Annotated in this window: 58 protein-coding genes, 1 other RNA gene and 2 other annotated features (1 of these 61 running past the window's edge); of the genes, 5 read left to right on the top strand and 54 right to left on the bottom strand. The window is 41.5% G+C overall.

All coding sequences use genetic code 11. From position 1 onward, the window contains the following. The 15 genes from ACRYKC_RS13120 to ACRYKC_RS13050 form a co-directional block, all read right to left on the bottom strand. A protein-coding gene (locus ACRYKC_RS13120) for an O-methyltransferase (protein ID WP_433807187.1) crosses the window boundary here: on the bottom strand, positions 1 to 84 show its 5' end (the start). Its footprint begins 546 nt before the window's first position; 84 of the gene's 630 nt are visible here — the first part of the coding sequence; its start codon is at positions 82 to 84; the stop codon falls past the left edge of the window. 106 nt (positions 85 to 190) lie between these two features. After that, positions 191 to 1,312, bottom strand: a complete 1,122-nt coding sequence (mltG, locus tag ACRYKC_RS13115; protein ID WP_433807186.1) for an endolytic transglycosylase MltG — start codon at positions 1,310 to 1,312, stop codon at positions 191 to 193. 143 nt (positions 1,313 to 1,455) lie between these two features. Further along, positions 1,456 to 1,740, bottom strand: a complete 285-nt coding sequence (locus ACRYKC_RS13110; RefSeq protein ID WP_085029452.1) for a DUF1292 domain-containing protein — start codon at positions 1,738 to 1,740, stop codon at positions 1,456 to 1,458. Positions 1,741 to 1,756: 16 nt separating this feature from the next. Then, positions 1,757 to 2,173 carry a Holliday junction resolvase RuvX gene (gene ruvX / locus ACRYKC_RS13105; protein WP_433807185.1) on the bottom strand — a complete coding sequence of 139 codons (417 nt, stop codon included), beginning with the start codon at positions 2,171 to 2,173 and terminating at the stop codon, positions 1,757 to 1,759. Continuing rightward, the gene (locus tag ACRYKC_RS13100; protein WP_433807184.1) at positions 2,170 to 2,439 is read right to left on the bottom strand and encodes an IreB family regulatory phosphoprotein; all 270 of its coding nucleotides are present in this window, start codon (positions 2,437 to 2,439) and stop codon (positions 2,170 to 2,172) included. Before ACRYKC_RS13100 ends, ruvX begins: the two co-directional genes overlap by 4 nt. Before the next feature lie 63 nt (positions 2,440 to 2,502). Continuing rightward, positions 2,503 to 5,139, bottom strand: a complete 2,637-nt coding sequence (gene alaS, locus ACRYKC_RS13095; protein ID WP_433807183.1) for an alanine--tRNA ligase — start codon at positions 5,137 to 5,139, stop codon at positions 2,503 to 2,505. 337 nt (positions 5,140 to 5,476) lie between these two features. Continuing rightward, on the bottom strand, positions 5,477 to 6,544 hold the full coding sequence (locus ACRYKC_RS13090; protein WP_433807182.1) for an AI-2E family transporter: 1,068 nt from the start codon (positions 6,542 to 6,544) through the stop codon (positions 5,477 to 5,479). A gap of 6 nt (positions 6,545 to 6,550) precedes the next feature. Then, positions 6,551 to 6,727: a hypothetical protein gene (locus ACRYKC_RS13085; RefSeq protein WP_198162750.1), complete on the bottom strand. Its 177-nt coding sequence runs from the start codon at positions 6,725 to 6,727 to the stop codon at positions 6,551 to 6,553. Positions 6,728 to 6,784: 57 nt separating this feature from the next. Continuing rightward, entirely contained in the window at positions 6,785 to 7,600 is an 816-nt protein-coding gene (locus tag ACRYKC_RS13080; protein ID WP_433807181.1) for a TIM barrel protein, read from the bottom strand. A 20-nt stretch (positions 7,601 to 7,620) separates the two neighbouring features. Continuing rightward, positions 7,621 to 9,951, bottom strand: coding sequence for an SF1B family DNA helicase RecD2 (gene recD2, locus ACRYKC_RS13075; protein WP_433807180.1), 2,331 nt, complete (start codon positions 9,949 to 9,951; stop codon positions 7,621 to 7,623). 22 nt (positions 9,952 to 9,973) lie between these two features. Further along, complete coding sequence (locus ACRYKC_RS13070) at positions 9,974 to 10,633, bottom strand: tetratricopeptide repeat protein (RefSeq protein WP_433807179.1); 660 nt, start codon at positions 10,631 to 10,633, stop codon at positions 9,974 to 9,976. 121 nt (positions 10,634 to 10,754) lie between these two features. Then, entirely contained in the window at positions 10,755 to 11,867 is a 1,113-nt protein-coding gene (gene mnmA / locus ACRYKC_RS13065; RefSeq protein ID WP_433807178.1) for a tRNA 2-thiouridine(34) synthase MnmA, read from the bottom strand. 18 nt (positions 11,868 to 11,885) lie between these two features. After that, the gene (locus ACRYKC_RS13060; RefSeq protein WP_433807177.1) at positions 11,886 to 13,025 is read right to left on the bottom strand and encodes a cysteine desulfurase family protein; all 1,140 of its coding nucleotides are present in this window, start codon (positions 13,023 to 13,025) and stop codon (positions 11,886 to 11,888) included. Between the two features lie 17 nt (positions 13,026 to 13,042). Continuing rightward, a complete protein-coding gene (gene cymR, locus ACRYKC_RS13055) occupies positions 13,043 to 13,462 on the bottom strand; it encodes a cysteine metabolism transcriptional regulator CymR (RefSeq protein ID WP_433807176.1) in 420 nt (139 codons plus the stop codon). After that, positions 13,416 to 14,102: a YczE/YyaS/YitT family protein gene (locus tag ACRYKC_RS13050; protein WP_433807175.1), complete on the bottom strand. Its 687-nt coding sequence runs from the start codon at positions 14,100 to 14,102 to the stop codon at positions 13,416 to 13,418. The genes cymR and ACRYKC_RS13050 overlap by 47 nt, the downstream gene beginning before the upstream one ends. A 118-nt stretch (positions 14,103 to 14,220) precedes the next feature. Here ACRYKC_RS13050 and ACRYKC_RS13045 point away from each other — a divergent pair, with 118 nt between their 5' ends. Both ACRYKC_RS13045 and ACRYKC_RS13040 read left to right on the top strand, forming a co-directional pair. Beyond that, a complete protein-coding gene (locus ACRYKC_RS13045; protein WP_433807174.1) occupies positions 14,221 to 15,495 on the top strand; it encodes a replication-associated recombination protein A in 1,275 nt (424 codons plus the stop codon). A gap of 228 nt (positions 15,496 to 15,723) precedes the next feature. Further along, positions 15,724 to 16,389: an RsfA family transcriptional regulator gene (locus tag ACRYKC_RS13040; protein ID WP_433807173.1), complete on the top strand. Its 666-nt coding sequence runs from the start codon at positions 15,724 to 15,726 to the stop codon at positions 16,387 to 16,389. A 57-nt stretch (positions 16,390 to 16,446) separates the two neighbouring features. Here ACRYKC_RS13040 and ssrS read toward each other — a convergent pair. From ssrS to hisS, 3 genes are all read right to left on the bottom strand, one after another. Next, a non-coding RNA gene (ssrS, locus tag ACRYKC_RS13035) (6S RNA) lies at positions 16,447 to 16,640 on the bottom strand. A 77-nt stretch (positions 16,641 to 16,717) separates the two neighbouring features. Then, entirely contained in the window at positions 16,718 to 18,487 is a 1,770-nt protein-coding gene (gene aspS / locus ACRYKC_RS13030; protein WP_433807172.1) for an aspartate--tRNA ligase, read from the bottom strand. A 1-nt stretch (position 18,488) separates the two neighbouring features. Then, a complete protein-coding gene (gene hisS / locus ACRYKC_RS13025; RefSeq protein WP_433807171.1) occupies positions 18,489 to 19,769 on the bottom strand; it encodes a histidine--tRNA ligase in 1,281 nt (426 codons plus the stop codon). Between the two features lie 73 nt (positions 19,770 to 19,842). Next, positions 19,843 to 20,058, bottom strand: a binding site (T-box leader). A gap of 157 nt (positions 20,059 to 20,215) precedes the next feature. Between hisS and ACRYKC_RS13020 the strand changes: the two genes are divergently transcribed. Then, complete coding sequence (locus tag ACRYKC_RS13020; RefSeq protein WP_433807170.1) at positions 20,216 to 21,724, top strand: N-acetylmuramoyl-L-alanine amidase family protein; 1,509 nt, start codon at positions 20,216 to 20,218, stop codon at positions 21,722 to 21,724. Between the two features lie 258 nt (positions 21,725 to 21,982). Here the strand turns inward: ACRYKC_RS13020 and dtd are convergent, their stop codons facing one another. The 7 genes from dtd to ACRYKC_RS12985 form a co-directional block, all read right to left on the bottom strand. Continuing rightward, entirely contained in the window at positions 21,983 to 22,429 is a 447-nt protein-coding gene (gene dtd, locus ACRYKC_RS13015; RefSeq protein WP_433807169.1) for a D-aminoacyl-tRNA deacylase, read from the bottom strand. Positions 22,430 to 22,449: 20 nt separating this feature from the next. Then, the gene (locus tag ACRYKC_RS13010) at positions 22,450 to 24,654 is read right to left on the bottom strand and encodes a RelA/SpoT family protein (protein ID WP_433807168.1); all 2,205 of its coding nucleotides are present in this window, start codon (positions 24,652 to 24,654) and stop codon (positions 22,450 to 22,452) included. 142 nt (positions 24,655 to 24,796) lie between these two features. Next, positions 24,797 to 25,309: an adenine phosphoribosyltransferase gene (locus ACRYKC_RS13005; RefSeq protein ID WP_433807167.1), complete on the bottom strand. Its 513-nt coding sequence runs from the start codon at positions 25,307 to 25,309 to the stop codon at positions 24,797 to 24,799. Continuing rightward, a complete protein-coding gene (recJ, locus tag ACRYKC_RS13000; RefSeq protein WP_433807166.1) occupies positions 25,299 to 27,626 on the bottom strand; it encodes a single-stranded-DNA-specific exonuclease RecJ in 2,328 nt (775 codons plus the stop codon). The genes ACRYKC_RS13005 and recJ overlap by 11 nt, the downstream gene beginning before the upstream one ends. A gap of 56 nt (positions 27,627 to 27,682) precedes the next feature. Beyond that, entirely contained in the window at positions 27,683 to 28,015 is a 333-nt protein-coding gene (locus tag ACRYKC_RS12995; RefSeq protein ID WP_433807165.1) for a LapA family protein, read from the bottom strand. Between the two features lie 102 nt (positions 28,016 to 28,117). After that, positions 28,118 to 30,394, bottom strand: a complete 2,277-nt coding sequence (gene secDF, locus ACRYKC_RS12990) for a protein translocase subunit SecDF (RefSeq protein ID WP_433807164.1) — start codon at positions 30,392 to 30,394, stop codon at positions 28,118 to 28,120. Positions 30,395 to 30,596: 202 nt separating this feature from the next. Then, positions 30,597 to 30,878, bottom strand: a complete 282-nt coding sequence (locus ACRYKC_RS12985; RefSeq protein WP_433807163.1) for a post-transcriptional regulator — start codon at positions 30,876 to 30,878, stop codon at positions 30,597 to 30,599. 121 nt (positions 30,879 to 30,999) lie between these two features. On the opposite strand from ACRYKC_RS12985, the gene spoVB reads away from it, so the two are divergent. Further along, positions 31,000 to 32,556 carry a stage V sporulation protein B gene (gene spoVB, locus ACRYKC_RS12980; RefSeq protein ID WP_433807162.1) on the top strand — a complete coding sequence of 519 codons (1,557 nt, stop codon included), beginning with the start codon at positions 31,000 to 31,002 and terminating at the stop codon, positions 32,554 to 32,556. Positions 32,557 to 32,578: 22 nt separating this feature from the next. On the opposite strand, the gene ACRYKC_RS12975 is transcribed toward spoVB, so the two are convergent. Together ACRYKC_RS12975 and ACRYKC_RS12970 are read right to left on the bottom strand one after the other, a co-directional pair. Next, the gene (locus tag ACRYKC_RS12975; protein WP_433807161.1) at positions 32,579 to 33,229 is read right to left on the bottom strand and encodes a DUF421 domain-containing protein; all 651 of its coding nucleotides are present in this window, start codon (positions 33,227 to 33,229) and stop codon (positions 32,579 to 32,581) included. Positions 33,230 to 33,926: 697 nt separating this feature from the next. Beyond that, positions 33,927 to 35,213 carry an ArsB/NhaD family transporter gene (locus ACRYKC_RS12970; RefSeq protein ID WP_433807160.1) on the bottom strand — a complete coding sequence of 429 codons (1,287 nt, stop codon included), beginning with the start codon at positions 35,211 to 35,213 and terminating at the stop codon, positions 33,927 to 33,929. 126 nt (positions 35,214 to 35,339) lie between these two features. Here ACRYKC_RS12970 and ACRYKC_RS12965 point away from each other — a divergent pair, with 126 nt between their 5' ends. After that, positions 35,340 to 35,726, top strand: a complete 387-nt coding sequence (locus ACRYKC_RS12965) for a TIGR04086 family membrane protein (RefSeq protein WP_433807159.1) — start codon at positions 35,340 to 35,342, stop codon at positions 35,724 to 35,726. A gap of 57 nt (positions 35,727 to 35,783) precedes the next feature. Here ACRYKC_RS12965 and yajC read toward each other — a convergent pair whose 3' ends face one another. From yajC to ACRYKC_RS12830, 27 genes are all read right to left on the bottom strand, one after another. Further along, entirely contained in the window at positions 35,784 to 36,047 is a 264-nt protein-coding gene (gene yajC / locus ACRYKC_RS12960) for a preprotein translocase subunit YajC (RefSeq protein WP_433807158.1), read from the bottom strand. A gap of 15 nt (positions 36,048 to 36,062) precedes the next feature. Continuing rightward, positions 36,063 to 37,199, bottom strand: coding sequence for a tRNA guanosine(34) transglycosylase Tgt (gene tgt / locus ACRYKC_RS12955; protein WP_433807157.1), 1,137 nt, complete (start codon positions 37,197 to 37,199; stop codon positions 36,063 to 36,065). A gap of 37 nt (positions 37,200 to 37,236) precedes the next feature. Then, positions 37,237 to 38,262, bottom strand: coding sequence for a tRNA preQ1(34) S-adenosylmethionine ribosyltransferase-isomerase QueA (queA, locus tag ACRYKC_RS12950; RefSeq protein WP_433807156.1), 1,026 nt, complete (start codon positions 38,260 to 38,262; stop codon positions 37,237 to 37,239). A 19-nt stretch (positions 38,263 to 38,281) separates the two neighbouring features. Beyond that, positions 38,282 to 38,482 carry a DUF2905 domain-containing protein gene (locus tag ACRYKC_RS12945; RefSeq protein ID WP_085029423.1) on the bottom strand — a complete coding sequence of 67 codons (201 nt, stop codon included), beginning with the start codon at positions 38,480 to 38,482 and terminating at the stop codon, positions 38,282 to 38,284. Then, complete coding sequence (gene ruvB, locus ACRYKC_RS12940) at positions 38,479 to 39,480, bottom strand: Holliday junction branch migration DNA helicase RuvB (protein ID WP_433807155.1); 1,002 nt, start codon at positions 39,478 to 39,480, stop codon at positions 38,479 to 38,481. The genes ACRYKC_RS12945 and ruvB overlap by 4 nt, the downstream gene beginning before the upstream one ends. A gap of 18 nt (positions 39,481 to 39,498) precedes the next feature. Beyond that, complete coding sequence (gene ruvA / locus ACRYKC_RS12935) at positions 39,499 to 40,116, bottom strand: Holliday junction branch migration protein RuvA (protein ID WP_433807154.1); 618 nt, start codon at positions 40,114 to 40,116, stop codon at positions 39,499 to 39,501. A 129-nt stretch (positions 40,117 to 40,245) separates the two neighbouring features. Next, positions 40,246 to 40,809 (bottom strand): BofC C-terminal domain-containing protein, encoded by a 564-nt coding sequence (locus ACRYKC_RS12930; protein WP_433807153.1) that lies wholly within the window; start codon positions 40,807 to 40,809, stop codon positions 40,246 to 40,248. A gap of 161 nt (positions 40,810 to 40,970) precedes the next feature. After that, positions 40,971 to 41,723 (bottom strand): YebC/PmpR family DNA-binding transcriptional regulator, encoded by a 753-nt coding sequence (locus ACRYKC_RS12925; protein ID WP_433807152.1) that lies wholly within the window; start codon positions 41,721 to 41,723, stop codon positions 40,971 to 40,973. Positions 41,724 to 41,854: 131 nt separating this feature from the next. Next, complete coding sequence (locus tag ACRYKC_RS12920; RefSeq protein ID WP_433807151.1) at positions 41,855 to 42,427, bottom strand: YhcN/YlaJ family sporulation lipoprotein; 573 nt, start codon at positions 42,425 to 42,427, stop codon at positions 41,855 to 41,857. A gap of 69 nt (positions 42,428 to 42,496) precedes the next feature. Further along, positions 42,497 to 43,234: an NAD(+) synthase gene (gene nadE / locus ACRYKC_RS12915; protein ID WP_433807150.1), complete on the bottom strand. Its 738-nt coding sequence runs from the start codon at positions 43,232 to 43,234 to the stop codon at positions 42,497 to 42,499. A gap of 35 nt (positions 43,235 to 43,269) precedes the next feature. Continuing rightward, a complete protein-coding gene (locus ACRYKC_RS12910; protein WP_433807149.1) occupies positions 43,270 to 44,229 on the bottom strand; it encodes a phosphotransferase in 960 nt (319 codons plus the stop codon). Further along, positions 44,219 to 45,397 (bottom strand): SafA/ExsA family spore coat assembly protein, encoded by a 1,179-nt coding sequence (safA, locus tag ACRYKC_RS12905; RefSeq protein WP_433807148.1) that lies wholly within the window; start codon positions 45,395 to 45,397, stop codon positions 44,219 to 44,221. Before safA ends, ACRYKC_RS12910 begins: the two co-directional genes overlap by 11 nt. Positions 45,398 to 45,567: 170 nt before the next feature. Further along, positions 45,568 to 46,443: a prephenate dehydratase gene (gene pheA, locus ACRYKC_RS12900; RefSeq protein ID WP_433807147.1), complete on the bottom strand. Its 876-nt coding sequence runs from the start codon at positions 46,441 to 46,443 to the stop codon at positions 45,568 to 45,570. Positions 46,444 to 46,457: 14 nt separating this feature from the next. Beyond that, the gene (locus tag ACRYKC_RS12895; protein WP_433807146.1) at positions 46,458 to 46,907 is read right to left on the bottom strand and encodes an ACT domain-containing protein; all 450 of its coding nucleotides are present in this window, start codon (positions 46,905 to 46,907) and stop codon (positions 46,458 to 46,460) included. Between the two features lie 17 nt (positions 46,908 to 46,924). After that, entirely contained in the window at positions 46,925 to 48,205 is a 1,281-nt protein-coding gene (gene obgE / locus ACRYKC_RS12890) for a GTPase ObgE (protein ID WP_433807145.1), read from the bottom strand. 13 nt (positions 48,206 to 48,218) lie between these two features. Next, entirely contained in the window at positions 48,219 to 48,737 is a 519-nt protein-coding gene (locus tag ACRYKC_RS12885) for a Spo0B domain-containing protein (RefSeq protein ID WP_433807144.1), read from the bottom strand. Between the two features lie 291 nt (positions 48,738 to 49,028). Then, positions 49,029 to 49,319 carry a 50S ribosomal protein L27 gene (rpmA, locus tag ACRYKC_RS12880; protein WP_035546444.1) on the bottom strand — a complete coding sequence of 97 codons (291 nt, stop codon included), beginning with the start codon at positions 49,317 to 49,319 and terminating at the stop codon, positions 49,029 to 49,031. Between the two features lie 14 nt (positions 49,320 to 49,333). Beyond that, on the bottom strand, positions 49,334 to 49,663 hold the full coding sequence (locus ACRYKC_RS12875) for a ribosomal-processing cysteine protease Prp (RefSeq protein WP_433807143.1): 330 nt from the start codon (positions 49,661 to 49,663) through the stop codon (positions 49,334 to 49,336). 11 nt (positions 49,664 to 49,674) lie between these two features. Then, complete coding sequence (gene rplU / locus ACRYKC_RS12870) at positions 49,675 to 49,983, bottom strand: 50S ribosomal protein L21 (RefSeq protein WP_433807142.1); 309 nt, start codon at positions 49,981 to 49,983, stop codon at positions 49,675 to 49,677. Positions 49,984 to 49,996: 13 nt separating this feature from the next. Further along, positions 49,997 to 50,067: a sequence feature (ribosomal protein L21 leader region), on the bottom strand. 36 nt (positions 50,068 to 50,103) lie between these two features. Further along, complete coding sequence (locus tag ACRYKC_RS12865; protein ID WP_433807141.1) at positions 50,104 to 51,537, bottom strand: ribonuclease E/G; 1,434 nt, start codon at positions 51,535 to 51,537, stop codon at positions 50,104 to 50,106. Between the two features lie 8 nt (positions 51,538 to 51,545). After that, positions 51,546 to 52,403, bottom strand: coding sequence for a site-2 protease family protein (locus tag ACRYKC_RS12860; protein WP_433807140.1), 858 nt, complete (start codon positions 52,401 to 52,403; stop codon positions 51,546 to 51,548). Then, the gene (locus ACRYKC_RS12855; RefSeq protein WP_433807139.1) at positions 52,390 to 53,151 is read right to left on the bottom strand and encodes a peptidoglycan DD-metalloendopeptidase family protein; all 762 of its coding nucleotides are present in this window, start codon (positions 53,149 to 53,151) and stop codon (positions 52,390 to 52,392) included. The genes ACRYKC_RS12860 and ACRYKC_RS12855 overlap by 14 nt, the downstream gene beginning before the upstream one ends. A gap of 802 nt (positions 53,152 to 53,953) precedes the next feature. Next, positions 53,954 to 54,751: a septum site-determining protein MinD gene (minD, locus tag ACRYKC_RS12850; RefSeq protein WP_433807138.1), complete on the bottom strand. Its 798-nt coding sequence runs from the start codon at positions 54,749 to 54,751 to the stop codon at positions 53,954 to 53,956. Then, positions 54,744 to 55,430, bottom strand: a complete 687-nt coding sequence (gene minC / locus ACRYKC_RS12845) for a septum site-determining protein MinC (RefSeq protein WP_433807137.1) — start codon at positions 55,428 to 55,430, stop codon at positions 54,744 to 54,746. The genes minD and minC overlap by 8 nt, the downstream gene beginning before the upstream one ends. Positions 55,431 to 55,468: 38 nt before the next feature. Next, positions 55,469 to 55,996, bottom strand: coding sequence for a rod shape-determining protein MreD (gene mreD / locus ACRYKC_RS12840; RefSeq protein ID WP_433807136.1), 528 nt, complete (start codon positions 55,994 to 55,996; stop codon positions 55,469 to 55,471). Then, positions 55,993 to 56,874, bottom strand: coding sequence for a rod shape-determining protein MreC (gene mreC / locus ACRYKC_RS12835; RefSeq protein ID WP_433807135.1), 882 nt, complete (start codon positions 56,872 to 56,874; stop codon positions 55,993 to 55,995). Before mreC ends, mreD begins: the two co-directional genes overlap by 4 nt. 11 nt (positions 56,875 to 56,885) lie before the next feature. After that, the coding region (locus ACRYKC_RS12830) for a rod shape-determining protein (RefSeq protein WP_433807134.1) at positions 56,886 to 57,671 on the bottom strand (786 nt) is incomplete at its 5' end.

Below are 57,671 nucleotides of genomic sequence, written 5' to 3'. Positions count from 1 at the left end.
ATTGTTCTTTGCATAGGCTTCTATTCTTTGTATTTGTTCGGATGGCTTGGAGCGCAATGAGTTTAAGTAATCTTCCTGTTTCATTACGTTTCATCCCTTCACACAAATTTTACACGTTGTTTACAACCATAATATTTTAACATAAAAAAAAGAAGGAATGCGACCTTTCCCACCATTCCTTCTTTAAAAATTAATCACCACTGATATATTTCTGTTTTTTCTTGTTGTGTTCCTCTAGTGTTTTAGAATAATAAATTTCTCCGTCACTGGCAAGGAAGTACAGGTATTCGTTATCATCCGGGTTGGCTACTGCTTCCATTGAGTTTTTATTGAAATTAGAGATCGGTCCAACAGGTAAACCTTTAATGTAATAGGTATTATATGGACTCTCAATCTCTAAATCCTCGTACAAAACTCGCTCTTTATGCTCGCCATGAGCATACAAGACGGTTGGGTCTGTCTGTAAAGGCATTTCTTCGTCTAGTCGATTATAAAAGACCTCAGCAATCATTTTACGGCTTTTCGCTGTACGGGCTTCATTTTCAACCAGGGAAGCCATTGTGATACCTTGATGAATCGTCAAGTCCTGTTTCTCTAGTTCATCTTTATATGGAAGTACTACATTTTTTGTTTTAGAGAGCATTTCCTCAATGGTCTGGTCAATGGTTGGGTTATCAACATAAAACGGGTAAGTAGCTGCAAAGAGATAGCCTTCAAGTGGATATCTAATATCCTCTTTCAAGATTTCCTTACTCAATAGCTGAGGATGATCTTCAATCAATTGCTCTACATACTCTTTGTCGTTGACTTTATCCATAAATTCTTTCTTAGTAAAATCTGTCTTCTCAGCAAAAATACCTGCAATTTGCTCTAGTGTTTTTCCTTCTGGTACAGAAACTTTAAATGCAGGCTCTTTGACAAGCTTACCAGTCTTCAATGTTTCAATAATTTCATCGAAGCTCATAGAAGAAGTGAACTGGTAATTACCTGCCTGAAAACCAGACTCGTTATTAAACTTTGTGTAGAATCTGAAAATCAAATCATTCTTGATTATGTCATTCTCTTCAAGAATACCTGCAATTTGTGAGGTAGATGAACCAAGAGGGATTTTGACATTTTTGGCACTGTCATCATCTGGATCGACAGGTTCAAGAGCTGATTTTACATAAAAATACCCGGAAAGTCCTCCAACCACGATCACTAGTACTAATACGGTTAGGATGATAGCGACAATTTTACGTACTGTGCTTGCTTCTTCTGTACGCTTTTCCAGTCGCTTTTTATATTTATCTTTAAAATTTGAGTCGGACAAGGGACTTCCTCCTTTCATCCGGTACATTATACTACAAAAAGCGAAGATCTTTCTACATTTTCAACTAAATTTCTACATAGGCATACTTCTTCCTCCCATTAACAAAGCCTGCAGCAAAGCTGCAGGCTTACTTTCAACAGGTATTAAGCAAGATCTTCATCTGTGAGGGTATTTAACATTTCTTCAACCATTTCCCATTCTTCATCAGACTCGATCTGGAATAAGGAAAGATCGTCCTCTTCATTTCCTTTTTCTTCGTAACGAAAAGCGAAAACCTCTACTTCATCGCCTTCTTTTTGTTCTGCAGGGATAACTGCGATATAAGAGTGGCCTGTTTGATCAACATCAAACGTAAACAGAACCTCAAATAAATGTTCTTCCCCGTTTTCATCAGGAATAATGATGCGTTCTTCTTTTTCTAATGCCATGGATAGACTTCCTCCTTTATTGTTTAGCGTCTAAATAGCTTTGTAAAATCATAACGGCTGCCATCTTATCGATGACTTTTTTGCGCTTCTTACGACTCATGTCTGCATCAAGAAGTACTCGCTCCGCCGCCATTGTAGTTAAACGCTCATCCCACAGATGAGCAGTGATTTGGAATTCTTTTTCGATCCATTCGGCGAAATGTTGGCTGGCCTCTCCACGAGGACCAACGGTACCATTCATATTCTTTGGAAAACCGACGACCGCTTCTGTCACCTCATGTTCTTGAATGACTTTTCTTAAGGGTTCTTTAGCCGTGTTAAAATCCCGCTCATCCCATCTCAGGGTCGTCAGTCCTTGTGCGGTCCAGCCAAGTGCATCGGATATCGCGATGCCGATCGTTTTTTCGCCTACATCCAATCCTATCTTCTTCATTCAACGCCCTCTTTATTCTTTTCTAAATAAAATTTGACTAACTCCTCAATCAACTCATCCCGTTCAATTTTACGAATCAGGTTTCTCGCATCCTGATGACGCGGGATGTAAGCTGGATCTCCGGATAGAAGATATCCAACAATCTGATTAATTGGATTGTAGCCCTTTTCTTGAAGCGCGTTGTGTACAGACAATAGTACAGAACGAACATCTTGATCAAAAGGTTCTTCAGAGAAATTGAATTTCATCGTCTTGTCCATGCTCATTACAGTCACCTCGCTCAAATTTGTCTTTACTCCATTATATACCTATTATCTACTCAGGAAAAACTAGGAGTCTTGACTAGCATATTCTTTTGCGTATTGAAGAGCTTCAGGTATCTTAGAAGCGTCTTTACCTCCAGCCTGTGCCATATCCGGACGGCCTCCGCCGCCACCTCCGCATCGTGTGGCAGCTTCTTTGATTAAATGACCCGCATGATACCCTTCTTCTACTAAGTCTTTCGATACTCCTGCAATCAATTGAACTTTATTTCCATTAGGTGCAGCTAAAAGAATAATGCCAGAATCAATTTTCTGCTTAAGATCGTCGATCATCGTACGCAGAGCATTCATATCCTTGACGTCTACCTGTTTAGCAAGAACCTTCACTCCATTTACTTCTTCTACTTCGTCCATAATGTTTGCTGCTTCCATATTGGACAATTTTGCACTCAATGACTCGTTTTCCTTTTGCAGGTCTTTCATTTCATTATGAAGTACTTCAATGCGCTCAGGGACCTGTTCTGGCTTCGTTTTAAGAAGTTTCCCTGCTTGTTTAAGCAAGGTCTCCTTACTATTCATATAGAGATAGGCGTCTTTTGCCGTAACAGCTTCTATCCTTCTTGTTCCTGCCCCGATACCAGATTCAGATACAATTTTGAAAAGACCGATCTCAGCTGTATTAACGACGTGACATCCTCCACAAAGTTCAAGACTGTAATCCCCTACTTGAACAACGCGGACCGTATCTCCGTATTTTTCACCGAATAAGGCCATAGCTCCTTTTTCTTTTGCTTCTTCGATAGAGCTGTACTCAATAGATACAGGGATAGACTGCCAAACCATTTCATTGACGACTTCTTCAATTCTTTCCATCTCTTCGTTTGAAACAGAACTAAAGTGAGAGAAATCAAACCGAAGACGATCCGATGCCACAAGCGAACCTGCCTGGTTAACATGGTCGCCTAATACATCCTTCAATGCTTGATGAAGCAAGTGGGTAGCGGTATGGTTTTTTACGATAAAGGAACGGGATTTTTGATCAACACCAGCTTCAAATGTATCTCCTTTTTTAACTGTTCCTTCTTTAACGTAGGCTTCATGCATATGCTGTCCATTCGGAGCCTTTTGAACATTTGTGACTTCTATAGAAGCTTGATCATTCTTTAGAATACCCTTATCGGCCATTTGACCTCCGCTTTCTGCATAGAATGGCGTCTGATCAAGAAATACATAGATGGTGTCGCCTGCTTGCGCTTGATCACTGAAGTCTTTTCCTTTGATCAATTCCACAATTTTGGATTGAGACTTTAGCTGATCATAACCGATAAATTCACTGTCTACATTGACATCCCCAAGCACGCCTTCTTGGATTTGCATAGAATCTGTTTTTTGACGAGCATTTCTAGCGCGCTCCCGCTGCTTTTCCATTTCAAACTTGAAGCCATCTTCGTCTATAGTAAATCCAGCTTCCCCTACGTATTCTTCTGTAAGCTCCTTTGGAAATCCATACGTATCATAAAGACGGAAAACTTCTGTTCCAGGAAAAATGTTGCTTCCCTTCTCTGTTTCTTCTTTCATGATTTTTGATAAGATGGCAAGTCCTTCGTTCAAGGTTTCATGAAAACGTTCTTCTTCTGTCTTAATGACATTTTGGATAAAAGCTTCTTTTTCTTTCACTTCCGGGTAAAAATCAACCATGATCCTTGAAACTTCAGGTACTAATTTATACATAAATGGCTCATCTATACTAATTTGCTTAGCAAAACGGACCGCGCGGCGCAACAGCCTGCGCAGAACATAGCCTCTGCCTTCATTTGATGGCAGAGCTCCATCGCTTACAGCGAAAGTAACAGTTCTCATATGGTCGGCAATGACTTTGAACGAAGAATCAAGGTCTTCCTTTTCTCCATATTTCACGTTAGCGATTTTTTCTGTTGCTTCAATAATTGGTTTAAACAAGTCTGTTTCAAAGTTTGTATCTGTGCCTTGAATCACACATACTATTCGTTCAAGCCCCATGCCTGTATCAATGTTTTTCTTTGGCAGAGGAGTATAGGTATCATCCGGGTTGTGATTGAATTGCGAGAACACAAGGTTCCAAATTTCTAAGTAACGATCATTTTCTCCGCCTGGATATAACTCTGGATCTTGCGGGTCATTTCCGTATTTTTCACCACGGTCATAGAAGATCTCCGTATTCGGTCCACTCGGTCCTTCGCCGATATCCCAGAAGTTTTCTTCTATCCGAATAATTCGCTCTTCATCAAGTCCTACTTTATCTCTCCAGATCGCGAAAGCTTCGTCGTCTTCCGGATGGACAGTAACGGCAAGTTTATCGGGATCGAATCCAATCCATTTATCACTCGTTAGAAATTCCCACGCCCAAACGATAGCTTCTTCTTTAAAATAATCTCCGATAGAGAAATTTCCAAGCATCTCAAAGAATGTATGGTGTCTCGCCGTAAAACCTACGTTCTCAATGTCATTTGTTCGAATAGATTTTTGAGCGTTGACAATCCTAGGGTTTTCAGGAATGACACGTCCATCGAAATATTTTTTAAGTGTGGCAACACCACTATTGATCCACAAAAGTGTCGGGTCCTCATGAGGGACTAATGAAGCACTGGGTTCAACTTCATGTCCTTTTGCTTTGAAAAAGTCTAAGTACATTTGTCGTACATCAGCTGATGTTAATAATTTCATCGATTTCTACCTCCTTAATGGTGTAAAAAAGTTTCACACTGATCTCTATACAAACGAAAAGCTCCCGTTCCTGCCCATATTGGCAGGGACGGGAGCTAAAATCCGCGGTACCACCCTGATTATAGACTGCATGCGTCTATCACCTTGGACGCTGTAACGTAGCGTGACTACGGCGGGGATTAACCGCACTCCAGAATAGCTTTCAGCAACCTGTTCCATCGCATTCTTTTCAGCCGGGAGAATGCTTCTCTTGTTATGGAGTATTACTTACTCATTTCCTTCTTAGTGTTCGATCGTTCATATAGTCTTGATATGCGCTATTATAGATAACTGGCGATTATCTGTCAACGTTCAGCCTTCCAGCTTGAATTTCAGAGAATATAACCTTTACGCAAGTGAGAACAGGAACGGCAAGAATCAGACCAGGCACTCCCGCTAATTCGCCACCTGCCAAAAGAGCAAGGATAATAAATAAAGGGTGGATATGGATGCTCTTTCCCATGATGTAAGGCGATAAAAGATTCCCTTCAATCAACTGGATAACAATCACAACAAGTAAACTGAATACAAGGGTTTGAATGGATATAGTAATTGCAACAATTACAGCTGGGACGGCGCCTAATAATGGACCGAAGTATGGAATGATATTCGTTACACCGGCAATAACACCAAGAACTAGCGGATAAGGGAGACCCACAAGCCAAAATCCTACCGTTGCCAATACGCCGATAAATAAACTAATGAACAGTTGCCCTCTTATATAGCCTCCCAATGAGTGATTCAATTCTTTTGTTAACCGTTTAGCTTCTTCCTGCCAAGTTGCAGGAAGAAGACTTAAAAGCCACTGACCAATGGTTTTATAATCTTTCAAGAAATAGAAAGTCATCACCGGAATAACAGCGATTAAGACGATCATATTAAAAACCCCACTGATCCCAGTTATGATTGTCATTACTTTTTCAGTCAACCATTCTTCGAATTGAGAAAAAGTTCCATCAAGTTTTTCATGAATTCCATCAGGAAAGCGTTCAGTCTGAGCATAGAATTCCTTCGTCCACTTTTGATACGTCTCTGATATCTGAGGAAGCTGCTCTGTAAGTAATTTCAACTGCTCTAACAGGTGAGGAAATCCTCTATAGACCGCCATGCTCACAAAAGTGAAAAACACGATAAAGATTAGAAGGATAGCCAAAGAACGGGGCAACCCTGCTTTTTCCAGCCACCGGACTAAAGGGTGCAGCAGTAATGAGAGCACTAAAGCTATAATAAATGGCAATACCACTCTCCCAATCATGACTAGAATATGGTCATAATAAGGGAAAAGGTAAGCTAACAGCAATAGAGAGAGAAGAATAAAGAAAAAGATTGTAAGCCTTCGAATCCACTTGGCTGTCTTCTCATTCATATTCCTCTAAGATCCTTGTTGATAGAATATGTCGTTTAAGGAACTTAGGCTTCCATCTTCTTCAATTTGATTGATGTTCATTTTTCCATCCTCTATTGAAAGCTCTATAAAGCAATTCCAACAATAATACTGTTCTGTACCGATTTTTCCCAGGTTCTTATTTTGACAATTTGGGCACCTCATAGATTTGGTTCTCCTTTTTTTACCAATCATTATGTCCACGAGGTGAAAAATCATACATTACCCTAACTGCTGACGGATCCACTCTACCCCTTGATCTACCATGAGTTCAGATGGTGACGTGTGCGGAGTATGCTCGAAGATGAAGTATTTGTCTGCTCCATTTTTTAACAAACTTAAACAAGGCTCCATTGTAAAAGAACCCGGATCATTCTCAAAATCAGGATGAATCGGTACCCAGTAATATTTTTCTCCAACATAAGCTACATGATGCAAATGCACAACCTTTGTATGGGGACGAAGCGGGCGAATGTATTCTTCCCATTTTTCTTTCGTTGCCATATGATAATCTCCTAAATCAATACATATGTACAGCCCGTACTTAACAATTAAGTCCAACCCATGATCATGAAGGGCCTGTATGTTATGGGGCGACCGTTCAGGACCTAACTTCGGTTCACATACAATGGGAATCCCGTAGCGATTTTGCAAGTCACTTAAAAATTGAAATCCTTCTTCTATTGTACTCTCGATTGAAGAGACAGGAGGAGATTTGAAGTACGGAAAGTGAATCAAAACATATTCCGCCCCAAGCTCAGCTAGCTCTTTTACTTCCCTCTCAAAATTTGACCTAGCTTCAACTGGTGACATGACGACTTCGTCAATTAAGTCGTATTTACTATTTCCACGAATCAATGGAGAGTGAACGCCAAAGCTAACCTTTCGTTCCTTAGCCTTTTCATAAAATTGAAAAAAGGAATCTCGATCAGGAAATTCACCAATCTCGATATGAGGGAGCCCTTTCTTAAACAATTTGTCAAATTGACGTGGATCAGACAAGATCGTACTGCCTGACATTCCTAAAGCATGACTCATCATAAACACCCGCCTTTCTATTACATAAAGTCATAAGGAGAAAGTTCTTCCTCTTCTTCTACGATCTCAGGCTCGTGTGTTGTTGTCTCTTCCTGTAGTTTTTCCTTAAGCCTCGTATAGCGCAAGTTCGTGTCAGTCGTTTGGATACCTTCAATAAAAGCGTTACGGTCACCACAAATGATTAGGGACTGCTTCGATCTTGTAATGGCAGTATATAATAAATTCTTCCTTAACATCCGCCTGTAACTTCTTACAACAGGCAAGATGACTATAGAAAATTCACTTCCTTGTGATTTATGAATGGAAGTACAATACGCATGCATAATGTTGCTTAAATCCTTTTTTGGATAGACAACTTCTTTCCCTTCGTATTCTACAACCACCTGTTCGACCCCATCTACATTCTCTTCTTCACGAAAAATCGCGACAATTTCTCCTATGTCTCCGTTGTAGACGCCATCTTCTGGCTGATTGACAAGCTGTATGACTTTGTCTCCTTTTCTGAAGGTGGTTTCTTTAAACGTGATATCCCGCTTTTGTTTATGTTTTGGATTTACCATCTTCTGAATTTCCCCATTCAATTTGTGGATGCCTACATCTGTACGATACATGGGGGCGAGAACTTGAAGTTCTTTTAACTCTATTCCTTTATCAACAGCTTTCTTTACAATATTAGTGACGAGCTCTGTAAGCTGGTGCTCTTGGGCAGGAATGAAGTTAAAGTCATGTTCTTTCACGAGCGATTTAATCGTACACGTATCATTTTTTATTTCATGGGCTAGTTGAATAATCTTTGAGCCTTCTTTTTGCCTGTACACCTCGGTCAATTTAATAGAAGGCAATTGATTAGAAGCCAGTAAATCAGCCAGAACCTGACCAGGTCCGACGGAAGGGAGCTGATCTTCATCACCCACAAGCAAAACTTGCATATCTGATGGTACAGCGCGGAATAACTGGTTAGCCAGCCATATGTCAACCATAGAAAATTCATCAACAATTAGAACTTTTCCTTCTAACGGATTATTCTGGTTTCGTTCAAACTGGTCATGCCCGTCCCAGCCCAGCAATCGATGAATCGTGCTTGCAGGCAGGCCTGTTGAATCAGTCATACGTTTAGCGGCCCGTCCAGTGGGAGCGACGAGGATGAATGGAAATGGCTCATCTGATTTATAATCTCCTGGGTCGATGGATACCTCATTAAGAAGTGCATAAGACTGAATGATACCTTTAATAACGGTTGTTTTTCCCGTACCCGGACCACCCGTTAGAATCATTAATTTTGAATGGAGCGCTTTCTCGATCGCCTGAAATTGATCTTCCCCATAACTGATTGATTCCTCTTCTTCAATCTCCCCAATAACTTTCATTAAGTCTGCTTGAGTGTGTTCCGTATCTACTTCTTCCTCTAGCATTCGCTTCATATGCCGACAGAACCCATTTTCTGCAAAGTACAAAGAAGGCAAGTAAATTCTGTCTTCTTCAACATAAACGTAGCGCTCTTCGCCGAGGTGGATGATCTGCTCTGACAATTGTTCAAAAGTGATTTGAGGCTCAAAGCCTTGATTCAGCAGTTGATCCACTTGCTTCAGACATTCCTCAGTTGGTAAATACACATGTCCTGCTGACATACTTTTTTGCAGCATATACAAACATGCGGCCCTTAGGCGAGTCGGATGATCATGATTTAAATTTTGCATTCGAGCAATTTCATCCGCTCGATGGAAGCCAAATCCTTCTACTTTAAAGACAAGCTGATAAGGATCTTCTTCAATGATTGCGAGTGTCTGATCCTTAAACACTTCATAGATTTTTTGAGAGAGTTTCAATCCAAATCCATATTGAGAAAGATGAATCATAATATGTTCAAATCCCTGATGTTCTTTAAGGGTTTCATAAAGCTGATCTGCTTTTTCTTTTGGCAGTCTTGGGACCTCAGTAAGTACTTCTTTATTTTCAAGTATTTGGGAGATCGCTTGTTCACCTAAATGATCTATGATTTTCTCAGCCGTTTTTTTTCCTATTCCATGGAAGAGATCACTCGATAAATACATAATGAGTCCATCTTTTGTTTCCGGCAGCACACGGTTATACATTTCTACTTCATACTGCAACCCAAACTTCTTATGATTTTGGAACTGCCCATAGAAGACATAGGTTTCACCTTCTTCGAGAGGAGAGAAATGGCCTTTTATGACAAGACTCTTTTCTTTAAAATCTTCATTTGTTTCACGCACTTTGATGGATGCGATCGAAAAGTGTTCTGACTCATTATGAAAAATCATCCGGCCGAGTTCTCCTTTAACATACGGACGATCTTCTCCAGATTCAGAAAAAAAGGATTGTTGTATCATGTCCATCTTTCTCCTTCAATCATTACTCATTTAATGCTTGTTCGACTTGACTTTTCGCATGGGCAGCCAGCATATGATCCGGCTGGATTTCCAATGCTTGTTCAAAATGCTTGAGAGCTTCATGAGGTTTTTCTTTATGAAGTGCGACTACTCCAAGATTATAATAGGCGTCACTATGCTTATTTTCCAATTGTAGCACACGTTCCATTACCTGTTGAGCTTGATCAATCTGTCCATTTTGTGCGAGACAGAGCCCATATTGAAACTGGATATCTACGTCTGCTGGAGCAAGTTCCGATGCTCTCAGTAAGTAAGGCAAGGCTAATTTCACATACTCTTGATGAATAAATGTCATTCCTAACATAAAATGAACATCCGCTTCATCCAGCCCGTTTTGAATTGCATGAATAAATTGCTCCTGAGCTTTTGTATATTTTTCCTGTTCATAATAAACATTTCCTAATCCATAATAGGCTGTTGCTGCTTCTTTATCGAGATCGATAGCCCGATTAAAAAAGCGCTCTGCCCTCTCGTAGTCATTCATGTGAGTCAACAGGTTGCCAAAATTGATGTATCCTACAGGCTCTTTAGGATTCTCATCGATTGCTTCTGTAAATAAACGAGCAGCTTGCTCATAATTGTGATTCTGCATTTCTTCGATACCTTTTTTCAATTTGTCCATGATTAAATTTCCCCCTATTTACTAATCGTTTTAATAAAACCTCTTATACCATTCACCAGATAATTCTAGGTGTTTTTCAAATAAAAAAGTCATGTCCTGACCGGGACATGACCTTTATTCTTTACCCAACATAAGTGACCGCGGTATCTTCTTTTAATACTGTATCAATAGTTGCCCCGCCCAGGCAAACTTCATCTTGATAGAATACGACAGCTTGACCTGGCGTGATCGCTCTTTCAGGTTCATGGAACATTACTTTATAACTGCCGTCCTCCTGAGGATATACGGTAACTTTACTGTCATCCTGACGATAACGGAATTTCGCCGTGCATTCAAAAGCTTCCTCAGGAGCATCTCCACTAGTCCAATTGGCTTTTGTAGCAATCAATCCATCTGAATATAAAGCATCGTGATGGAAACCTTGACCAACGTACAGTATGTTATCCTTTACGTTTTTACCAACAACAAACCACGGATCTCCTGCCCCGCCGATTCCGAGTCCTTGTCTTTGACCAAGCGTGTAATACATTAATCCATCATGTTTTCCTTTCACTTCTCCATCCAGAGTTTCCATATTCCCTGGCTGTGCAGGTAAATACTCGCTTAAGAATTCTTTAAAGTTACGTTCTCCGATAAAGCAGATTCCGGTAGAATCTTTCTTTTTAGCCGTTGCTAACCCGTTTTCCTCCGCAATTTTGCGTACTTCCTTCTTATCAATTTGACCAAGCGGGAACATGACCTTCGCCAATACATCTTGAGAAAGTTGGTTAAGGAAATAAGTTTGATCTTTGTTCTGATCCACACCTCGGAGCATTTCATATTTCCCGTTGTTCTCACGTACTTGCGCATAGTGGCCTGTAGCTAAATAATCGGCCCCTAAAGACATGGCATGATCAAGAAATGCTTTGAACTTGATTTCTTTGTTACACATGACATCAGGATTTGGGGTTCTTCCAGCTTTATATTCATCTAGAAAATACGTGAATACTTTATTCCAATACTGTTTTTCAAAATTAACAGCATAATATGGAATGTCGAGCTGGTTGCATACGCGAATCACATCTTCATAATCTTCCGTGGCTGTACATACACCATTTTCATCCGTATCGTCCCAGTTTTTCATAAAGATACCTACAACATCGTATCCTTGCTGTTTGAGCAGAAGAGCTGCAACTGAGGAGTCGACTCCCCCACTCATTCCAACAACGACACGCGTATCTTTCGGGTCTTTCATTGTCTTCACCTTCCTTTGTTAGCTCAATCTTTTGATGATCTGGCTGACTTTCTTAGCTGCTTCAACGACATTCTCTTCGTCGTTGGCTAACCCAAAGCTGAACCGTATCGAATTGACTGTTCGCGAATTCTCTGATCCATACATAGCCGATAACACATGGGAAGGTTCTACGCTTCCCGCCGTACATGCACTTCCGCTAGAGGCTGCGATTCCTGCCAAATCAAAATTCGTCAATAATGCTTCGACATTCATTCCCGGAAAACTTACGTTCACAATTGAAGGAACGCTTCTCTCTTGATCTCCGTTTATATCATAAACTACTTGTTCTTCTGTTAAAGTATCCAAGAACAGCTGTTTAAGTTGTGCATACTTTTCTTTATTTGTCTCTTTGTCCGAGACCATTACGTCAACCGCAATCTGAAAACCTTTTGCAGCAGGAATGTTTTCCGTTCCTGCCCGGCGCTTTCTTTCCTGTTCCCCACCGTATTGCAAAGAATCAATTTTAGTTCCCTCTCTTACATAAAGGAAACCGATTCCTTTTGGTCCATTCACTTTGTGCGCTGATACAGCTAAAAGATCAACGGAGACTTCCTTTACGTTGACTTCGAGTTGTCCATAAGCTTGAACAATATCTGAATGAAGATATGCCTGATGATTTTTTACTACTTCCGCTATTTCTTCAATCGGCTGAATGATTCCAGTTTCATTATTGACCATCATAATAGAAACCAGTATCGTATCGTCCCGTAAAGAAGCTTTGACATCTTCTACACGGACAGCACCAGTTTCGTCTACAGGCAAGTACGTAACATCAAATCCCTCAGATTCTAAATATTCGACTGCATGCAATGTAGCATGATGTTCGATGGATGTGGTAATGATATGCTTACCTTTATGCTGGTTCGCTCGAGTTGTACCTATGATTGCAAGATTATCAGCCTCTGTCCCTCCGCTTGTAAAGACAATTTCTTTTTCGCTTGCGGAGATACTATCAGCGACTGTCCGTCTTGCCTCATCAAGGATTCTTCGTGCCTTTCGACCGTACTGATGGACACTAGAAGGATTACCGAAGACGTCCTGATAAATAGGCACCATCGCTTCAATGACCTTCGGGTGCACCGGTGAAGTAGCCGCATGATCCAAATATATGGCTGCCATATTGACACCTCCGTACATTAAATATAAAACATATAGGCATCCTGGGTTTGGTCATCAACGTGGTCTTTTAAGTCTTCCAAAGTAGTCGTATCTAATACATCTTTGACCGCATCTCGCACTCGTTTCCACAATGCCTGCTTTGCTGGTTCTTCATTTTCTATACCTTCTACTGGAGTAATCGGTCCTTCAAGAATCCGAATAACGTCCCCAGCCGTTATCTCATGAGGTTCTTTTGTCAGCATGTACCCTCCATAAGCGCCTCGGACACTTTTGACAAGACTTGCGTTTCGTAAGGGTGCAATCAGTTGTTCAAGGTAATGCTCAGAAAGATCATTATCCCTCGCGATTTGTTTAAGGGAAATTGGACCATCCCCGTATTTTCTTGCTAATTCAATCATTATAGTTAGACCGTAACGGCCTTTGGTAGATATTTTCATACAATTCACCTTTCGTTATTAAAAACTGTAGACACTTTTTAGCATAAGGAAGAGTATAACCCACAAATGTTCCTAGTAAAAATGCAATAAATACTGTGCCAATGCCGACTGGTCCTCCTAACATGAAGCCAAGCACTGCGACAGTTATTTCAATGCCGTTTCGAACTGTGGAGACTTTCCATCCCGTAGCTTCTGTAATGATCAGCATCAAACCATCTCTTGGTCCGGCTCCAATTCCTGGAGCAACATATACCCCAATTCCTAATGCAATGACCATAGTTCCAAAAGTAAATACTGCGATTTGAATGAGTAACGTGTCAGGTTCTGGCAGCAGCCAATTAAAAAAGTCAATAAATATACCGATCATTACCATGTTCAATAGAGTACCGACTTGAGGTATCCTCTTCTGCACCAAACTGCTAACAAGAACGATGATCAGACCTGCGATGATGGACCAGGTGCCAACGGTTAATCCAAGTTGCAGAAATAGCCCATAGTGAAAAACATCCCAAGGCCCGATACCAAAACTTTTCACTTGCATCGTCATAGAAATACCAAGTCCCAAAATGACTAAGCCTACAAGAAAAAAACTCCATCGGACAAATGTTTCCCGCGGATGAAATCTATCGTTTTTTTCCATTTTTAACTTCCTCTCTCTATTATACCAAACGCTATTATAGCACGAATGGCAAGTCTCTTGCATTTTATAGAGAATCATTCTACGCTAACTTGTATAACCGTACAAAGGAGCTTGATGTATGAGCCAACAGCCGCTCGCATTTCGTATGCGTCCATCCAATATAAATGAAATTATCGGACAAACCCATTTAGTAGGAGAAGGAAAAACCATCCACCGAATGGTTAAAGCCAATCGTTTGGCTTCCATGATCCTCTTTGGTCCCCCAGGCACAGGGAAAACTTCTATGGCGACCGCCCTCGCAAAGAGTCTCCACTTGCCATTTAAAACGTTGAACGCAGTAACTGATAAGAAAAAGGACATGGAGATTGCCGTCGAGGAAGCTAAAATGCACGGGCAGCTGGTACTGATTTTGGACGAAGTACACAGACTGGATAAAGCGAAGCAGGATTTTCTCCTCCCCCATCTAGAGAGTAACAGACTCACACTAATCGGATGTACGACAAGTAATCCGTATCACTCGATCAATCCTGCAATTAGAAGTCGCTGTCACTTATTTGAGCTTTACCGTTTAACGTCTGAAGACATCAAGGAAGCGATTGGGAGAGCGATTCGTAACAAGGAAGACGGCCTTGGGGACCTTACAATAGAAATGACGGAGGATGCCCTTGATCATTTTGCCCATTCTGCCAACGGGGATTTGCGTGCTGCCTTGAATGGTGTTGAGCTTGCTGCCTTTTCCACACCTACCAAAGATGGAACAATTTCAATCAATTTAGAAACAGCGGAAGAATGCATGCAAAAAAAAAGCTTCTCGCATGATAAAGATGGTGATGCCCATTATGACGTTTTATCGGCCTTCCAAAAGTCAATTCGCGGAAGTGATGTTGATGCTTCCCTACACTACCTAGCGAGATTAATCGAGGCTGGAGACCTTGACAGCATTGGACGCAGACTCGTAGTGATCGCCTATGAGGATATCGGACTTGCTAATCCTCAAGCCGGCCCACGGGCAATTGCTGCTGTGGAAGCAGCTGAGCGAATTGGCTTTCCAGAAGCAAGAATTCCTCTTTCCGTTGCTGTAACGGAACTAGCGCTGTCTCCAAAATCGAACAGCGCCTATAAAGCCTTAGACGCTGCTTTAGGTGATATCCGTAGTGGAAATAGCGGAGATGTTCCTGCTCATCTAAAAGACTCTCACTATAAAGGGGCGGCAGATCTAGGACGCGGTTTAGATTATAAATACCCTCACAATTATGAAAATGCATGGGTCAATCAGCAGTATTTGCCAGATAAAATTAAAAAGCGCACCTACTATGAACCTAAATCGACAGGGAAATTTGAACAAGCCTTAAATCAAGTCTTGCAAAAAATAAAAAAACAGAAAACCACTTAAGTATATTTCACACTCCTGTTGGCTACACTACGACTAAATCTGAAAAACTACTTTTCTAGGTGAGAAAAAGTTCAGAGTGTCCCTGGTAACAGCGAAAATTTAAATTGAAGAATATAATCTTGAATGGAAAAGCTATCATATCAAGAGATATTGCAGATTATGGACACTTTTCTACTCCTAAACAATCATTCTACTTTCTCGCCAGAAAAGATTACAGGAGTGAATTAAATGCCTAAAGTAAGACAAGATGCCTGGTCTCATGAAGACGATTTATTACTAGCTGAAACTGTTCTCCGCCATATCCGTGAAGGAAGCACTCAATTAAAGGCGTTCGATGAAGTTGGTGATGTGTTAAACCGTACTTCCGCAGCTTGCGGATTCCGCTGGAATGCAGAGGTTCGCCAAAAATATGAGCAAGCCGTTGAACTGGCAAAGAAACAGCGCAAAGAGAAGAAACGAAAAGAAGCGAAGCAGCAGCCTGTCTATCAGGAAGTTTCTCACACTACGAATTACCGTCCAGAGCAAGCAGAGGAATTTGTTGCCCAACAAGCTGAAAAGCAAGAACCCATCAGCTACCAAATTCCTGCTGCCAGCAACCATGATCAAGACATTAACCTTACGCAAGTCATTCGCTACCTTAAAGACTTGCAGAAAGAAACCAAAGTCAGTGATTCTGTAAAAGAGCAGATTGCCTATCTTGAAAACGAGAACAAAATCTTAACTGAACAAAACCGCCAATTGAACAGACAATTGGAGTCCATGTCAGAGGACTATCAATCTTTGATTCAAATTATGGACCGGGCTCGTAAAATGGTCATGTTTGATGATCAAGAGTATGCCAAACCACAATTCCGCATGGAGAAGAATGGCAACCTTGAAAATGTAGCCCGCTAAATATCTATCAAAAAAGAGGATTTCCATAATGGAAATCCTCTTTTTAAACAAAATAAGACCAATCCCAATCGTGCCGTTGTGTTTAATGAGTTTTGAACCCGCTCCAGGCAGGTGGGTGCCCTGTTTCACACTTCTTGCGTCCTCCCATCAGTGATGGTTATGAGGCTTGCATTCCATGTGAAAACTCAGACTCCCTTCTCAAAAATGTTCGGTCAAAACGTACATTCAAACAACGTACACATCAGGATTGGTCATTTAATTTGTAAGGCAATCATAGCATATTTACAAAACCTTATCAAGAATAATATAAGGGTTTAATATTGCTACTTCAGTCCTGTTTTTTTGCCTTCAATTGCAAGTGAAGTTCATCTAATTGCTTCTGATCTACTGCACCCGGAGCGTTCGTCATAGGGTCGGCGGCAGAGGCAGTTTTAGGGAACAAGATCGTATCGCGAAGGTTCGTTCGTCCAGCAAGAATCATGATAAACCGGTCGAAACCTAGAGCGATTCCTCCATGGGGAGGAGCCCCATATTCTAGTGCCTCTAATAAGAATCCGAACTGTTCTTCCGCTTCCTCTTTACTGAACCCAAGCACTTCAAACATCTTATTCTGAAGTTCTTTCTGGTGAATACGAAGAGATCCGCCACCAAGTTCATATCCATTCAAAACAATATCATAAGCTTCTGCATGGACTTCTTCGGGATTTGTTTGAAGCTTTTCGAGATCTGCTTCGACAGGCATGGTGAACGGATGGTGAGCTGCAAAATATCGGCCCTCTTCTTCGTCATACTCCAATAACGGCCAGTCTGTTACCCAAAGGAAGTTGAACTTAGATTCATCAATAAGTCCTAGGTGGCGTCCTAGCTTCAGACGAAGAGCGCCAAGGCTGTCATGAACAACAGACGTTTTATCTGCTACAAACAGTAAAAGGTCTCCATCTTTCGCCTTTAGCTTATCTTTTAATGATGAAGCTTCTTCTTCTCCAAAGAATTTTGCGATTGGACCATTGAATTCTCCGTCTTTTACCTTCAGCCATGCTAAACCTTTAGCTCCGTAAACTTTCACCTCTTCGGTCAGTTTATCGATATCTTTTCTGGAAAATTCATCGGATTGACCTTCCACGTTTAAAGCACTAACTTGACCTCCTGAGGCCACAGCCCCGCTGAAGACTTTAAACCCAGAGTCTTTCACATCTTCAGAGATATTCACCAGTTCAAGTCCAAAACGCGTATCCGGTTTATCAGAACCAAAGCGTTCCATAGCCTCTTCATAAGCCATGCGAGGGAACGGTGTTTCTACATCGATACCTTTTACCTCTTTCATCACTTTCTTCATCATCCGCTCTGTCATAGCCATAATTTCTTCTTTTGACAAGAACGAAGTTTCGATATCGACTTGAGTGAATTCGGGCTGTCGGTCTGCTCTCAAGTCTTCGTCTCGGAAACAGCGAGCAATTTGATAATATTTTTCAAACCCTGACATCATGAGCAGCTGTTTAAACAGCTGTGGGGACTGAGGAAGTGCGTAAAATTCTCCTTCATGCACACGGCTTGGCACCAAATAGTCTCTAGCTCCTTCCGGTGTACTCTTCGTTAACATCGGGGTTTCCATTTCAAGGTACTCTTCATTATTAAGGAAGTTTCGGATGACTTGGGTTGTTTGATGACGAAGTTTAAATGTGTCCTGCATTTCTTTTCTTCGCAGATCCAAATATCTATACTTCAAACGGAGGTCCTCTGAAACTTCGGATTGCTCCTCAATCATGAATGGAGGGGTCTTGGCTTTACTAAGAATCGTAACTTCTTTAGCCACAACCTCAATCGCTCCCGTTTCCAGGTTTTCGTTAACCGTCTGAGCGTCTCTAGCAACGACTTGACCAACGACTTCCAAAACAAATTCGCTTCTTACCATTTCTGCCGTTTGTAATGCTTCCGGAGATGTTTCAGGATTAAATACAACTTGTACCAATCCAGAACGGTCTCTTAGATCTATGAAGATTAAACCTCCAAGGTCACGTCGTTTTTGTACCCAGCCTTTCAAGGTAACCTCTTGCTCTATATGCTCTTTGCGTATCGAACCGCATTTCACTCGTTCCATTTTATTCGCCTCCTGTCAACTGGTCTTTCATATAATTAACGACTTCCTCAAGAGAAATCTCTTTTTGTTCTCCCGAAGTCATATCTTTTACATTAATAACATTATCCTCAAGCTCACGATCCCCAAGTACTAGAACATATTTTGCACCAAGACGGTCAGCAGCTTTAAACTGAGCCTTCATTTTTTTGCCCAGGTAATCTTTGTCCACTTGGACACCAGCTTTTCTTAGTTCGTAAGTCAATCGAACGGCTGCTTTTTCTGCTTCTTCACCAAGAGCGACCATATAACAATCCAGTCCTTCATCTAAAGGAAGCTCAACGCCTTCTGCTTCAAGCGCCATCAGTAATCGTTCAATACTCATAGCAAAACCGATACCTGATGTTTCAGGGCCTCCAACTTCTTGAACGAGACCAGTATAGCGTCCTCCTCCGCTCAAGGTCGTGATCGCACCGAACCCTTCCGCCTCGCTCATAATCTCAAAAGCAGTGTGGTTATAGTAATCAAGCCCACGTACGAGGTTTGGATCGATGACATAGTCAATTCCCATTACGTCAAGAAAAGACTTTACTTTTTCAAAATAGTCCTTCGAATACTCGTTTAAATATTCAAGTATCGACGGAGCCGTTTCCATTGCTGGGTGTTCGCGGTCTTTCTTACAATCCAAAACACGTAATGGATTCTGATCCAACCTCACCTGACAATCCGCACAAAGCTCATCACGATAAGGAGCGAAATGATTTACTAATGCTTTCCTGTGCGCCTCTCTGCTTTCCTGGTCTCCTAAGCTATTTAAGACTAGCTTTAAGGATTTCAAACCAAGCTCCTCATAAGAACTCATCGCAAGGGCCAGTACTTCTGCATCCACAGCAGGATCATCACTGCCAAGAGCTTCAATCCCAAACTGGACAAATTGACGTTGTCTCCCTTGTTGTGGACGCTCATATCGGAACATCGGGCCAATATAGAAATACTTAGTCGGCTGATTAGGCAATCCATATATTTTATTCTGAACAAATGAGCGAACCACTGATGCCGTACCTTCTGGTCTTAGAGTGACGCTTCTTCCTCCACGATCTTCAAATGTATACATCTCTTTTTGAACAATATCGGTACTGTCCCCTACACCGCGCTGGAAAAGCTCGGTATGTTCAAAGATAGGGGTACGGATTTCTTTATAATGATAACGGCGACATAAGTCCGTTAATTGCTGTTCAACAAATTGCCATTTTTCTGAAGTACCTGGCAGGATATCCTGCGTCCCTCGAGGGGCATTGATACTCATCTGATCTCCTCCTTCAAATAAATCCACCATATATTCCCACAAAAAAAGTTCCCGTCCCTTTTCCTTAGATCGGAAAAGGGACGGGAACTCCTCCCGCGTTGCCACCCTGATTGAAGCAAAGCTTCCACTCAAAACAGTTAACGCCTGAATACGTCCATACCTACTTACTTTCAATATGGCACCTAAGAAATGTCTTTCGCTAGACCATTACAAAGGACTGCTTTCAGCCTGATGGCAATCCGTCTCTGTTTGTATGGGAGCTAGTTACTTTTTTCCTCATTGGTTTTCATCGATTCCTTATAGAATTGATTACTATCATATAGCCTTTTCGATTTAAATGTCAAGCTGTCTTAAGAATTTACTCGAAAAAAAATTTTCCAGTGAGGAAGGTGTGCTTCTTCTCTATGTCGAATAGTGAGACGTATGAATAAAAGGAGGTGTGTGCCATGCTCAAAAAAGGAATTTTTCTATTCATTCTACTAACCATTGCCCTAACAGGTATGCCCGAAGCCTCCGTTCAAGCCAATGTGGCAGTCATTAAAGTTGACAACTTGAATGTAAGATCTGGACCTGGAACTGATTATGAAAGGGTTGCTCAAGTCCATGAGGAAGAAACCTATTCCGTGCTGGAAACAGAAGGGGACTGGGTGAAAATTGGCTTAGATTCTCAATCCGGCTGGGTTGCGAAATGGATGGTCACTTTTAAAGGAGATCGAGCTGCAAATGTCTCCTCTGCTTCCGTATCGAAAGTCAACTACCTTAGAATAAGATCGGAAGCAGGCCTTAAAGGAAAGGTTAAAGGTTATTTAATGAAAGGTGATGAGGTTGAGCTTGAGAAACAAGAAGGAAACTGGTACTACGTCACCCATGAGCAAAACAAGGGGTGGGTACACGGCGATTATTTATCGAAGACTGATGGTCCTACCTCAGAACCTTCGGAAGTAAAAGGACTTTCTACCTCTAATAAAACGGTTAAAGGTAAAATCAAGGTGGGGACAACAGTCTTGAACGTACGCAGCTCAAATTCTTTAAAAGGCGAGGTTCTTACACGAGTCTATCAAGGAAAAGTTTTTAACTACATAGACAAGAAGGATCGCTGGTATCAAATTAAATGGAGCAGTGGTAAAACAGGGTGGGTAGCTGGCTGGCTTGTTAATGAATTGGAAGAAGGTAGTACTTCCAATTCAAGTGCATCAGAAGTGACCATTCAATACAATGGGACAAATCTCAGAAGTGAACCTACAACTAATGGGAACGTATTGGCACGGGTTCACAAAGGAGATCGATTCGATGTAGTTGATCAGCAAGGACAGTGGTATAGGATTAAGTACAAAAACAAAAGCGCATTCGTCGCAAGCTGGATTGTTAACGAAAAAAAAGAGGAAACTCGATCCCCCTCTAACAATGTTTCTGGTAATCTAAAAGGTAGAACAATCATGATTGATGCAGGACATGGAGGAAGGGATTCCGGCGCTATAGGATTTGCGGGTACTTATGAAAAGACCATGACTATGAACACGGCACTGGCATTGAGAACAGAACTTCAAAAGAGTGGCGCAAAAGTTTTAATGTCTCGAGAATCAGATGAATACATTCCTCTTTCCATTCGTGGCTTTTACTCTAACGCTTCGAAAGCGGACGTGTTCATTAGCCTTCATTACAACAGTGCTCCTATAGCGGTAAATGCAAATGGTATCAACAGCTTTTATTATCATTCAAAAGATAAGGAGCTTGCAGCATCAGTACAAGAGCACATGGTCGCCTCAACGGGGCTTCGTGACCGCGGAACTTTACACGGCAACTTTCACGTATTAAGAGAAAATAAAAAGCCTTCGATCTTATTGGAACTGGGATTCATTTCTAATCCGAGAGAGGAGCAAACGGTTAGAAGTTCCATATATCAAAGAAATGCGAGTAAGGGCATTACTCAAGGACTAATTGACTTTTTTAACTAACTGACCAAAAAAACTGCCTCTTCGAGAGGCAGTTTTTTTGGTCATATTTCCGTTGCTGCCTACTTCTGTTATAAAGAACTTAACCAAATTATTTCTTCAGTATTTTGTTAAATCACAGACTGAGGAGACTTGCACTTGCCGAGGTCCGCTCGTAAAACAGGAACATAAATCATAAGATTATCTAGAATTCAATTCTTCACGGGCAGGGAGTTTTTTATATAAAAAAACCACAGAAGTTTTTACTTCCGTGGCATCAGCTTATCTCTCTTTACTGTCTAGAATCAGTGTCACAGGGCCTGAGTTTGTCAATTGAACGTTCATCATTGCACCAAACTCACCTGTCTCTACTTTAACCCCTTCATCTTCAACAAGTTTATTGAAGCATTCATAAAGCTCCTCAGCTTGATTGGGTTTTGCTGCTTCCATAAAATTAGGCCGGCGCCCTTTACGACAATCCCCAAATAATGTAAATTGGGAAATCGATAGCATTTGACCTCCCACATCCAACAAAGAAAGATTCATCTTCTCATTTTCGTCTTCAAATATACGAAGAAATGGAATTTTTTTCGCTAAATAACGGGCGTCCTCTTCCGTGTCCTCATGCGTAACACCCAACAATATAACAAGACCGTTATTAATGGAACCTACTGTTTCGTTCTCCACTTCCACTGAGGCGTCCACAGCACGTTGAACGATAGCTTTCATACAACTGACTCCTTTTTTCCTTATTGCATAACACGTCTTACAGTATAGACTTCTTGGATTTGTTTGATTCGTTCGACAATTTTACGTAAATGACTTGTGTTTTGAATCAATATGGTGATATGAATCGTTGCCATTTTGTTTCGATCTGACTTTCCAGACACAGCTGTAATGTTCGTCTTAGTCTCATTGACGGCCTGAAGAACTTCATTTAGTAAGCCTCTTCGGTCATACCCCCAAATTTCTAAATCAACATGATATTGCTTCGAATCTGTAACAGAAGTTTCCCATTTAACAGGTAAAAGGCGAGTTTGTGCTTCCTCTGTCTGGACGTTAGGACAGTCGGTTCTGTGGACAGAAACTCCTCGACCTTTCGTAATATAACCAACGATATCATCGCCAGGAACAGGGTTACAGCATTTAGACAACCGGACAAGCAGATTATCTACCCCTTCAACACGGACGCCTGAATCTTTTTTACCGGCTTTAGAAGGAGTCTTAATTTCAGTTGTGCTAACGTCTGCCAATGTCTGCTCAAGATCTTGAGCTTTTCGCTGTTGTTTTCGCAGCCTCTCTGTCACCCGAGTAGCGATTTGGGCAGCGGTAATCCCCTGGTATCCAACTGCTGCATACATATCCTCTTCGTTACTGAAGTTAAACTTTTCTGCAACTCGATTTATGTTGTCCACAGTTAAAACATCCTTCGGCTGGATTCCGAAATTGCGGATCTCCCGTTCAACCAGTTCCTTACCTTTAGCAATATTTTCGTCTTTTCTTTGCTTTTTAAAGAACTGTTTAATTTTATTTTTAGCCTGAGAGGTTTGCGCAAGTTTAATCCAGTCTTTGGATGGGCCATAAGAATGCTTTGAAGTCATTACTTCAATAATATCACCGGTTTTCAATTCATAATCCAGTGGTTCCATCTTCCCATTTATCTTCGCACCAATGGTCTGGTTTCCGACTTCGGTGTGGATTCGATAGGCAAAATCAATCGGAACAGAACCTGATGGAAGCTCAATTACATCTCCTTTAGGGGTAAAGACATAGACCATATCAGAGAATAAATCGACTTTAAGTGATTCCATAAATTCTTCTGCATCGTGGGTTTCACTTTGCCATTCCAGAATTTCCCGGAACCAAGTTAATTTTTCTTCAAAAGACTGTTCAGCTGTCTGCGGCCTTCCTTCCTTATAAGCCCAATGAGCCGCAATTCCATATTCAGCTATTTCGTGCATTTCATGCGTACGGATCTGCACTTCAAGTGGGTCGCCTTTAGGACCGATCACGGTTGTGTGTAGGGACTGATAAAGGTTCGGCTTAGGCATAGCAATGTAATCTTTGAACCTTCCAGGCATCGGTTTCCAGCAAGTATGGATAATGCCTAATACAGCGTAACAATCTTTGATGCTATTCACGGTAATCCTAACCGCTAATAAATCGTATATTTCATTAAACTGCTTGTTTTGAAGAACCATTTTTCTATAAATGCTGTAAAGGTGCTTTGGTCTTCCATTCAAGTCAGCGTCAATATTCACTTCTTTAAGTTGGTTACGGATTTCTTCAATCACTTCTTCAATGTAATGTTCCCGTTCATTCCGCTTTTGTTTCATGAGATGAACGATTCGATAATATTGCTGCGGATTCAAATAGCGAAGAGCTGTATCTTCAAGCTCCCACTTGATTGTAGAAATTCCTAATCGATGAGCGAGCGGAGCAAATATTTCCAAAGTCTCGTTAGAAATTCTCCGCTGCTTCTCGGCTGGCAGATGCTTAAGTGTGCGCATATTATGCAAACGATCTGCAAGTTTAATAAGAATCACACGAATGTCCTTAGCCATGGCTACGAACATTTTTCTATGATTCTCTGCTTGCTGAGCCTCTTTCGATTTATATTTAATTTTCCCGAGTTTCGTAACCCCATCAACAAGCATAGAAACTTCTGTATTGAACGCTTCTTCAATTTCTTCAAGAGTCACATTCGTATCTTCGACAACATCATGAAGAAAACCCCCGGCGATGGTTTCTGGATCCATTTCCAAATTAACAAGTATACCTGCTACTTGAATCGGATGAATGATATAGGGTTCTCCTGATTTGCGGAATTGATCGCTGTGTGCATTCTCAGCAAACTGATACGCGCGACGAATGAAAGCAAGATCAGAATCGTTCAAATATTTACTTGCTTGTTCGATCACTTCTTCAGCAGTTAATACTGTATCTTTCGCCATTCAATCACCCTGGTTTCTTTTAACTTACTTACATAAGATGGTTTGCTTATCATTATCAAAAAAAGAAAGAAAAATGTAAAGCGATAAATGCTTCCAGCTTGACTAAAACAAAGAGCGCCCTTAATAGGGCACTCTTTCTTATCTAATATTGCATTAAAGTCAATACATCATGGCCTTCCAATTTACTGCGACCATTCAAATAGGTAAGTTCGATCAAGAAAGCACAACCAGCGACTTCTCCGCCAAGCTGTTCAACTAAATTGATCGTTGCTTCAATTGTGCCTCCAGTAGCTAGAAGATCATCAATAATCAATACACGCTGACCAGGTTTGATGGCATCTTTATGGATGGTCAAGACATCTTTACCATACTCTAATCCATAATCAACTTTAATCGTTTCCCTAGGCAGCTTACCTTCTTTACGCACAGGCGCAAAGCCGATTTCTAGCGCATAGGAAACGGGACATCCAACGATGAATCCCCGTGCTTCTGGTCCGACTACGATATCGATATTTTGTTTCTTGGCATATTCAACAATTTCGTCTACAGCTGACTTAAATGCTGGACCATTATCCATTAAAGGAGTGATATCTTTAAATTGTACTCCTTCTTTTGGCCAATCTTCGACGATGGCGATATGTTCTTTATAGTCCATTAACAACTTCCTCCTTGACGGGCTTAACTTTCTCGTTTAAATATTGATTGATCCAATTCTTCAACTCTTTATATGTGGAATAATACAGTGTTTTTTCTATCATCAATTGCTTTTCTCTTTCTTGATAAAGCTTTGATTCTTTTAAATCTTTTTTCGAAGGTTGGGAATTGATCGTAATAAGTCCATCTTTTATTTTAACAAATTCAAGTTCAAAAAACACCTCTGAAATAAAATCAACCATAGAGCGGTCCCAGCCCCTGCGTCTGGCAAGCTGATCTGCCTCACGATGAAGGTTGAATTCTTTTCGCTTCAACAGCATACCATAAAACCATTTGAAATGGTCACGAGAAGGCCAAGCTTGTAGGAAGGTACTTTCTTCCACTCGATAACTGACGAATATTTTACTTACCAGTATTTTTTTAAACAGTTCTTTTAGCTCTTCTAGGTCTTTTGGTAAATCCAGTATAACCAGTCCATCTATACGTTCATCTTGTTGAAAATCATCGGCTGAATAGATGGGTATATTGTGTGGAGATTTCGTCGCTTCAGAAAAGGTGACGGCCTTAAACGACTCATTTGGTGGAATGACAATACTCTTCTCTACATGTCTGGAACCCCGCAAATCAAAAAGCTGCCAATCTTCAATGCGCAGATCTTGGATCATAATTTGTAGATTCTTTCTTCCATTCCACTCGTTAATACTCAGTTCCCCTACTATATCGAGCTTGTCAGATGGAGAAATTTGTGGGTAGAGTTCGCCCATGCCAAAGGCAAGACCATCCACACGTGAAGATTCTGCTTGAAACTGGAATTTAAGGTGGTTCTTCTTGCTTCCTATCAACCTTACTTCCTTAGGTTCCTTTCTTACATGGAACAATGGCTTCGGATTTCCCATGCCAAAGGGGCGCAGCTGATTTACTTCTTCGATCTGCTTTAATGAGATATCTTCAAGGTCAACGGTCATTTCGATATCCAGCACCTGCTGATAATCATCTTCACTCAACTTCTGCTCAGCAAGTTCATTTAAATCAGACCTTAAGGAATCAATTTGATCTATGGATAACGTCATTCCCGCAGCCTGGGCATGGCCACCGAAGTGCATGAAACGTTCCCTTACCTCCATACAGTTGGTGAATAAATCGAAGGCATCAATACTTCTAGCAGAACCTTTGGCTTCTCCTTTTTCAGAGTCTATGCCAAGAACGATAGCTGGCCGGTCGTATTGCCGGACAAGTTTAGAGGCTACGATCCCGAGTACACCAGGGTTCCATCCCTCTTTTGCAACAACAATAACATTCTCTAAATCATCAGACCTTTCAGCGAGCATCTCATCTGCCTGTTTAGCAATTTCTGAAACAATTTTTTGACGTTCCTGGTTCAATTGGTTGATATATTTAGCAATTTCCAAAGCTTCCTCTACATTTGAAGAAAGCAGTAAATCCACAGCAGGTGTTGCGTCTTGTAAGCGTCCAACTGCATTTAGACGCGGACCAATTGTAAATCCAATCGTTTCTTCTGTAATTTCCCCTTCAATGCCGCACACTTCCTTTAACGCTAGAACACCAGGGCGTTTTGAGTGAGAAATTGCCTGTAAACCAATAGCAGCAAGAATACGGTTTTCCCCTTTGAGAGGCACAAGGTCAGCAATTGTTCCAATTACAACTAGATCCAATAAATCCTTGGGAAAACGACCTAACAGCGCTTCAGCAAACTTAAAAGCAACCCCTACTCCAGCTAGCTCTTGGAAAGGATATTGACTGGATGTTTTCGGATGGATAATGGCATAAGCATCCGGCAAAACTTCCTGAACTTCATGGTGATCTGTAATGATTAAATCTATTCCCAGCTGCTTAGCTAAATCAGCCTCATTCATGGCAGCAATGCCTGTATCTACAGTAATAATAATGGAATACCCAGAATCATAGGCAAAACGAAAGGCATCTTCGTTTGGACCATATCCTTCTGTGAAACGATTAGGAATATAAAAGTCGCAGTCAGCACCCGCTTCTCTTAACGCTTCTACCATAACCGTCGTTGAACTGACACCGTCCGCATCATAATCACCAAAAACCAAAATAGACTCTTCATTTTCAATGGCTTGTCTGAGTCGGTCAACGGCTTTAGCCATGTCTTCCATAAGAAAAGGATCATGAAGATCATCAATAGAAGGATTCAAAAAGCGCCGAACAGCATCGTCACTTACGATTTCCCGCTTCATCAACAGTTGTTGAGTAAGTGGGGTTAACCCCTTAATTGACTGTATTTTTTCCATTTGGTCTGTATATGTAAACTTCCATTTCATCTTGCTTTGTAACATAAGTTCACCCCTGACCAATCTATTATACAAGAGCGGTCCAGGGGTAGCAAACATATCTATGGAGTTTTAAACGTACTGTTTTCCTTCTGAACATTAGATTCCTCAGATTCTTTTGTTTCTTCATCCTTTTTCGAAATGGAGCTTTTGTTCTTTGTTAGTTGTTGATGTAAGGATCGGTTTTCACGTTTCAATTTGAAATAACGGACAGCTCCTACAGAAGCCGTTGCTAATCCTCCTAAGAGAACAGAAATTAGAATGACTAAAATCAAGGGAGCCTCTCCAGATCCAAATAAATAATTCACTTGCACAGGATCTACATTAATAACGGCAAATACAGCGATGACTAAAGCAAAGATGAATGCTAAGATGATATATCCTTGACCTTTCACGTTTTCATCTCCTTTCAAAGAGGACGTTTACTATTGATATACCCTGATCACGCTTATTTCAACCAAAAAACAGCGATCGCTATGCGATCGCTGCTGGAAATGTTAGACCTGTGGGCCTCCTGTATTTTTCTTTTTAACGAATTGAATTGGATTGTCTTTAATATTCTTTCCACGCCACACGAGCCAGAGCTGTGAAGCGATAAACAGGGAAGAGTACGTACCGGCAAGCAAGCCGACCACAAGAGCAAAAGAGAAGTTCGTGATTGATGAAGCACCGAAGAACAACAGCATGACAGCAGCAAAAATGACTGTCAGTACGGTGTTGATACTTCTTGCGAGTGTTTGCATCAAACTATCATTAACCACTTTAGCAAGTTCCTTGAAGGACTTAACCTTCTTCTTCATTCTCAAGTTCTCCCGAATCCGGTCAAACGTCACAATAGTATCGTTAACCGAATAACCCACAATGGTGAGAATCGCTGCGATGATCGTGATATCAAACTCAAGCCTTGTCAGGCTGAATAAAGCGATGATAAAGAATGCATCATGCAATAAAGCGATGATCGCAGTTAACGCAAAGTAAAATTCAAATCGAATCGTTACGTAAATGATAATCCCGATCGACGCATACAAGACCGCTAAGGCGGCATTTTTGGCAAGTTCCTGACCGACAACCGGTGAAACTGTGCTTACGTTCGGAGTATTACCATATTGTTCTTCATAGTAACTTTGAATTTCTCCGATTTTACTTTTACCAAGTTCGCTCTCAAAACGGGCAACAGCTATTTCATTATTGTCACCCGAAATGACGACTTGTTTGGGTTTAACACTAAATTCCTCTTCTAAAGTTTTTTCCACTTGTTCAGCATTGATCTGTTCATTTGCCAAAATGGATACACGTGACCCACTCGTGAAGTCAATGCCCAGATTCAGTTTGAAAATTGCTAGAGCCAAGATCCCGGCTGAGATCAGGACGATTGAAATCGTAAAGAAGCGCTTGCGTAAGCCAACGAAATCAAATTTACGTCCCAAGACCTTTGGTTCTACTTCCTCCCCTTCTTCAATGTCCTGAACGTCTTCCGGCTTCACTCCAAACCATTTTGGACGTTTATTTAAAAAGCGGCTCTTCACCCAAAGTCCTAAGAATAAGCGTGATCCATAAACAGCTGTGATGAAGCTGACAAGGATGCTGACAATTAACATCGTAGCAAATCCTTTAACTGAGCTTGTTCCAAAGATGAAAAGAACAGTGGCAGCAATTAAAGTCGTAATGTTGGCGTCAAGAATGGTAGCCAGCGACCGCTTATTTCCTGCTTTGAAGGCGGACATGACAGATTTCCCAGCCTTCAGCTCTTCTTTTATCCGCTCATAGGTGATGATATTGGCGTCCACCGCCATACCAACCCCGAGAATCAAGGCGGCAATACCTGGGAGAGTTAAGACACCATTCATCAACTCGAACACAAGAAGGATTAAGTAAATATATACTGAAAGCGTTGCAACTGCGATGGCACCAGGGAATCGGTAATAAGCGATCATGAATAGAAAGATCGTAACAATACCTATAGCTCCGGCAATAATTGTCTTATTCATCGCTTGCTCACCAAACTGAGCTCCAACAGATGTAGAATAAGTCTCTTCTAAATTAACAGGAAGTGACCCTGCATTAAGTATATCTGCCAGCTGCTTGGCTGACTCTACCGTGAAGTTACCTTCAATTTGTACTGTATTACTGCGAATAGCTTCATCGACAGCAGGTGCCGAGATGTAGCCTGGATCCTCTTTTCCATATTCGTCAGCAAAAGAAGAATCCTCATCATAATCCAGCCAAATCGCTAACAAGTTCTCAGGATAAGGAGTACTTGGATCTTGTTCTTTATTAGCAATCTCCTGAGTTACATCGTAAAACTCAGAAGCGCTTTTAACTTCCAGGGTTACAATGGGATTATTGTTATCTGGGTTGAAGCTTTGCTGCGCACTTCCTTCTTTAATATCCGTACCATTCATGTACTCTTTACCATCAACACCACGGAAGGATAACTCAGCAGTCGTCGACAACAATTCACGCGCCTGCTGCTGATCCTCTATTCCAGCCAATTGAACACGAATCCTTCCTCCGTCCTCAATGGCAATGTTTGTTTCACTGATTCCTAAAGTATTTACACGTCTATTCAACGCTTCAACTGTAGCTTCAAGTACTTGTCTATTAACTTCTTGACTATCATCGAGTGGTTCAACATCATATAGAATCTCGAATCCACCTTGAAGGTCAAGTCCTAGTCGAATATCTTTTGTCACACCTGTTATGGTCGTCCCAATCGTAGCAGCTAAAAGGATTAGCACTAGAAAAAAGGCGACGATACGACCTCGTTTCACCATTACGCGGTTTCCTCCTTTATGCCTGAGCACATCCCTTTCATTCTAATTCCAGACCAGACCGTATGTATAGATTCACGTACACACTTATCTAACGGATGAGATGTTTCTCACTTGTCTCCGTAACAATTTTACTATTAATTTCTCATTTGGCAACTATTGATTGTTCATATGGAACAATGTCATAAGATGTCAACACAAGCTATTATCCATTATATCCAGAGTTGACGTTCTCTATGGCTTCTACGTTATCATTCTCTTCATGGTTAACAAAACTTTCATATGTATGGCTTTTCAGATGTAGTACGTCTTGAACAATTTCGTATAATCGCTTTTCAGGATTCCCTTTCCATACTTTTGCTCTTAAGCATTTCCATACCTCATCCTTCGTAGTGAGATATCCCAATAATTGAAGCTCGTCTGTTTTAATAATAAGAACCGGATCCACATATTCCTTCCATTCACTTACCGTTTTCTCTTCCTCCATATCGGCACTCCCTGTTTAAAGAATTGGATTCACCTGTAATCGTTTGTCATGCCTTGTCCATCCAAGCGCATATAATTCATTGTAGCTGAATTTTAATTCTTTGAGAAGGCGGATCATAGATATGTCAAAACAAACCTTTCTTCATGGAGCTCTCATTCTTGTAGCGGCTGGATTAATTACTAGGCTGCTTGGTTTCATCAACCGAATTGTGGTAGCACGAGTCATGGGTGCTGAAGGTGTCGGATTGTATATGATGGCACTACCTACCTTGATTTTAGCCATCACCATCACGCAATTCGGACTGCCGGTAGCTATTTCTAAACGTGTATCGGAAGCAGAGGCTTTAGGTGACGAAAAGAAAATTAAGCAGATTTTAATCATTTCCATCTCGGTTACATTATCCTTAGCTATCCTTTTCACTGTCGGTCTATTTTTGTTGTCTCCGGTAGTGGCTAATTATTTTCTCACCGATGCTAGAGCTTTGTATCCTTTGTTAGCCGTCACTCCCATCATTCCAATTATAGCGGTATCTTCGGTGATTAGGGGTTATTTTCAAGGACGACAAAACATGAAGCCTCAGGCCATGTCACAAGTTATTGAGCAAATTGTCCGGATCGGAGCAGTAATTATATTAACAAAGTTGTTTTTGCCTTATGGAGTTCAATATGCAGCTGCAGGAGCTATGGCAGCTGTCGTCTTAGGAGAATTTGTCTCATTAATTTATATGTTAAGGCAATTCAATCTCCAAAAGCGTTTCAAATTAAGGACAACTTGGACTAAACATATTAAAGAAGGACGTAAAACCCTCAATGAACTGATGAGCATTGCACTTCCTACTACAGGAAGTAAATTTATTGGATCCTTGACTTATTTCTTTGAGCCGATTCTGGTTGCCCAAAGTCTTGCGATTGCAGGGATAGCAGCAGTTGAATCTACCAAACTTTATGGAGAGTTGACTGGGTATATTCTTCCTTTGCTTTTCTTACCAACATTCTTGACCCATGCTCTGTCAACAGCTCTTGTTCCTTCCATCAGTGAAGCAGCTGCGAAAGGTAAGAAAGATATTATACAATATCGAATATTGCAATCCATTCGCTTATCTTTGGCCTCCGGCGGCGTAGTCACCGTCGTTTTCATGATCTTCCCAGCCGTAATTTTATTTACAGTTTACGGAACAAGTCAGGCAGCTTTTTTATTACAGTTTATGGCCCCTTTCTTCCTGCTCCACTATATTCAAACACCACTACAGGCTAGTCTGCAGGCACTTGACCTTGCCCAGCCTGCCATGTGGAACTCACTCATTGGTTCGATAATCAAATTTATTGTACTTGTAGGACTAAGTTCTCAACCAGAGTTTGGAATTAACGGAGTGGCTATAGCTATCGTTGCAGGAGTCGTTGTCGTTACATTGCTTCACTTGATGGTACTGATCAAGCATAAAGTGTTTAAGTTTCCAGGTGCGATGCTTCTAAGGTTTTTGATTGTTGTTTCATGCACTGGCTATGTTGGTTTTGAAATGAAACAGCATTGGCTGGAAGCGAGCAAACCTCTCTATCAACTACTGACAATGGGAGCCGTACTGACCGTTCTATACTTTATTCTGCTCTTTGTGTTTAAGCTGCTTCATAAAGACGAATGGAAGATGATTCCCTGGAATAAGATCCTGCCAAAAAAATAGCCCCCGACAGGAGGCTATTTTTTTATTTCGATTCATTATTCTTATCCATTACCAATTCACCTTCATCATTAATGGTACACAAAGAAATTTCTTCTACAGAACTGAACCCCTGTTTCCTTACTTCATTCAATAACCAGTTTTTATTCTTTCGGATCGTTTTAAGTCCACTATATTGGACTTTCCCATCCGCTATAAGGACGACAGCATAATCGGATCCTCCATCATCATTCTTCTCAAACACGGAAAGTTTCCCTGAAGGCTCAAGAATAGCATAAGCCACATCATTCACTTGTTGAATTCCATGCTCCCGGAGTTGGAGTAGCAAGTCATTGAAATTATAGCGCTGACGTTTCATTTCGTATTCATCAATTTTCCCGTGTTTAATAATAACTGTAGGTTTTCCGTCAAACCAATTCCTAAAGCGCTGATTCTTCAAAGATATCCATGCACTGCCCAATTGGATAATGAGCAACACGGTCATTGGAACAATGGCTTGCCACAGGGAAGATTCGGGTTTTTCTATTAAAAACACTGCAATTTCAGCCAGCATGATGAACACTACAAGGTCCATGACGCTCAGTTCGCCTATTTCACGTTTCCCCATTAGTCTAAATACAATCAATATAATGAAATAAGTGATGAATGTTCTAAAAATGATTGAGGCGATTTCCACGTCCACACACTACCTTTCGTGAAGGTTTACCTCTTCCTAACATCACCTATTTTTGAATTTTTATTATGTAATGAATGAACTTAGTATGGTTTTTAAGAAATTAAAGGCTTCCTCATGCAAGCCTCCTTAGCTTGAAGACCGAGACTTTTATATGGAATATGGTGGACGGGAAAACGACTCGCTTTCCGTGGGCATGTGCTGAGCCTCCTCAAACTTCGTTTCCCGGGTCTCATCTAGCATGTTCATCCCACAGGAGTCTCGCCGTTTTCCCATCCACCATGCGATATAAAGTTACTCGATCTTTTTCTGGAATGAACCATGTGAAGAACTGGTTATATTAAAAATTCTGCATTGCCAACGGTTCTTATGCAATGGATAGCAAATTCTACACAGCAAGATTTCGAGAACTTTATCAGGCAAGGGGTGTTGGGGAAGGGTGAGACTCGCACGGGAGAAGGAGCTAGGCGAGACCACAGGAAAGTGTTCAAATGCGGAATCACCCCGGTAGACACGACTCGCATAAGCAGAAAATCAAAAGGAAAGTGCCTTTTCATTCCGTTGATTTCCTGCTTAGACGCGAGTGTCTGGGCGATGCAGCTAGACGAGTTATTTTCCAGCCATACCTAACACTATTACAAATATAAACCCACGATATCCCGGCATCGAATTCTCAGAATACTACTATATCCCAAACCCTTTAAAGAAAAGGGATTAGATATCTGAAGAAAACATAAACCGAAGCAACAGCTAGAGACATGATTAAGATAGGAATTCCATATAGAGAAAACTTCAAAAAAGGAATGGGTTGATTATGGCTAGCGGCTAGTCCTGCTACAACTACATTAGCAGAAGCTCCAATCAGTGTGCCGTTTCCTCCCAGACACGCCCCTAAGGCAAGAGACCACCAGACAGGATCAACATTCATCATTCCGTACCCTTGCAATTCTTGGACAACCGGTATCATAGCAGCAACAAACGGAATGTTGTCAACCACACCCGATAATAACCCTGAACTCCAAAGCATTACCATAGAGGTAATTGGTAAATCTCCACCAGAGACCCAAACCATTCCGCGTGCAAGTTCATCAATAATCCCAACCGTCTCTAAACCTCCAACCAACATGAAGAGACCCATGAAGAAAAACAACGTCACCCATTCGACTTCCTGGAACACATGCTCTACATCCAGTTCTTTATCCGTCAGAAACAATAATAGTAACGCTCCGCTTACGGCAATGGTCGTTATATCCATGTGTACAAATGGATGCATCATAAAACCCGTAATGGTTAATAGAAGAACTGACAAGGATTGGAATAAGAGCTTGGATTTGTTTAAATGCTCGGATGCATCAAGTTCCATTAACCGTTTAGCCAGCTCCTGATTATACGTTAATCGTTTTCTAAAAAGGAGCACACTCAAAGTCAACATGATTGAGAATATGATTAAGACGACTGGACCAAGGTGATAAATAAATGATACAAAACTGAAATGCTGAACCGCTTGTCCGATCATGATGTTAGGCGGATCGCCAATTAATGTTGCTGTTCCTCCTATGTTAGAACTAAAAATCGTCACCAAAAGATACGGAAAGGCAGGTAGCTTTAGTTTCTCAATAAGCGAAAGAAGAACTGGTACAAATAAAAGGACCGTTGTGACGTTGTCCAAAAAGGCGGAACCTACGGCCGTAAAGATGGCAGTCACCACTAATAAAGGTACAGGACGGCCTTTAACCAATTGGGCAAGACGTATAGCCATATACGTAAAGATCCCTGTTTTTTTCGTAATGGACACAAGGACCATCATAGAAAAAAGTAAGGCAACGGTTTCCCAGTCTATGAAACCGAAAGCTTCTTCCCATTCATATACTTTGGTCAGCAAGAGCAGGACTCCGCCTGCTAAAGCTACAAGGGCCCGATTCCACTTTTCTGTCATGATCAGTACATAACTAGCAACGAAAATGAGCAATGCAAGTACAGTTGTCATAGACCTTCCCCTTTTAACCGGACTTTACTTATACCTATTCAGTTCCATTGAAAAATATCTACTTCTATCGAAGCAGAATTCATGCATATAGTTAAAATGACAAGCTAATAAAAAGGAGGCAGGAATATGAAAAAATTAATTCAGGGTGTGCTTGGATATGGAGTTGGCTCGATTTTCATACTGATGATTGTCTTTTCAGGAGTATTAGCCTTACTGCTTCGTTTTACAAACATGGAGTATCAAACCCTCAACCAAATGGCATTGATCGCAGGCATAAGTATACTAGCCTTCGGAGGGATGTTGGCCGCTTATAAAGGGGAACAGAAAGGGTGGTTATCCGGAGGGATGACAGGATTGATTTTCGTATCCGCTATGGTCTTATTTCAAGTTATCTTTGAAAATCAATGGGTTTCTCTTCCGCAGCTTAGTTATTTTGGCGGGTTACTGGTAGCGGCCTGGCTTGGAGGTATGATTGGTGTAAATCTGCCAAGAAGATCAGCAGCCAAGCGATGAACAAAAAACAAATCCCGCTACACTACTGTGTAACGGGATTGCTCAATCGCAAACTCATTAGTCTTGATTTAACTTTTCGCGAATAGAAGAACGGTCAAATTTCATCTGTGACCCATCTTGTACAGAAATCACAAGAGTACCCTCATCTATAGCATGAATCGTACCATGTAGTCCTCCGATTGTAATAATTCTATCGCCTTTTTGTAGATCCGACTGCATTTGCTGAACTTTCTTCTGTTTCTTTTGCTGCGGACGGATTAATAGGAAATAGAAAATGACAAACATTAGAATGATCGGCAATAAACCTACTAATGTATCCATTTAACTTCCCCCTTTCTAAAAGTTCTTTGCGTTTGGTTTGTTGAAACCATACTGTTCAAAGAATTCTTCTCTAAAGTCACCGAGTCGATCTTCTCGAATGGCTTCACGAACTTGCCTCATTAATTTTAACAGAAAATAAAGGTTATGATAAGTCGTAAGTCTAAACCCAAACGTCTCATTTGCTTTGACAAGGTGACGAATATAAGCGCGGCTATAATTTCGACATGTGTGACAATCGCAATTCTCATCGATTGGTCGGAAATCTCGTGCAAATTTAGCATTGCGAACAACCAGTCTCCCATTTGAGGTCATACACGTACCGTTCCTCGCTATACGAGTTGGCAGCACACAGTCAAACATGTCGATTCCTCTTAGACTCCCGTCGATGAGTGAGTCAGGAGAACCTACTCCCATCAAGTAACGCGGTTTATCTGTCGGAAGCAAAGGTGTGGTGAAATCCAATACTCTATTCATGACGTCTTTTGGTTCACCTACTGACAAGCCACCGACTGCATAACCAGGGAAGTCCAGGGAAGTTAAATCTCGCGCACTTTGACGGCGAAGGTCCTCATATTCCCCTCCCTGGATGATTCCAAACAACCCTTGGTCATGTGGTCGCTTATGTCCCTCTAAACATCTCTCAGCCCAACGACTTGTCCGTTCGACAGATTTCTTCATATAGTCATGCTCAGCAGGATACGGAGGGCATTCGTCGAAAGCCATCATAATATCCGCTCCTAGCGAATTTTGGATCTGCATGGCTTTTTCCGGGGAAAGAAATAGCTTTTCACCGCTTATATGGTTACGAAAATGAACCCCTTCCTCCTCGATTTGTCTTAAATCACTAAGACTGAAGACTTGGAATCCCCCAGAGTCAGTCAGAATTGAGCCATTCCAATTCATAAAGGAGTGAAGACCACCTGCTTCTTCGACGATGTCTTCACCAGGTCGAAGCCATAAATGGTACGTATTCGAGAGAATGATCTGGGCTCCCATCCGCTCTAATTCTTCAGGACTCATCGTTTTGACGGTGGCAAGCGTACCTACCGGCATAAACATGGGAGTTTCAAATGATCCATGCGGGGTATGAACTTTGCCGAGGCGAGCCCCTGTCTGTTTACACGTTTTAATTAATTCGTATGTGATCGCCATGTTACGTTCCTTTCTATCTGGAAAAATTCCGTTCTATTCATAAAATCAGCATAGCATCTCCGAAACTGAAAAACCGATACCTCTCTTGAACAGCACGGTTGTAGGCTTCTAATATGAAATCACGTCCAGCAAATGCACTAACAAGCATGATTAGCGTCGACTTCGGCAGATGGAAATTCGTAATCAATCCGTCGATCGCTTTTAATTTTTGTGGAGGGTAAATGAAAATATCTGTCCATCCGCTGGCAGCTGTAAATGTGCCATAATCTCTAATAATTGTTTCAAGGGTGCGAGTAGATGTCGTGCCGACTGATATGACCCTTCCGCCGTTTTCCTTTACACGGTTCAATTGCTCAGCTGTTTCTTCAGATAACTGATAAAATTCTGCATGCATGTCATGATCTTCAATTTGATCCACGCTGACTGGACGGAAAGTCCCTAAGCCTACGTGAAGAGTTAAATAAGCAATCTCCACTCCTTTTTCTTCAAGAGACTGAAGTAACTCAGTCGTAAAGTGGAGCCCAGCTGTAGGGGCTGCTGCTGAACCTTCTTCTTTTGCATAGACTGTCTGATACCGTTCTCTGTCAGGCAATTGCTCTTTAATGTATGGAGGCAAAGGCATTTCCCCAAGCGACTCAAGTACTTCTAGAAAAATTCCTTCATAAGAAAAGCGGACTTTACGGCCTCCATGTTCTTGAATTTCCGTACATTCTGCGACTAGCTGTCCATTGCCAAAGCTGATTTTCGTGCCAACTTTTACTTTCTTAGCAGGCTTCACTAGCACCTCCCATTCATCCCCTTCTGATTGATGAAGAAGAAGAACCTCTACTTTTCCTCCCGAATCTTGTTTAGCTCCGTAAAGACGGGCTGGCAACACCCTTGTATCGTTTAAAACTAAACAATCACCAGGTTGAATGAATTGACTGATATCTGAAAAATAGTGATGTTCAATTCTTTCTTGCGCACGGTCCAAAACCATCAATCTAGAAGATGAGCGGTCTTGCAAGGGGACCTGTGCAATTAATTCTTCAGGCAAATCAAAATCGTACTGCTTAATATCCATATGAATCCCCTATTCTTCCTTAACGTATTTTTCCGATAAAATAAAATATTAATGAGAGAACAATACTCACAATTATCGAAGTCATGATTGGAAAGTAGAAGGTCACGTTACCTTTCTTAAAGGTAAGGTCACCTGGCAACTTCCCGATAAAACTCCACAATAGTCCAATTACGATAAACACAATCCCTATTACAATAAAGATTTTACCAAACCCCGTCAAGAGCCAGGCACCTCCCGGTTAAAATGAGCATAGGCTTTCGGAGTAACGACCCTTCCGCGTGGCGTCCTTTGAATAAATCCGATTTGCAAAAGAAAAGGCTCATAAACGTCTTCAATCGTCTGAGGCTCTTCTCCAATCGTAGCGGATATTGTATCAAGTCCCACCGGTCCGCCTCTAAACCCATCCATGATCCCTTTTAAAAGTTTATGATCGATAAAATCTAAGCCTTCCGCATCCACCTGAAGCATTTCTAAGGCTTCCTGAGCGGTTTCTTTTGATATGACCTTTTCTCCTTTAACCTGCGCAATATCTCGGACCCTTTTGAACAGGCGGTTTGCGATCCTTGGTGTTCCCCTTGATCTTCTCGCTATTTCTACTGCAGCATTTGCATTAATTTCTTCATTAAAAATCTCAGCTGTTCGCTCAACAATTGAACACAAAGCTTTTGTATCATAATAGTCGAGGCGACAGTGAACACCGAAACGATCTCTCAGCGGAGCGGATAAAAGTCCTGCCCTCGTCGTTGCTCCTACAAGTGTAAATGGAGGAAGATCCAGGCGTACTGACCGTGCACTAGGGCCTGTACCTACAACGATATCCAAACAAAAGTCTTCCATCGCTGGATAGAGAACTTCTTCCACCGATCTCGGCAAACGGTGTATCTCATCTATGAATAATACATCCCCTGGTTCCAGCGAGGATAAAATCGCAGCGAGATCCCCCGCCCTTTCGATCGCCGGCCCCGCTGTTGTACGGAACTGGACACCCATCTCATTTGCAATGATGGAAGCCAACGTTGTTTTACCCAGCCCGGGCGGTCCATATAACAGGGCATGATCAAGCGGCTCTTCCCGCATCTTTGCAGCTTCGATGAAAATACTCAGGTTCTTTTTTGTTAAATCCTGACCAATGTATTGCTTGAGTGTTTCTGGTCGTAAACTTAACTCGATCTCTTGATCTGTTTCTTGCATTTCCCCAGAGATCATCCGATCCTCCATGTATTATCTTCCTTTCCCTCATGATTTCATTAATAACTGAAGACCTTGTCTCACATAATCGTCTACGGTACCTCGTTTCGCTTTTTGCAATTCAGTACGTACCTGTTTGACTTCCTTGTCTGTATAGCCAAGAGCTTTAAGTGCTTCAATGGCATCATCAATGTGGGCTCTTACTTCTTTTGATGTTAAGTCTTCCTGATAGAAAATGGTACTCTCATTTTGTTCATCTGGAAGCCAGACCACTAATTTACCCTTCAGATCCAAGATCATTTGTCTTGCCGTCTTTTTCCCTACCCCTGGAAACTTGGTCAAATATTTTTCATCTTCCTGTTCAATGGCTGAGACAAATTCTGGTACACTCACTGTTCCAAGAATAGCAAGCGCTCCTTTAGGACCAATTCCAGAAACATTGAGCAGCTGAGCGAAAAGCTGCTTGTCCTCTTTTTTCTTAAACCCATATAAATTTTGTTGATCTTCTCTTATATAATGGTATGTATGAACTTTGACTTCTTTATTGATTTGTTCCTGAAAATGAAAAGGATTGGCGCATAATATTTCGTAGCCAATTCCCCCTGTTTCTATTACAACCGAATCATTATCTATGGTTGTTACTTGACCTTTTACATATGTGATCATAATATTGAAATCCTCTCTACCCTTTATTGCTTAGCACTCTTTATTGTATCACACAAGCACATGTTCGCCTATGTCAGAAATGCCAGCAATCCATACAAAACAGCCCCCTGCATAACAAGGGACTGTCTCTTATACTTCTCCTTGAGTAGAATATTGCTTGAGGACTTGTTCAAAATGATCGTAATCTTTTATTTTAATCCCGCTTTTCAACTCCGTTTTTCTTCTAGATTCAAGCGGTTTAACTGGAATCGGTTTGAACGCTTCAATCACTTTACCATCCTCAGGATCTCCTTGAAAGACCGCAAGCTCTCCATCCTCAGTCAAACCGAAGTATCCTTGTTGTTTAGTCAAGGGAGAGATATCTTTCACTTCTCGTTTAAAGACGACTTGATCCAATTGCTGATTTTCAACTGTCCATCCTTCATATTGAGCCCAAAAATCCACCATAGACCAGATGGTTTCTTCTTTCTTTGTGGTTTCTATTACCCCGTCCATATAGTGTTCTTTTAAAATAACAGTTAGTTTCAATGGTTCAGGCTTTACGAGTGTTGAGACTGTATCTTGATTCTTTACCTCTACGGCTCGCTGGTAAGAGAGATCGCTGGCTGTAAGCGGTCGTTCCTCTTCGAAATGAATTGCCTGCCAACCTGCAAAGATTACGACTATCCCTATGATGAACAGCCATCGTATCATAATAGACTCCCCCTAATTAAGTAAATTCTGTTCCTATTGTGTCCAGAAACAGAACATATTATGAGTATTAGGGGAGTATTTCTGTCAGTCATTGACAACTTAATAAAAGACTGAAAAAAAATAACCCACGAGCTCTGTATATAGAACTCATGGAACACTTTTTATGAAAGCCTATCTAGTACTTCTTCGTCGGCATCAAGATTATGATAAACTTCCTGAACATCATCGTTATCCTCAAGCATGTCAATTAGCTTAAGCATCTTCTCAACGCCTTCTTCTTCAAGAAACGTATAAGTTTCAGGAATCATTGTAACTTCAGCCGTCTTGAATGCATAGCCGCTTTCTTCAAGATCAGCTTTAACATCTGAAAAAGCTTCAGTCTCAGTATAGATTTCAAACTGTTCGTCTGTGGTTTCCATTTCTTCCGCGCCTGCTTCAATGGCTTCAAGCATGAGTGACTCTTCATCTATATCCGCGGAATTACGGTCAATGACAAGGTACCCTTGGCGGTTGAACATGAAAGATACACAACCATTCTCACCCAGGTTCCCATCGTTTTTATTAAAAGCATGTCGAACATCAGCAGCTGTACGATTTTTGTTATCAGTTAAGACTTTCACCATTACAGCAACACCACCGGGACCATAACCTTCATACGTGTATTCCTCGTAGTTAACGCCTTCCAAATCTCCTGTCGCTTTCTTTATAGCACGGTCGACATTGTCATTAGGCATATTATTGGATCTTGCTTTATCAATAGCTAATCTAAGTGTTGGGTTCGTATCAGGATCCCCTCCACCTTCTTTGGCCGCCATGAATATTTCCCGTGCCAGCTTCATAAAAAGCTTTCCACGTTTTGCATCCTGCGCCCCTTTTCGGTGCTTAATATTACTCCATTTTGAATGACCAGCCATGGACATTCTCCTCTCCAAAGCAAATCTTTTCCTATATCAATATACCATAATTTCAACCATTCATAAAAGCCTAAGGCTACACATAAAAAAGCGCACGGAAGGTATTCCGTAGCGCTTTTATTCGTTTATCATCATCTATTTTGGTTAAAAAAGTCTTTGATCCTTTTTTTCAGATCATCAGGTGCTTGCGAGGCTTTTAAACGGGCATTAACATCTTTCATATGATCCCAATTATTATTATTGGTGTAAATAGATATAGGTTTGTCTGTAATTTCCTTAACTTTTGCCTGCACCTTTTCAGGAACAGACTGATCGCGCCGGTCGTACGGATTTACCATTATTGCTACGTAAACATGATCATCTGTTGAATAAGCTTGTGTCAACGTGACCTCTTCCAGCTCATTCACTTTTTCCATAATTGCCATCGCTTCTTCATCGTTAAATACGTTATCATGAGAACGGTTCGTTTGCCCGTACTTAGAATTACGAAATTCATCTTCTGCAGTGCGCTTAAAGTAACTGTCTTTACCGGTAGGGATATTTCCTCTGCGTTCTATGGCTTTATCTGAGGAATATTCTAAAGGCTCGTAAAACGATTCTTCCTCTGATTCCTTTTGATCTTTATTCTGGTCAGCTGCTTCTTGTTCACTATTACAAGCCACTAAAGGCCCCATAAGGACCATAATCAGCAAAATTCGCCACATAAAAAACATTCTCCTTTTACCATTACTATGGTTCAAGGAGAATGTTTTAGTCTGTTAATTTTCGCCAGTTTATTGTGGTGGAGAAGGTGGGAGCTTTCGCTTGTGAGCAGATCTTTTATGCAATGCTTTAATGATTTTTTTATCTTCTTCAGGGATTTCTTCCCCTTTCAAATATTTATCAATCATCGCGTAGCTTGTGCCCATTTCATTTTCATCTGTCTGTCCTTCCCAAAGCCCAGCACTTGGCTGTTTATGGACGACTTCATCAGGTACTCCTAAATACTCAGCCATTTCACGTACTTCGCCTTTAGTTAAATGAACGAGAGGGACAAGATCAACGCCTCCATCACCAAATTTCGTAAAGTAGCCTGTGTACCATTCGGCAGCGTTGTCTGTACCAACAACTAAGTATTTATGGTTGGTTGCGACGGTGTACAATGTACTCATTCTTAAACGTGCACGTAAATTAGCATCTGCCAGTTTCGCTTGTTCCGGATTGTAGATGTCTTGATTCTTTAATTGCTGTTGTATCGTTCCGAACATAACTTCATGTGTCTCTGTCAAGTCAACCGTAATCGACTCAATACCACAAGCTTCTATAACTTTCTGAGCATGTTCCTGATCACTGGAATGGCTTTTACAAGGCATAATAACCCCTAAAGAACGATCAGGGCATGCTCGCTTTATCAAGTTCGCAACAACAGCTGAATCAATGCCGCCGCTTACCCCTACAAGCAGCCCGTCAACATTCGCTTGTTCTACTTGGTTTTGTAACCATGATACGATTTTCTCGACTTTTTGCTCCACCGGATTGTTCATCCTTTCACACATATGATATCTAACTATAGCATATTTTCTGTGTAACGGACAAACATCTTCCGGCTTTCCCAAGATTTCTCCAGCTTCTTAATATGTCGCATATATGAAGCTTCACCCCTGACGCATCTCCGATATCCGTACAGCCACTCTCTAAGAAGGTCAGCAGGTACGAGTACGCCTTTTAGCCAGAGATCCTGATCTTTGACATGTTGAAAGTAGTGTAATACAGAAGCCTTTCGCCCTTCAATATATGGAAGAAACCTTTGGGCGAGCTGAATCTCATCATACACTCTCGGACCCGTATGCAATAGGTCGAAATCAATCAACTTAATGTTTGTCTTGCGATGAATGATAAAGTTATGGTGAGCCAAATCTCCATGAAGCCATTCATGGTTCTCCCACGCCTTCTCTTCCACTTCACCCCATGGGTGATTTGCGAACCTTTCTAAGTGTCTTAACATACTCTCGCGAATTTCATCGTAAACGACATTTTTTCGATAATCGAAAAAGACATCTCGAGTACCCTCAAATTGCTCTAGACGTCTTTCCCATTTTATATATAACGGATCTTTTGGTATGGCTAGAACAGCAATGCCTTTCGTAGTGCGGTGGAACTGCTGTAAAACTTTGATAGCAAGCTCCCTCTCCGTGTGCTTTTCAAAATCGGCATGCTTCCCTTTTAACCACTCAAAGAGACCCCACTCACAACCAAGCTTGCTCTTAGTATAGACGTTCTCTTCAAATGGTAACGGACGAGCAGCCGTTTGATGGGCGTAATTCCAATGTTTAAAAAAATCGATCTGTTGATGTAGCGTTTGCGCTCTCCGATACCCTTTTAAAATCATAGGCTCACCGTTGTAACGCACTTTATACACTTTCGGCTTGATCATCTTTTCATAGGAAATTGGAATATGTTCTACATGCTGAAGCCAGTGAAAAAGGCGATCCGTGTATGAATCGCCTTCTCTACGTTCAGTCTTCATCTAACTCATCGTCCCTCCAAGGTTGTGGATACCATTGACCTTGTGGCTGCTGTAGATTCCAATCCCCCATAGATTGCGGCATATACGGATTTCCCATCGATGGCTGCCCGGCATATGGAGGCCATCCTCCCATTGGCTGCTGCATCGGTTCACAATATTGAGGCATATGATGACTTTGTGGTCCATATCCCATCATTGGGCCCTGCCCATACCCCATCATTGGGCCGTACGCTTGAGGATTCTGTCCATACCCCATCATCGGACCGTAGGCTTGAGGGCTTTGTCCGTATCCATCCCCATCCCCGCATCCACAGTCTGAACCAGCCTGCATGCCGCCCATCATGGAAGAGGATTCGCTTTCATATTCTGCTCCGCCTACCTGGGACGGGTACATTTGCTGAGGATACATGGGCATAGGCTGTTGGTACATAGGCATTTGTACAGGCATCATATAGGGCTGTGGCGGACAGCAATAAAAATCAGAATGTACGAGCTGCGGCTGACTAGGTTGGTAGTAAGGCTGTTGTTGAGGCATATAAGGCATATATTGTGCGCCCTGTACTTCTGGTTCCATGTTCATGTCTTCAGCAGGCATTTGCTTTTCTTTAGGCTGCTCCTGCATTGGCATTTCTTCTTTTGGCATTTCCTGCTTTGGCATCATTTTCTCTTCCTGTTTAGGTGCCTGGGGCATTGGCATTTGTGGAAGGTGGAATGTCGTGTAATAATTTTGCATTTGTTGATCAATGCTAGGCATAGAAATTGGCATATTCATATTGATCGGCTGCATCGGCATCATCGGTTTTTCCATGACACCTTTGGTCACCGGCTTTTTCTCGTCCTCTTTGATGATAGGAATCGGTTTCGGTACATTTTCTTTATAAGGAGGCATGGATGGCATTTCTTTTTTCGGCATCTCTTTCTTTGGCATTTCTTTCTTCGGCATTTCTTTCTTCGGCATTTCTTTCTTTGGCATCTCTTTCTTAGGAGCCGGTGCCTCTTTCTTCACTTGCTTTTTACCTTGAGGAACTTTGATTTTCATACCCGGCATAATCATATCAGGATTGGAAAGCTGGGTATTCACCGATTTCAACTCTTCAAAATCAACCCCATACTTTTTCGCAATCTTCCAGAGTGTATCGCCTTTTTGTACAATGTGAATTCTCACCATTGCAACTCCCTTCCTGAAAATCTAGAAAAACAATAAGACAATAATAGCTTCATAACACTCTATGCAGCACAAGCCCAAAGATTGATGAAAAAGCCCATAATTTCTTTCAACAAATATAAACAAACCCCCGAGAACCTGTTTAAATAAAGGTTCTCGGGGGTTTCTAAAATTTATGCTTTCTGTATAGGTGCGGGAATATCAATTTGATAAGCGGGATAAGTGCCAAGGACTTTCAATTGGCAGCCTAAAGCTTCTAATTCTGCTTGAACTCCAGGAAATAACACTTGATCATAGGGTTGGTCTACGTCTATCAGGAAGAAGTAGTTGCCCAGCCCCGTTTTCATTGGTCTAGACTCAATTTTTGACAAGTTCATCTTTCTCCATGAAAAAGCAGCTAACACTTGGTGCAGGGCTCCTGCGTAATCTTTAGGAAGAGTAACCATCACCGTTGTTTTATGTTTCGAAACTGTATGATCTTTGACCTTCAAGGTTTTGGGGTTTTTTTGAACAACAGCAAATCGAGTGTGGTTATTATCATAATCATGAATGTTAGTATCTAGCAATTTCAATCCATTTTCTTCAGCTGCCAGGTGATTTCCTATAGCTGCTGTTTCACAACCGGTCGAAGCAACAATCTCAGCTGCCCTGCCTGTCGATGCAGTGTATTCGATCTCTGCATCAGGATAATGCTTGTGCAAATATTGATGACATTGAGCAATGGCATGGCTATGGGAATAAATCTTCTTAATTATCTCCCCCTGATAGTCTGGGTGTACAAGAAGATGCTGCTTAATAGGTACCGTCATCTCTGCAATAATGGACTGATTCACTTGATGAACCAAATAATCAATGGTCAAGTGAACAGAGCCTTCAATTGCATTCTCAAGCGGTACGACACCTGTCTCAATATCTCCACGCTCAACGGCATCTAAGCAAGCGGGAATACTTTCGTAGCTGATGAATGATCCTCCTTCAAATAGAGCGTCGACAGCCATTTTTGTAAATGTTCCTTTTGGTCCTAAATATCCGATCCTTTGGTTTTCCATTCCTTCCCCTCCAATTAAGCTCCTGAACTCAATATTTCTACACGATCAACGAAATCGAGCTTGTGCAGTTGTTGTAAAAGGTATTCGATCGTATGGACCATTCCTGTTGTATTCAAGGACAACGTTACGTTCGCTTTTCCTTGTAAAGGAATGGTCTGGTGTATGGTTAGAACATTGCATCCCGAATCCGCTACCGTCTGCAAAAGGTTAGACAGTGTCCCTGCCCGGTCTTCTAAATGGAAGAAAAGGGTAATCATTTGCTCTTTCACCATAGCCTGAAAAGGAAATACAGCGTCCCTGTATTTATAAAAAGCACTTCTTGAAAGTCCGACTGCCTGAACAGCTTCAAAAATGGATTCCACTTTTCCTCGTTCAAGAAGAGCCTTTGCTTCAATTGTTTTTTTCATAGCCTCTGGGAGGATGTCACTACGGACTAAATAAAATTTCTCTGTATAATCCGCCAATTCAACCGCTCCCTTCTCTAATCTACAAACTCAAATTCGTAGTCCAGAATACGAACTGTATCCCCATCACTAGCTCCACGCTTACGAAGAGCTTCATCTACACCCATGCTACGCATTTGTCTAGCAAATCGATTGATGGATTGATCCCTCGTAAAGTCGGTCCTTTTGAATAAAGACTCGATCTTTTCTCCATAAAGAACATAGGCTCCATCATCTGCCCGAGTAATTTTGAACGGGGCTTCTTCTTTTTTAAACTTGTAAACCACTCGCTCATCGACCTCTTCAATCGGTTCTTCCTGTTTCGGAATGCTATCAAGAAGATCCGCGACAGCATAAAGCAGCTCATCGATTCCTTCACGTGTCACCGTGGAGATCGGATAGATTATAACGTCTTCTCCGACTTGTTCTTTAAACATTTCTAAGTGGTCTTCCGCATCAGGCATATCCATTTTATTAGCTACAATGATCTGCGGACGTTTTTCCAACCGTTTATCATAGGAAGACAACTCTTTATTAATCGTCACATAATCTTCATATGGGTCGCGTCCTTCCCCACCTGACATGTCAATCACATGAAGCAAAAGACGTGTACGGTCAACGTGTCGTAAAAATTGATGCCCGAGCCCGACTCCCTCATGCGCACCTTCAATAAGTCCCGGTAAGTCAGCCAGCACAAAACTACGGTGGTCTTGACTCTCGACAACTCCTAGATTAGGCGCAAGAGTCGTGAAATGATAATCGGCAATTTTAGGCTTTGCAGCTGTTACTACAGAAAGGAACGTAGATTTCCCAACACTCGGAAATCCTACTAGGCCTACATCAGCGAGTAACTTCAGCTCCACCACCACTTCTAACTCTTCACCCGGTTCACCATTCTCTGCAATTTCTGGTGCAGGGTTTCTTGCAGTAGCAAAGCGAGCGTTTCCTCTTCCGCCACGTCCCCCTTTAGCAATCACAGCTCTTTGTTTATGATCCGTTAAGTCGGCTATGACTTTTTCTGTGTCTGCATCCTTTACGGTCGTTCCGGGTGGGACACTTATCACTAAAGGGTCTGAATTCTTACCGTGCTGTTTTTGGTTCATCCCATTTTCTCCGCGCTTGGCTTTAAAATGGTGCTGGTACCGAAAATCCATCAGGGTATTCAATCCTTCGTCGACTTCAAAAACGACATCACCGCCGTTACCGCCATCTCCTCCAGCAGGTCCACCCCTCGGAACATATTTTTCACGTCGATAAGCAACTAAGCCGTTACCCCCGTCGCCACCTTTAACAAAAATTTTAACCTGATCGACAAACATACTCTTCACCTCTTCATCCTATCATCATCTCAATGGATAGTTCTTGGTCATCGAAGACTGTAGCAATGAAACCTTCATTGTTCAGTCTTTGCTTTAAGGACTCTCCATTATGTAATTGTCCTTCCCATTCCCAGCTTAAACCGATGGAGTTGGAATCATACCCTTGGTACAAGTGAACCGTTCCTTCATACAGCTCACCCTCAACTTTATGTTCACCTATCCATTTAACCATACGCTTGGCCAATGCCGTAAGCTCTTCATCATGACGGGATAAATCAAGTTCGTCTTTGACAATGTACTTCAACCTGAACTGTTCATGATTCCAATTGAACGAAAGCAGCCATAATGGAAATTTAACAGCATCACTGTTCAAGATTCTTCTTTCGTACTCGGACTCAGTTCTCAAATCTTCCAGTTGATTCATCAAACGGTCGTATTTACCTAATGAAGCATACCCATGAATCAGCTGGATTTGATTCATCCAGTCATGACGCTTATGCCTGAGCAGCATGATCATGTCTTTTTCAACCAACAGCCTCAGCTCCTCGTTCATCCATAATAATAAAAAGTATAGCAAAGATAGAAAGGAAACTAAAACGATGTTTCAATAATCCGTTTACCTCGTACTCTTTCCAGGCTGAATATAGAGCTCTAATTATAGTTGCGATTTTAGGTTGGGAGGCTGTGTGTTCCCTTATCCATACAGCTATAACACTGCTCCTATACTTTCAACAACTCTCCTGTTTAGCGTAACTAAATACAAAAAAGCCACGCTTATGCAATAAGCACAGCGCGGCTTCATTTGAAACCTTATACTATTCGTTTACGCTTCCTGTGCTACAGGATAAACGCTAACTTTTTTGCGGTCACGTCCGTAACGTTCGAACTTAACGACACCGTCGACTTTAGCGAACAATGTGTCATCACCGCCGCGGCCAACGTTTGCACCAGGGTATACCTTAGTACCGCGTTGACGGTAAAGGATAGAACCACCGGTTACTTGTTGTCCGTCTGCACGTTTAGCTCCAAGACGCTTGGACTCAGAGTCACGGCCGTTTTTCGTACTACCTACACCCTTTTTCTGGGCGAAAAACTGCAAATCAAGACGTAGCATGAGTCTCCACCTCCTTATCGGTGTGTTATTTTTATATATTGCTGATAATCATGTTCAATGGTTTCTAGCGATACCAGCATCCCCTCAAGCAAAATGCGAGCTTTCTCAGTCGCATCTTCTGTCAGATCAGCAGGGAGAATGACTTTCAGATAACCGCCTTCTCCTCCTTGCTCGACATGAGGTTCTGTATGGCATAGCCTCTCGATCGCATTGACTGTACCGATTGATACAGCTGAAACTGCAGCACATACGAGATCATGTCCATAAGGGCCACTTTCGGCATGTCCTGAAATTTCAAAACCGTTAACCGCTCCATTTGAGCGAATCATTTTTACCTCAATCATCCGAACGAACCTTACGCGTTGATTTCTTCAACGACTAGCTTCGTGTACGGCTGACGGTGACCTTGTTTACGCTTGTAGTTCTTTTTAGGCTTATATTTGAAGACAGTCAATTTCTTCTGACGACCTTGTTTTTCAACTTTAGCCGTTACTTTAGCACCCTCAACGAATGGAGCGCCAACTTTTGTGTCTTCTCCACCTACGAATAGAACTTTGTCAAACGTTACAGTTTCACCAGCTTCTGCGTTGACTTTCTCAACGTAGATCTCCTGGCCTTTTTCAACTTTAACTTGTTTACCACCAGTTTCAATAATTGCGTACATACTTGCACCTCCTCGATTTACTCAGACTCGCCATTCAGGTACCGGAATCGGTTTAAAACCTGTTCTGTGCGGTTGTAGCATCGGAGTGCTACTAGAATAACAAAACAATGTTACCACAGTTCAAAACAAGTTGTCAACAGGTGCTTTGCGGCGATGAATGGCTTCAAGCACCATGTTTTCGGACCCTTCAAGCTCAATTTGATAGTCGGATACATCTGCATCCTGCCTAACAAATAGCTCCTGTGGAATTTTACTAGAAATTAAAGAAGAAAGCAATCGTTTTTTCATTTCATACAGTTGTGGGTTTATAGCGATCAGAATGGCTTCAGCAGGATGAGAGGAATAAGCTAACAGCTCTCTTTCCATCCTGTACACCATGGCCTCTGAATCAAACGCAGGCAGACACGGTTTAGAAAGAACTTGAACAGAACTAAGTGCATCACGTTTTCTTGTCAATTCCATCAACCCGAGCCTGGTCATTCCCATGACATTTGATTTCGTCAAGTCCTCCCTTGTTTGTTTTCTCATAAAATCAACAAGCTTTTTTTCCAAAGAAGGGTTTTTCATATTTAGGAAATCGACCAAAATGATTCCTGAATGGTTTCTTAAGCGAATTTGTTTGCTTATCGCTTTTGCTGCTTGAGTATTGACTTCAAATGCTTGAGAATCGGATAAGGATTTTCCTTTAAAGCGATGGCTGTTCACATCAATAACCGTCATGGCCTCTGTCGGTTCGATGACAAGCTCTACGCCATTTTCCAATTTAACCACTGGTTGAATCAGTGCTTCCTGCAATTCATTAATTCCAGATGGCAGTATAGATTCGACTTCTTTAACCCAACTTATTTTATTAGCTACAGAAGGATATCTTTCCTTTATATAACGCCCCATTTCAACTTCATCTACAATAATATCCGTTAAAGATGAGATAGGAAATTTTCTTATTAACTGATCTGGAATAATATGATCTCTCCAGACTGGTTGAGGGCTCTTCTTCCTAATAGGCTGCATCTGCTCCCTCCACAGTTTACGTAAAAGTCTGAACTCTTCTATAACTACCTCTGTCTTTTCATTTCCTGCAGCTGTACGGACAATTCCTCCTTCTTCCCCGTTAACAATGGCTTCAAGTTCCGCTTTTACAAATTCAGATAGATCATCCCCTAATTTTTTTGAAACCGATATTTTTCTCCCTAAAGGCTGGTATATACAGTAAAGGCCTGGGAGGGTAAGGTCTGTAGTCACTTGTGCACCCTTTTCTCCGACAGCTTCTCTAATAACCTGTACCAGTAATGTTTGCCCTTCCTGTACCGTTTGCTCAATCTTTTCCTTCGCCCAGGGAATTTGGTCGCGCTTAAGAAAAGCGTTCTTCTCTTCACCTATATCTATAAATGCCGCCTGCATTCCTCGATGAATGTTTTCAACTTTTCCAACAAAAATAGAACCCGAAAGTAACTCTCTTCCGGGCCTGTCCACCATGTATTCACAAATCTGCTGATTTTCCAATACGAGCCCAGTTTTTTCCGTAGACTTTGTATGTATAATAATTTTCCTCATCTTATACCTCACAGTGCCAGTTTAGGAACGTCCCTCAAGCGCAGATTGGCTTGCTTCTTATCAAAGTAGGCTTGGAGACATTCTTGCTCATCTACTATATAGAAACTTGGTGACTGTTTCAATACATACAAATGTTTACGGTTACACCGAATGTTTTTTAAAACGTCTCTTACAAGCAAGTCTTGTTCAACCTTGATAAACTTGGGCTTTAATTTACTGCAATCTCTATACGTACAGAACAGTAAATATCTCATCAAGGTGTAAGTCCTTCTCTTCCACTCCATTCCATTTTCAATGAGCAAAAAAGCAGCAAGTAAAAGGCCCGCTAAAGTCCAGCGGCCTTCCAGGTAAAACCAAAGAGACACAAGGACCATGGAGGTCACTGATATAAATAATGTAAAATAGAGACTCCTTTGAAAAGAGAATAATTGAGTAGTTATATAAAAGAGAAGCTTCCCTCCATCCAAAGGCCAAATGGGCATAAGGTTGAAAACAAGAATAAGAGTGTTGTAAAAGAAAGCCACTGATAAGAGGGAATGAGGACCATAGAATCCTTGAAGGATACTTAACAAACCGAAGATCCATATATGTTGGAGAGGGCCAGCTAATACGACGCTCACTTGCTCGCGGAAAGGCCGTGTATTATGCTCTTCGCTCACAACAGCCCCTCCGAACAACCAGAGTTCTATTCTTGAAACTCTCCAGCCATAATATTTAGCTGTCAAATAATGACCAAGTTCGTGAATGACGACTAGCGTCATTAATATAACAAATTCATAAAAAGCACCTGTTAAAATAGCGGATAATGCTAATAAAAAGAAGAGGGGGTGGATGTGAATGGTCTTTGTAAGACTAAGAGCTTTCATCCACTTTGATAACCTCTACAGGATCTAAATACTGCTCATCTTTTTCGATGGCAAAAAAGAATTCAGCGGATGGCCCCTCTTCTGATGTCACCGACCCCAGACTGTTTTGAGCTTTAACATATTCATATAAATGAACATCAATGGATGATAGATACCCATAAATGGTCTTACTTCCATCCTCGTGTTGGAGAATGACGGTTTTTTTCGTTTCTTCATTGTTGCCTGCGAATACTACGGTACCTTCCCTTACCGCTTTAACCTTAGAGTTATTCTCTGTGGTTAAGATAATTCCTTTCCCGTCATTTTGAAAAGGAGTTGTGACTGTTCCATTTACAGGCATTGCGAGCTCGCCGGATTCTTCATTTTCTTTAGGCTGGACAACTTGAAGTGGCTCTCCAAACCTTTCACTGTACCAAGCTGTTACTTTAGCAAAAGGAAAGTCTTCTTGCATTTGACTTGTCACCCATTCCTCTGGCCCATTCAGCAAAGCGAAGTCCGTATTCTTACCGATAGCCACTGTTGCAAAAAGTAAAGCGGCAAGCAACACTTGTATACCTAAATAGCTTGTCCGATTTTTAGAACGTGCTGGATCCGTTTTTTTACCATATCCTGAGACGATTGGGGGGTATCCATGCAACTCTTCATCCTGCGGAGGGAGGTACGGCTTTTGAGGAGGCGCATTTTGCTGCACTCGTTTTCTTTTGCGCTCTGCTATATTTTTTCGTACGTGATGTATATTCTTTTTCACAGGAATCCCCTCTCTTTTAATACCATTGTTTCTATCATTCTATGGAGAGAACAGAAGGGATATGTATAAAACTTGTCCACGAACAACCGGCTGAACATTCTTCTTATTTCCTAAGGAATTATATAAAGTAATACCTCTCAAACGATCTTCCTTATCCATTATAGTCTCCAATTCCTCAATTCCGAGACTTTCTCCGGTCCGTTGCGTGATAAGTGTTAGGGTTGGCCGGAAAACAACTATTCTGTGATGAACGGACCTATTCAAAAGAAATTAGAAGACTCTTATTTAAATTTAGAGCCCATTAAGTATATCGAATAGAAATGGGGACACGCGTGTTCAGGTAAGTACACTACTGGACTATATATCGGCAACTGACGTTATTTATACCGATTCCACTGATATCCAGGCAACATGCTGACTTATAGATTGATTCTGACCTATTGAGCTCTTTAAAATATGTGTCTTCTTGCTGGCGGGTAAGCTTTTCCGCTATAACTTCTTCATTTTTTGTATTTCCGTTGCTAAAACTATCGGAAGGAGGTCCTTGAAATGGCGAGACTTCTGTGGGATGAGCATGACAGGTGAGACCCCGGAGAGCGTTAGCTCGAGGAGCCTCAGCGCATGCCCACGGAAAGCGAGCCATTTCACGGACCTCCTACTACTGTTTATCGTAACGGAAATATTCAAATTTAAATTATCCAGAATTTGATTTTTATACTTCCCCGCTGCTGAATAACCTTATACCAAGGATTTAGTGATATTAAAAACCCTGCTATATTGACCATAGCAGGGTTGGTTTGACTCAAGAGCGGATTCCGAAGAAACGTTTAATCTTGGCCATGACACCATTATTTTGATGGAGATTCTGAAGAGGAACAGCTTCGCCCAATATACGTCTTGCAATATTTCTATAAGAAATTGAAGCTTTCGAATTCGGCTTCATCGCCACTGGCTCTCCACTGTTAGAAGCTGTAATAACCGCATCGTCATCTATGACAATTCCAAGCAGATCAACGGATAAGACAGAAACAATTTCGTCCACATCCATCATCTCACCATTTTTCATCATATGAGCTCGTATTCGGTTGATAACAAGCTTTGGTGCTTCTAAATCTTCCTGTTCAAGAAGCCCAATAATACGGTCAGCATCTCGTACACTCGACTTTTCAGGGGTCGTAACAACAATCGCTTTATCTGCGCCTGCAACGGCATTTTTATACCCCTGTTCAATTCCCGCAGGACAATCAATAACGACATAGTCGTATTCTTCTTTCAACTCTTCAATAATCGCTTTAATTCCCTCAGGAGTAACGTCTGATTTGTCAGAAGTTTGAGCTGCTGGAAGTAGGTGTAGACAGTCGAATCGTTTATCAGTAATTAACGCTTGCTTTGTTTTGCAGCGCCCATTTACCACGTCCACAATATCGTAGATTATTCGATTCTCAAGCCCCATAACTACATCCAGATTTCTTAAGCCGATATCTGTATCGATCAGGCAAACTTTCTTATTCTGCAGGGCTAAAGCGGTCCCCAGATTAGCAGTAGTTGTTGTTTTGCCAACCCCTCCCTTTCCAGAGGTTATTACAATCGCTTCACCCATTATCCATTCTCCTTTCAAAGCTTACAAGATCCGGTCTCTTCTTAACAACTTCCTGGAGCTTATCGATCCGGATTTGTCCTTCTTCTTCGTCAATAAAGCCACTTTCCATATAGACGCCCTCTGACTCATAGTCTGGTGCACGACTCAACTGGTCGGCAATCCGCAACTGGCTTGGCTGCATATAAGATGCAGCAATTACAGCGTTCGTGTCACCTTCCGTACCAGCATGAGCAATTCCACGGAGACTACCCATTACAAAAATGTTTCCCGTTGCCTTTAACAGCCCTCCCGGGTTCACGTCACCGATTACCAAGAGATCACCACGAGCCTCTACCACTTGTCCAGATCTTATTGTTCTGGCAACAGATGTGATTTCTGTATTTTCCTTCCATTTCAATGCTTCTTTTCTAGTAATTAATTCTGATTCAATGTTTTCAACAACGAGATTCTGTTTCTCACGAATCACCTTCGTAAGTTCTTCCTTTTGTTCTTCACTTAAGTATCGCTTTCCAAGCTGGACGGTTACTCGAATCATCGGGTCATCATCAGATAGACCATTCAACGAAAGCTTGTCTTCGAGCTCATCCAAAATAGATTCAAACGTGCATTGATCATCAAACTTCAATGTCAACCCGTCTCTTGTTCCTTTAATCATTATCTTCTGAACATTCGTTGTCACAGACCTCTCACCTCAAAACCTTAGACCTTCACGAAGAACTAAGTATTATTTATTTCCTCTCCCAGCTTAAAGACTCGTTCTTTCACTAGAGGATATAAAATGATAAAAAAGATCATATTTGCAGCCAATGTAGGAAGTAGCCTGAGTACTACATAATCCCACCATGCCATGGCTGTAATCTGAACAAATGAATAAACGACGTAAAGAATAGTATCAGCTAAAGCTACACCAATAACCGCTAAGATCGATGCTGTTACGAAATTCGCATGAAGAAGTTTATTTATCCCATGGATGATATAAATTACAACCGCATAGGTTGCCATATAAACACCTAATACACCCGTATAGACAACGTCTAGTAATAAACCGAAAAACAATGCATGCCAGACGGCGTAGTAAGTGTTGTCGTTGTCATAGAAAATGGTGACGATTAACAGAAAGATTAAAATCCAGTGCGGTGTCATTAATAAGTCTGAATAAACAAGGCTTGATGGAAGTAAGCTCATCGCCATCCCTTGCATGACTAACAAAAAAAGACAAAGGAGACCGATAAAATACCGTCTCATGATTCATCGCCCTCGCTTTGACTTTGATTCTCTATACTTTCCATCGTACGATCCACAACAATAACATGATTAATATCAAACAAGTCAGCAAATGGCTCAACGTAAGCTGTTTTCGTTAAACCAAACTGGTCGTTGACTACCTCTTCCACTGTCCCAATTCGAAGGTCACTAGGAAACACACCGCCAAGACCGGAAGAGATAACTGTGTCGCCTTCTTTCAATTCTTCATCCAGCTTAATGCCTTCGAGAAGGAGACGCCCCGTTTCATCGTCATATCCTTCAATTAGACCGAAAGCTTCATCTTGACCTTCCCGGATCACCCAGGAAGAGATTTTATTAGATCTGTCAAAGCCGCTGAGTAGCTGGACGGTCGAATGAAAGGCACCGGCAGATTTGATTTTCCCTACTAAGCCATCACTAGTCATAACGGCCATATCTTTTTCTACTCCATGCTCTTCCCCTTTGTTAATCGTCATCTGCTCGAACCAGCGATCTGAGCTTCTGGCGATGACAGTTGCCTGAATAGGGGAATAATCATTGAGAGCTTCTGTTTTCTCTATTGTGTTCCGAAGCTCTTCATTGTCGTTCTTAAGTCTCTGGTTATCCTTTATGACACCTTTGTATTCTGATAAACGCGCTTTTAACACTTGATTCTGCTCATATACTTCGAGCATGTTTTGTACGTTTTCGACCGTATTATCTACAATACTCACAGGCTTATGGATAATTGTCTGCATCCACCCTACTGTGTCTTGGAGAAATTTCTCAGGAGTACTTAACGAATCACGGTCCCGAATCGAAAACCCGATTAACGCTACAAGTACGATAAAGCCAATTAATACAACCATTAGTCTTTTTCTACGAAATAAAGAAGGCATATCTGAACCGCCTAATCCATATTAGCCCGGCTTGCCACATTCGGTTGTGACCTAAAATGGTGAATGTATTCCAATGATTTACCTGTTCCGACTGCTACACAATCGAGAGGTTCATCTGCTATAAAGACTGGCATGTTTGTTTCTTCACTAATGACTGTATCAAGGTTCCTGAGTAATGCTCCACCACCAGTAAGAACAATACCACGCTCCATAATATCTGCGGCTAATTCCGGTGGTGTTTTTTCCAAAGTGTTTTTAACGGTTTCGATAATGGTATCAACCGTGTCTTTTAAAGCCTCGACGATTTCTTTCGATTGAATGGTTATCGTTTTCGGTAATCCACTCAACAAATCTCGACCTCGGATATCCATTTCATCATTCGTATCCACGTTTCCAGCTCCGCCAAGTTCCATCTTGACTTCCTCTGAAGTTCTCTCACCAACCATGAGGTTGTACTTCTTCCTTACATGTTGAATAATAGCATCGTCCATTTCATCCCCTGCCACTCGGATCGACTGACTGGTTACGATTCCACCTAAAGAAATAATGGCGACTTCCGTCGTGCCGCCTCCGATGTCGACGACCATACTTCCAGTAGGTTCCCAAACAGGTAACCCTGCACCTATTGCCGCTGCAAAAGGTTCCGCTATTGGATAAGCTTCTTTTGCTCCTGCCTGTTTCGTTGCATCAATGACAGCACGTTCCTCTACCATCGTGATGCCTGAGGGTACACAAACCATAACATTAGGTTTGCTCGCAAAAGATGATCTTGTTTTTAGTGCCTTTTTGATATAATA

Origin of the sequence: Halobacillus sp. A1-3 (genome assembly GCF_050971765.1) — a bacterium.
In the GTDB taxonomy this organism is placed as follows: domain Bacteria; phylum Bacillota; class Bacilli; order Bacillales; family Halobacillaceae; genus Halobacillus; species Halobacillus mangrovi_B.
The sequence above is the reverse complement of the archived record's forward strand: the minus strand, read 5'-3'. Positions and strand labels throughout refer to the sequence as shown.

Coding starts and splice junctions, on each gene's coding strand:
- ACRYKC_RS13110 (WP_085029452.1), bottom strand. CDS start 1,740: ATGGCATTAGAAAAAGAAGAACGCATCATTATTCCTGATGAAAACGGG.
- ruvX (WP_433807185.1), bottom strand. CDS start 2,173: ATGAAGAAGATAGGATTGGATGTAGGCGAAAAAACGATCGGCATCGCG.
- ACRYKC_RS13100 (WP_433807184.1), bottom strand. CDS start 2,439: ATGAGCATGGACAAGACGATGAAATTCAATTTCTCTGAAGAACCTTTT.
- alaS (WP_433807183.1), bottom strand. CDS start 5,139: ATGAAATTATTAACATCAGCTGATGTACGACAAATGTACTTAGACTTT.
- ACRYKC_RS13090 (WP_433807182.1), bottom strand. CDS start 6,544: ATGAATGAGAAGACAGCCAAGTGGATTCGAAGGCTTACAATCTTTTTC.
- ACRYKC_RS13085 (WP_198162750.1), bottom strand. CDS start 6,727: ATGAGGTGCCCAAATTGTCAAAATAAGAACCTGGGAAAAATCGGTACA.
- ACRYKC_RS13080 (WP_433807181.1), bottom strand. CDS start 7,600: ATGAGTCATGCTTTAGGAATGTCAGGCAGTACGATCTTGTCTGATCCA.
- recD2 (WP_433807180.1), bottom strand. CDS start 9,951: ATGATACAACAATCCTTTTTTTCTGAATCTGGAGAAGATCGTCCGTAT.
- ACRYKC_RS13070 (WP_433807179.1), bottom strand. CDS start 10,633: ATGGACAAATTGAAAAAAGGTATCGAAGAAATGCAGAATCACAATTAT.
- mnmA (WP_433807178.1), bottom strand. CDS start 11,867: ATGAAAGACCCGAAAGATACGCGTGTCGTTGTTGGAATGAGTGGGGGA.
- ACRYKC_RS13060 (WP_433807177.1), bottom strand. CDS start 13,025: ATGGCAGCCATATATTTGGATCATGCGGCTACTTCACCGGTGCACCCG.
- cymR (WP_433807176.1), bottom strand. CDS start 13,462: ATGAAAATATCTACCAAAGGCCGTTACGGTCTAACTATAATGATTGAA.
- ACRYKC_RS13050 (WP_433807175.1), bottom strand. CDS start 14,102: ATGGAAAAAAACGATAGATTTCATCCGCGGGAAACATTTGTCCGATGG.
- ACRYKC_RS13045 (WP_433807174.1), top strand. CDS start 14,221: ATGAGCCAACAGCCGCTCGCATTTCGTATGCGTCCATCCAATATAAAT.
- ACRYKC_RS13040 (WP_433807173.1), top strand. CDS start 15,724: ATGCCTAAAGTAAGACAAGATGCCTGGTCTCATGAAGACGATTTATTA.
- aspS (WP_433807172.1), bottom strand. CDS start 18,487: ATGGAACGAGTGAAATGCGGTTCGATACGCAAAGAGCATATAGAGCAA.
- hisS (WP_433807171.1), bottom strand. CDS start 19,769: ATGAGTATCAATGCCCCTCGAGGGACGCAGGATATCCTGCCAGGTACT.
- ACRYKC_RS13020 (WP_433807170.1), top strand. CDS start 20,216: ATGCTCAAAAAAGGAATTTTTCTATTCATTCTACTAACCATTGCCCTA.
- dtd (WP_433807169.1), bottom strand. CDS start 22,429: ATGAAAGCTATCGTTCAACGTGCTGTGGACGCCTCAGTGGAAGTGGAG.
- ACRYKC_RS13010 (WP_433807168.1), bottom strand. CDS start 24,654: ATGGCGAAAGATACAGTATTAACTGCTGAAGAAGTGATCGAACAAGCA.
- ACRYKC_RS13005 (WP_433807167.1), bottom strand. CDS start 25,309: ATGGACTATAAAGAACATATCGCCATCGTCGAAGATTGGCCAAAAGAA.
- recJ (WP_433807166.1), bottom strand. CDS start 27,626: ATGTTACAAAGCAAGATGAAATGGAAGTTTACATATACAGACCAAATG.
- secDF (WP_433807164.1), bottom strand. CDS start 30,394: ATGGTGAAACGAGGTCGTATCGTCGCCTTTTTTCTAGTGCTAATCCTT.
- ACRYKC_RS12985 (WP_433807163.1), bottom strand. CDS start 30,878: ATGGAGGAAGAGAAAACGGTAAGTGAATGGAAGGAATATGTGGATCCG.
- spoVB (WP_433807162.1), top strand. CDS start 31,000: ATGTCAAAACAAACCTTTCTTCATGGAGCTCTCATTCTTGTAGCGGCT.
- ACRYKC_RS12970 (WP_433807160.1), bottom strand. CDS start 35,213: ATGACAACTGTACTTGCATTGCTCATTTTCGTTGCTAGTTATGTACTG.
- ACRYKC_RS12965 (WP_433807159.1), top strand. CDS start 35,340: ATGAAAAAATTAATTCAGGGTGTGCTTGGATATGGAGTTGGCTCGATT.
- yajC (WP_433807158.1), bottom strand. CDS start 36,047: ATGGATACATTAGTAGGTTTATTGCCGATCATTCTAATGTTTGTCATT.
- tgt (WP_433807157.1), bottom strand. CDS start 37,199: ATGGCGATCACATACGAATTAATTAAAACGTGTAAACAGACAGGGGCT.
- queA (WP_433807156.1), bottom strand. CDS start 38,262: ATGGATATTAAGCAGTACGATTTTGATTTGCCTGAAGAATTAATTGCA.
- ruvB (WP_433807155.1), bottom strand. CDS start 39,480: ATGGAGGATCGGATGATCTCTGGGGAAATGCAAGAAACAGATCAAGAG.
- ruvA (WP_433807154.1), bottom strand. CDS start 40,116: ATGATCACATATGTAAAAGGTCAAGTAACAACCATAGATAATGATTCG.
- ACRYKC_RS12930 (WP_433807153.1), bottom strand. CDS start 40,809: ATGATACGATGGCTGTTCATCATAGGGATAGTCGTAATCTTTGCAGGT.
- ACRYKC_RS12925 (WP_433807152.1), bottom strand. CDS start 41,723: ATGGCTGGTCATTCAAAATGGAGTAATATTAAGCACCGAAAAGGGGCG.
- ACRYKC_RS12920 (WP_433807151.1), bottom strand. CDS start 42,427: ATGTGGCGAATTTTGCTGATTATGGTCCTTATGGGGCCTTTAGTGGCT.
- ACRYKC_RS12910 (WP_433807149.1), bottom strand. CDS start 44,229: ATGAAGACTGAACGTAGAGAAGGCGATTCATACACGGATCGCCTTTTT.
- safA (WP_433807148.1), bottom strand. CDS start 45,397: ATGGTGAGAATTCACATTGTACAAAAAGGCGATACACTCTGGAAGATT.
- pheA (WP_433807147.1), bottom strand. CDS start 46,443: ATGGAAAACCAAAGGATCGGATATTTAGGACCAAAAGGAACATTTACA.
- obgE (WP_433807145.1), bottom strand. CDS start 48,205: ATGTTTGTCGATCAGGTTAAAATTTTTGTTAAAGGTGGCGACGGGGGT.
- rpmA (WP_035546444.1), bottom strand. CDS start 49,319: ATGCTACGTCTTGATTTGCAGTTTTTCGCCCAGAAAAAGGGTGTAGGT.
- ACRYKC_RS12875 (WP_433807143.1), bottom strand. CDS start 49,663: ATGATTGAGGTAAAAATGATTCGCTCAAATGGAGCGGTTAACGGTTTT.
- rplU (WP_433807142.1), bottom strand. CDS start 49,983: ATGTACGCAATTATTGAAACTGGTGGTAAACAAGTTAAAGTTGAAAAA.
- ACRYKC_RS12865 (WP_433807141.1), bottom strand. CDS start 51,537: ATGAGGAAAATTATTATACATACAAAGTCTACGGAAAAAACTGGGCTC.
- ACRYKC_RS12860 (WP_433807140.1), bottom strand. CDS start 52,403: ATGAAAGCTCTTAGTCTTACAAAGACCATTCACATCCACCCCCTCTTC.
- minD (WP_433807138.1), bottom strand. CDS start 54,751: ATGGGTGAAGCGATTGTAATAACCTCTGGAAAGGGAGGGGTTGGCAAA.
- mreD (WP_433807136.1), bottom strand. CDS start 55,996: ATGAGACGGTATTTTATCGGTCTCCTTTGTCTTTTTTTGTTAGTCATG.
- mreC (WP_433807135.1), bottom strand. CDS start 56,874: ATGCCTTCTTTATTTCGTAGAAAAAGACTAATGGTTGTATTAATTGGC.